The following is a 57,671-nucleotide window of genomic DNA, read 5'->3' on the forward strand; positions in this document are numbered from 1 at the left end:
CATGGCCATCAACCACAAGAACCTGAAAGACCTATATCCACAGAACTATAAGAAAATAGTGCAGCAATCAAACATGTAGTTCATAGGGCGGATACACCGGCGGTGACAGATGGAATGGCTGAGGCTACTAATGACATGGCGTTGTCTACAAGTATTCCAGTAGGCCTACCGTTCTTCGTTTCTACTAGTCCGCCGTTTATGGTTCTCGGGCCGGTGATCTTGGCGAGTTCCAGCGCTTTTCCATTGGCAAGGGCAGCATGGCCGTCGACACGTATAAGATACACCGGAATATCCGGAAACACTTCATCCAACAGGCGCCGGTCTGGAAAAGCTTTGGTTTCCCAGAGATTTTGATCCCAGCCCCGGCCAATCAGCCACGGGGCATCGGCAAATTCGTTCCTGAACACCTTGAGGCGTTCAACGACCTCCTCAAACGACACTGCGCCCGTTAAATCAGCTTGGCCAAGCGTTTGCGCATACCCGAAAAAATGTGCATGCGCGTCATAAAAGCCTGGGTATATAGGTTGTCCTTGTGCATCGATGATCGTGGGGGTATCATAAGCAGCCAAAATTTCCGCTGAACTGCCTATGGAAATGAACTTGCCGTCTCGCACCGCGAAGGCGTCGGCAGTGGAAAATGCGGAGTCCACGGTATATACCAATGCATTGTGTACAATTAGATCGGCTTGCTTGGAACTGCTGCACGAAAGGGTCAGGAATGAACAGGCTATCGCCAGTGTTGTCAGGGTATTATTTGTCATGCGATATGGGTTAGTGGTGTTGTTTCATGGCATGTACGATGCGATCGGCTCCTTGCATATCCTTATGGATTGTTACTTTTGCAAACCCTTTATTCTCGAGTAATTTGCATACTTGCATCCCGTACCGGCGGTTAATCTCAAAATATAAATAGCCATTTTCCCGTAAATGACTGTGCGCAAAAGAAGCTATGTGATCGTAATATAACAACGGGGTACTTTCTTCAACGAAGAGGGCCAGTTTGGGCTCATGCGCTAATACATTCTGGTGCATGCTGTTTTGCTCGGATGGGGTGATATAGGGTGGGTTGCTGACCACGATATCAAAAACCTGTTCCGGTTGGAAAACCGAGTCCCATTCCAAAATATCGGCTTGGATGAACCTGACGGCTGGAGCGAAGTCCATAGCGTTCCGTCTGGCTACGTGCAACGCTTCTGCTGAAATATCCAGCGCATAGGTGATCGTCGAAGAACCTAAAAATCGCTGTAACGCGATGGCGATACAACCGCTTCCGGTGCCAATGTCGATAAGTTGCTTCGATTGCCCATCAGGTGGTCTATGACCATGATGAGAAATGATAAGGTTTACCAGCTCTTCGGTTTCCGGCCGGGGAATCAATACCGATTCATTAACCGATAATCTCATGCCCATGAACCAGGCGTATCCCAGAATGTGCTGTATAGGTTTTGCCGTTTGGAGGGACTGCAAAGCGGTCCGTAACCATGCCGTATCACCGGGATTCAAGGGGGCATGCTTGCGGAGCAGGTAATCTTTTTTCGACCAACCAAAGCGGGCTTCCAGCAGCATAAAAAAGATATGGCGAGCTTCAGACGTGTCGTACAGGGACGCCAGATCCGCTATATATTCTTGTTCAATAGCCGAGACAGAATGCATATGGACAAACATACAGTATCCGTTCCGTTTACCAAAATATATGGCCTGTCTTTGACCGAGAAAAGCTGGAGCCACCGGGCTCACATGAACATTTTTAATTAAGTTTGCAGCATGCAAGAACACGAACGGTATATGCGGCGCTGCCTGGAGCTGGCCTTATTGGGCGCGGGGTCTGTGAGCCCGAACCCCATGGTGGGTGCTTTGCTTTTGCATAACGGGAAAATCGTTGCCGAAAATTATCATCAACGGTTCGGTGGCCAGCATGCCGAAGCGTTGGTAGTTAGTCAGGTATTGACTGAATATGGGCAAAAGGCAGAAGCGATCTTCCGTGAGGCAACCTTGTACGTAAGCCTTGAACCCTGCGCGCATTATGGGAAAACGCCACCCTGTGCGCAGTTACTGGCAGACTATCGTGTGAGCAGGGTGGTGGTAGGATGTCGCGACCCGTTTGATCAGGTAAACGGAAAGGGCATCACTGTTTTGAGAGCGGCAGGTATCGATGTCGTTGAGGGGGTTCTGGCCGGGGAGGCGGAGTGGCTGAACCGTCGATTTATCACCCGGGTGCAGCACCATCGGCCTTATATTATCCTCAAATGGGCGCAAACAGCAGATGGCTTCATGGCTCCGGCAGACAGTCGCCAACGCTGGATTACGGGGCCGGAAGCTAAGCAGTTGGTGCACCGCTGGCGGAGCGAAGAAGATGCCGTATTGGTAGGAGCAAAGACCGCGCAGGTGGATAATCCGAGGTTAACCGTTCGGGAATGGCAGGGGAGGAACCCTAAGCGTGTGGTGATTGATAGAAATTTGACCATACCGGCAGGGGCGTACCTGTTTGACGGCAACGCTGAAACCATAGTGTTCAACGCGGTGAAAACCGATTGGGTTGGTCAGATCAAATATATTGAGCTGGAGAACTTCGACTTGTATTTGCCACAGCAAATTGCTTACCAGCTTTACCTGATGGATGTTCAGTCGATTATTGTGGAGGGAGGACGTAAAACGCTTGACCTGTTTATTCAGGCCGGATTGTGGGATGAAGCACGGGTCTTTACCGCTCCCGATGAATGGGGAGGCGGTATCGGCGCACCTATTCTGTACACAGCGCCGCAGCGGAGCCAGCAAGTAGGGCGCGACAGGTTAGATTACTATCACCGGAACAATATAACGGCATGATGGACTTTTATGTTGCGGCTATTATTCAAGCCCTTTGCTTCGGGCCGCTTGTGCTGGGGCTTTTTTTGTCGATGAAAGTGTTCAGTATTCCTGATATTACCACGGACGGAAGTTACACGTTAGGAGCCGTAATTACCGCGGTGGGATTTTCTAATGGTTATCCATTAGCTGCGACTATAGTCTTGGCGATGTCAGGAGGAGCCCTCGCTGGTTGTTGTACTGCGTGGATTCATACGCGGCTGCGTATCCATGCCTTGCTTGCCGGTATTTTGGTGATGACGGGGCTTTATTCGGTGAACCTTGTATTGCTGGGTCGGTCAAACATGCCATTGATTGGGTATATTGATATATTTGCTTGGCTGGGGGTGTTCGATGAAGCCGATCACAACACGCTGGCCGTATTGGTGTTTGTTTTGGCGGTGTTGTTCGCCGTGATGAATTTTATGTTGCGTAGCGATTTCGGTATTGCCATGCGGGCTACGGGCGATAGCGAACCGATGATTCGCGCACAGGGGGTAAACACGGTGCGCATGAAGCTCTATGGGCTGGCAATAGCGAATGCGCTTGTGGCATTCAGCGGATTCCTTATGGCGCAATTCCAGGGGTTTACGGATATTAATATGGGCATTGGGATTGTGATTAGCGGGCTGGGAGCGGTCATTATAGGTGATACACTTATTAACCTGCTAAATGTCCGATCCATTCCGTTCATGTTAGCTTGCGTGCTGTTGGGCGTGGTGGTCTTCCAATTGTTGCTGGCGGTGGCGCTGAGCATCGGCGTGGATGCCAGTCTCCTGAAATTGACCACATCAATGTTGGTGCTGACGATTGTGGCGCTTCCCCGGGTAGGTTCGTTTCTCCAATTTAGTAAGCGTTGATAACCGTATGCTTCAGCTCCAACATATCACAAAAACGTTCAATGCAGGCAAAGCCACTGCGGTGGTTGCGGTAGATGATGTGTCGGTACAACTTGAGGCGGGAAGCTATACCGTGATTATCGGCGCTAATGGATCGGGAAAAAGTACCTTATTGAATCTTATCGCTGGTAATACATATGCAGACAAGGGGAGAATTTTGTTACGGGGACGTGAAATCCATCGCCTGCCGGACTATCAGCGCAGTGCCTGGATAGCCCGGGTGTTCCAGAATCCATTGATGGGTACCGCGGCTTCATTGAGTATTTTGGATAATTTCCGGATGGCTGCATTGCGCCAATCGCCTAAATGGATGCGGATTGGCGTGGATGCGGCTTTCAGCGATGCAGTACGTGATCGGATAGCCACGTTGGGCATGGGGCTCGAACATAAATTGCTGCAGCCTATGGGTACACTGAGTGGAGGGCAACGGCAGGCCTTAACCTTGCTGATGACAGTGATGGCTGGCCTGGATGTGCTATTACTTGATGAGCCGACAGCCGCGCTGGATCCGCGATCCGCCAGGGAGGTGATGGAAATAGCCGATCGGATCATCTGCGAAAATGGGCTGATGGCGCTGCTCGTTACCCATAATGTCCATGAGGCGCTCCGCTATGGTACACGGCTTATTCAAATGGAAGGCGGCAAGATTAAGCGCAACTACGACCGGCAAGCCAAATCGGCCTTAAACCATGCCGAGGTGGTTTCTTGGTTTGACTATTATTAAATAATCTTCTATATTTGGGCGTACGGCACCTAAAAACCAAGACGTATGGCCTTACCGGAAGACATGCTGCATTTTGTCTGGAAGTACCGCCTGTATTGTACGCAGGGGCTCCATACTGATTCAGGGAAATCGGTTGTTGTTTTGGAAACAGGCATACATAACCACGATGCTGGCCCCGATTTCGTAGCAGCCCGTATACGGATAGATGGAACCGAATGGGTCGGCAACGTGGAAATACACGTCAACTCATCCGATTGGAACAAGCATGGCCATCAGTATGACAGGGCCTATAATAATGTGGTATTGCATGTGGTGTATGAACACGACGGTGTCATAACGAGGCAAGATGGTACAGTACCCGAAACGTTGGAGTTGAAATCGTTGATTCCGGTCCACGTACTGTCAAGATACGAAGAGCTGATGCGCGGTTTGCACTGGATACCCTGTGAAAGGCTAATCCGCACTGTGCCCACGCTTAACCGGTCGCAATGGCTTTCACGGCTGCTGATCGAGCGTTTCGAACATCGGGTGACGGCTATCTTCGACTTGTTGACGCGGCAACGCGGGAACTGGGAAGAAACCTGTTACATCTGGTTGGCTCGCAGCTTTGGGTTTAAAGTAAATGCACAGGCCTTTGAACAGCTCGCTCGTTCACTGCCGCAGGTAGTTCTGGGGAAGTACAAGGGACGTGCAATGGCAATTGAAGCCCTGTTTTTCGGACAGGCGGGTATGCTGGAAAACGTGGTGTTCAATGATACGTATCCGCGCGAATTGCAACGGGAATACCGGTACCTGCGCAAACTACATGGGCTCTCACCTATGGATGTTTCCGCATGGAAGTATATGCGCACACGCCCGGGCAATTTTCCTACCCTCCGCATTGCGCAATTTGCAGCGTTGTGCTTACGTTCTACACGGTTATTTTCGGCAATAATAGACACCGAGGCCGTCAATGCATTGAAAAACTGGTTTGAAGATTTACCGATCGCTTCCTATTGGTATGAACATTACCGGTTTGATGGCGTGGCGCGGCCTCATAGTGTTCAATTGGGCAAACGTTCAATAGACATGTTGCTTATCAATACCATTGCTGGTATTTTATTTGCTTATGGTAAATATATCGGTAATGAAACGTATATTTATCGGGCCATAACGTTACTGGAAAACCTGAAAGCGGAGGATAATGCCATTATACGGCGTTTTTCGGCGTTAGGTGTCCAAGCGGGCCAGGCGGCAGAATCGCAGGCTCTGTTACAAATGAAGACCTATTATTGCGACAAAAGAAAATGCCTCGACTGCGGGATGGGATTACAGTTAATAAAAAAGCAATGAATGATGGTAAAGCGGATTCTCCTATTTTTTGAACAGCGCTCTTTTGGGGTATGCACGTACATAGGTGAGCGTTTGGGTATATCCATCTCCAAGCTGCGTCTATTCTTTATTTATACCTCTTTTCTGGCGGTAGGATTCCCCATTATTTTCTATTTTCTGGCTGGTGTGGTGCTGGATTTCCGAAATTACATTAAACGGATGCGCCATAGACTCTGGGATGTTTAGACCTTGAGTATGGAAGCAATTTCGACGTGCCCTTTTTCAGCGGCTAAATCAGATGCCGTTTTGCCCATGTCGTTTTTTACTTCTACTTGGGCGCCGTTTTCAAGCAACACGATGATAAGATCGATGTTGCCGTTTTGAGAGGCTAAGTGCAGGGGAGTTGTCCGCAATGCTTGCACCACGTTAACTTCAGCGCCAGCTTCAATCAGCATTTTAGCAATACTATCAAATCCGGAACCGATAGCGGCGTGAAGCGGATATACATTGTAGCCGTTCTGCGATTGGATATTCGGGTCGGCGCCCTGGGCCAGTAGAAACCGGACTACTTCTTCGTTGCCGAAATGCGTAGCCAGCCCCAGCGGCGTGAAGCCATGATCTGATACGCTGTTCAATAGCTGAGGCATATTTTCGACCATCGCTTGTACTTGCTCCAATAATCCCGCAGCGGCAGCTTCATGGATGGTCAGTTCATCCATGTGCCTGAGCAGTATTTTTACTATCTGTGGCTTATTATAATAACAGGCTAACAATAACGGAGATATGTCGTGGCTGGTTTTCTGTTTGGTAAGGTTTGGATTGCCGTTCAGCAGGTCGTCAATAGCTAAGCTGTTCCCCGTTTCGATATATTCTTCCAGTATACTTAAACTCATCACTCAGTTTGGCTAATTTATGAACAAAAATAATACAGGACGAATTAACTAAAAAAATATTAAAAAAAACGAAATGCAAGGTGTTTGTAGTATTATAACTACAAAATCTTTTTTTGCTATACGTTTTATTGTGGATCCTCATCGTTAACTTTACTTTTGTACTGCCCTCCCAAAGGGCATGTTTTTCATAGGTAGATGTAGGGTCGAATATTTGATTATTCGGCCCTTTTTTAAAAGACGGCCGAACCCTGAATGCAAGTGTTAAAAAATGTGAAATGGTTTTCGGAATTTTGGTGAATTTCTATTTTTGCGCGCGTACTGTTTATCATCAAAATCTTTGTTTTATGTTAACACGTGCCAATACTTTACCTAAAATTCTATTTTTATCAAGTTGTTTTCTGGGGCTTGTCCCGTTGGCGGGACAACAGATCTGTGTTGCACAAGGTGTGACACTTTATACCCCATATACCAAAATTTCCGTACCGCCGGGCGAATCCATCGACTATTCCGTTGACATCATCAACAACGGCGGGGGGGTGAGAAACGCAGAGATTGCTGTTGTTGGGTTGCCTGACGGTTGGTCGTATGAATTGAAATCGGGCGGATGGGCCATTGAGCAGTTATCGGTACTGCCCAAGGAAAAGAAGAACCTGTCATTCAAGGTGCAGGTACCTTATAAGGTGGATAAGGGAACGTACCGTTTTCAATTGGTGGCGAAGGGAATGAGTCAACTGCCCTTAACCGTGGTTGTTTCCGAGCAGGGCACGTTTAAGTCTGAGTTTAACACCGATCAAGCCAACATGGAGGGCGCGGCTAATTCGTCCTTTACCTTCAATTCTACCCTCAGAAATCCTACCGGTGAAGAGCAGGTGTATAGCTTAAGGGCACAGGTGCCGCAGGGCTGGAATGCGCTATTCCGTGCAAACGGTAAGCAGGTATCTTCCGTGAACGTAGGCCCGAATCAAACGCAGAATATTACCATTGAGTTGGATCCACCCGACCATTTAGGAGCTGGTAGTTATAAAATACCGGTGGTGGCTTCTACCAGCAGCATGTCTTCCAATTTGGAATTGGAAGTGGTAATCACCGGCTCATACAATCTGGAATTGACTACACCGACGGGCCGGCTAAGTTCATCAATTACGGCAGGTAGCAGCAAGAAAATAGAGCTGCTGGTGAAAAATACCGGTTCGGCACCGCTGAAAAACGTGGAGATGAAGTCGTCTACTCCGGTTGATTGGACGGTGGAGTTTGAGCCGAGCAAGATTGATGTTATAGCGCCTGGTCAGCATGCTCAGGTATTTGCCACGGTCCGGGCCAGCAGGAAGTCCGTTGCCGGCGATTATGTGACAAATCTGGAAGCCAAAACAGCTGAAAAATCAGCAACGGCGTCATTCAGAATGGCCGTGCGTACACCTTTGTTGTGGGGATGGCTGGGTATCATGATCATCTTGGCGGCCCTTGGAGGTGTGTATTATTTGTTCCGCAAATATGGAAGGAGGTGAGCCGTGCATATCATCGACCTCAAGGGGCTGACAAAGCGATACGGCAATTTCGTTGCTGTTGACAACCTTGATCTGACCATCCAGAAAGGAGAAGTTTTCGGGTTGCTCGGCCCTAACGGGGCCGGTAAATCGACCACCATATTGATGATGCTCGGACTCACCGAGCCTACCGCTGGGGAAGTGCGCGTATGCGGTATCGATTCCACGGTAAATCCGATTGAAGTGAAACGGCGTGTGGGGTATCTTCCAGATGATGTGGGTTTCTATGAACATTTAAGCGGACGGGAAAACTTGCTTTATACCGCACGGCTTAACCGCTTATCTTGGCTGGAGGCGGAAGCCCGCGTCGACCGCTTGCTGCAACGGGTCGGATTGCAGGACGCTGCATCCAAAAAAGCAGGTAAATACTCGCGCGGTATGCGCCAACGCCTGGGGCTGGCCGATGTGCTGGTGAAAAATCCGGAAGTTATCATCCTGGACGAGCCGACGCTTGGTATAGACCCGCTTGGCGTACGTGAATTTCTGGAACTAATCGTAACCCTCAGCAGGGAGGAACACATAACGGTATTGCTGTCTTCCCATCACTTGCACCAAGTGCAGCAGGTGTGCGACAGGGTTGGAATATTTGTTGCAGGCAAACTGCTCGCCCAAGGTAATATAGCGGCGTTGTCCAAGGCGCTGTTTTCTGACGGTGAACCCTATATTATTGAAGCGGGAATTAACGCCGGAGGTAATGCCGGAGCTGCCGAAGCCTTGCTGTCAAGTTTGCGGCAACTGGCTGGTGTGGTGTCGGTGCAGTTTGACGAAGGCAGCCTGCGTATCGGAAGCACGCATGACGTTACTGCAGATGTGGCCCGGGCGGTAGTTCTATCTGGGTTGGGGCTCAAGCGCTTGAGTATAAAGGAATATGGCCTTGATGACATCTATAACCGATATTTTGAAGGAGGTGAGGTATATGGAAAAACCGCATAACGCGTTGGAGCAGCTAAAAGTCCGGCCGTGGGTTACAAGGATGACTAACCGGATAAGTGGTTATATGGCCAGCGTACGTGACCGGCGGATGCGAGCAGTGGTACACCCATTTTGGGTGATTGTACAAAAGGAAATAGCTGATCACGTGCGCAGCTGGCGTTTCAATGTGCTGCTGTTCCTGATTTTGCTGACCTGCTTCGGTTCGTTGTATACGTCGATTACTAACCTGATGGAAGAAACGGCCAAAAGCAAGGACGATAACGATCCGTTTTTCTTTTTGAAATTATTTACCTTATCGGACGGCACACTTCCACCGTTCCATGTCTTTATCGGATTTCTGGGACCATTATTGGGAATAGGCCTCGGCTTCGATGCTATCAACTCCGAACAGCAGGCGGGCACATTGAGCCGGATTATGGCGCAGCCTATACATAGGGATTACCTAATCAATGCGAAATTTACCGCCGCACTCATGGTTATAGGCATCATGTTCTTTTCGCTGGGTTTCCTTGTTATGGGATTCGGTATGGTAATCATTGGCATTCCGCCCACCGCGGAGGAATTTTTACGGGTGGTGTTTTTCCTGTTGCTAAGCGTGCTTTATGTGGCATTTTGGTTGAACCTTTCGGTATTGCTATCCATTCGGTTCAGGCAGGCAGCCACATCTGCGCTTACAGCGATTGCTATCTGGTTGTTTTTTACGGTATTCTACCAGATTATTGTAAACCTCATTGCCCGCGCGCTGATGCCGTCCGGAGCGGTTTCCCCGCAGCAGCTTGTTGGATATGAACAATTCATCCTTAACCTGATGCGCATTGTGCCGAGCCAGTTGTACACAGACGCAACCACCACGCTGCTTGTGCCTTCGGTAAGAAGCTTGGGACCGTTGACCATGGAACAAGCTTATGGCGCTATTCCCAGTCCGCTGCCTCTGGGGCAGAGTTTGATGATTGTTTGGCCGCAGCTTACCGGGTTAATAGCGGCAACGGTGGTATGTTTCGCACTCTCGTATGTTTCGTTTATGCGTAGGGAAATCCGATCCAGGTAGTAAACGCAATCCAATATACTAAGCCCAAGGTTTCGTGTCCTTGGGCTTTTTTTTATAGCTTTGGTGTATTAATAAAAATCATGTCAAAAAAAATCATTGTTGCCATTACGGGCGCGAGCGGTTCCATCTATGCTAATGTGTTACTGGACAAGTTGCTGGCTGTGCAAGCACAATTGGATGCGGTGGGCGTAGTTATGTCGGATAATGCGAAGGAGGTGTGGAAATTCGAACTGCAGAATGAAGATTACCGGCAATATCCGTTCGATTTTTATCAAAAGAACGATTTTTATGCACCTTTTGCATCCGGTTCCGCTAAATATGAAACGATGATAGTCTGTCCCTGTTCCATGGGTACGCTGGCGCGTATAGCAAACGGCAGTTCTTCGGATCTAGTTACACGGGCTGCCGACGTCATATTGAAAGAACGCCGACGTCTTATCCTGGTACCACGGGAAACGCCGCTGAGTTTAATTCACATCCGCAACATGCAGGCGATAACCGAGGCGGGAGGAATCATCTGTCCGGCCAGTCCGTCGTTCTACAGCTTGCCTAAAGACATGGAACAACTGGCAGCCACTGTGGTAGATCGTGTGCTGGTGCTGGCCGGGTTGCCGGCCAACGGCTACGAGTGGGGAGGCGGCACACGGTGAAATTTTCAATGAATTTCAAAATAAATGGTTGTCATTACCAGTGATTTTGTACTTTTGTGCTTTAATGAATATGTGCATTGCCATACTTCCATTAAAAGTCAACTTTCCGGTCTTTTCAAAGCCTCTTTTTTTTTCTTTTACCCTTGGAGTCTGCCTGATAGCGCCTGACATGTACAAACAGGCGGGCCGGCATGAAGCCTTAGCAAAAGCGTTTTTAGCGAATGAGTAACCTATTAATCACATCTGCCAAAGTGGCCTTTCCGGGTAATCCTTTTCATGGGAAGGAGGTGGATGTATTGCTGAATGATGGGGAAATCAGCAAAATTGCACCCCGTATTGAGGTGACTGACGATAAGGTAACCACCTTTGACGCGAAGGGTCAGTACCTTGCTCCCGGATTTTTCGACTTAAATGCCAATTTCGGAGAGCCCGGTTTGGAGACGAAAGAAGATCTGCTGTCCGGTTGTGCCGCGGCGTTAGCCGGTGGATTCACCGGGGTGGCCGTACATCCCAATACGCATCCGCCGGTGCACAGCAGGTCGGAAGTGGCGCTGATCATAAACCGCATGAAATCCTTACCCATCGATATTCATCCTGTCGGGGCTATCAGCAAAAGGCGGGAAGGCGAGGAACTGGCTGAATTGTATGACATGAAACTGGCGGGAGCGGTGGCTTTCGGTGACGGAAATAGGCCCGTACAGCAAGCTGGATTAATGAGCCGGGCACTGTGCTATTGTAAAGGATTTGGCGGTGTGGTGTTTTCCTTTCCTGAAGATACATCGGTTGCTGGCGATGCCAAAATGAACGAAGGTGTGACGAGCACCTATCTGGGTATGAAAGGTAAACCCAATCTGGCTGAAGCGCTCATGGTTGCACGGGATCTTTATCTGGCCGAGTATAATGACTCATCTATACATTTTACCACCATCAGCACGGCCGAAAGTGTAGCGCTCATCCGCAAAGCCAAAAGTAAAGGGCTTAGCGTCACATGTGATGTGGCCGCTCATCACTTGGTGTTTACCGACGATCTGGTCGCTGGTTTTGAAAGTAATTACAAGGTCAATCCGCCGTTGCGTACCAAAACGGATGTGAAAGCGTTGCTCGAGGGACTTGAGGACGGCACCATTGACGCTATCGTATCGCAACACACGCCGCATGAAATCGAATTTAAACAGGTGGAGTTTCACATTGCGGCAAACGGGATTATCGGGTTGCAAACGGTATTGCCGTTGGCTCTGCAGGCCGGATTGGGAACAGACCAATTGATAGAAAAGTTGGCCATCGGCCCCCGCAGGGTACTCGCATTGCCTTTACCGGAGTTCAAAGAAAAGGCTTTGGCAAACTTTGTTTTATTTGATACGGAAAAGACTTGGCAGTTTGACAAGTCGACCAACCGTTCAAAGTCCAGCAATAGCCCATTGATGGGTAGGGCTATAAAAGGGGGCGTAACATTGGTGGTAAATAAACGTCAAATCATAAACACACTCAACTGAAATGGATCTTCGTATAAAAAAAGCGCTTAATGCTTGTCTACTTACCTACAGTGAATTAGTAACATCGGACGGAACCGCGCTGTTGGAACGGTTGCAGGAGGTGTTTGGGCAGGATGTTCCCTACCTGGTGAAAGTGGAACACGTAGACGCTGCCTTCGACGAACATCCCCGGTTTGAGGAGCTTCGGGAAATCGTTTTTGATTTGCTGCTAATGAATTTTTTTGCTGCCGATGCCGCTAAATTGGAAGCCGATTATCTGGAATCGGAAGAATGGGAAGCGATTGAAGACCAAACCATTGACCGGGGAACGGAAATATTGAATCTGTTGCTGTACCTGCGCGAATGCGCGGATGAAGGTATTGAACCGCAGCTTTCCGATTATCTCAAGGAGTTTTTGCTGGTTGATGAAGATGAATTTCAGGATGAATATCGTATATATGAACCTGTAATAGCCAATCAGTTGCTGGTGGAGAGTGATTACAGCGAAATCAGCAGGGTTGCCTCCAGTGTTTCAGAAAATCAGGAGCTGGCTGAATTATTCTATCCGATGATGGCTTTTTTCCGTGAAGCCGATCCTACGGCAGATGATTTGGCCGAGTTTACCCGTGCCAGTGGCAACCCAGCGTTTGATTCCGCCGTGTATAACTTGCTGGTGAGCTATAATCGTTAAAATCAACCTTCTTACATCATCAAAACATAAAAATTATGGAACAGCAGACACTGGAAAGTAGAATTAAGAAAGAGGGAGCTTCCCTTGGTGTTTCCTTCGGTATAATCATGGCGGTGATTGGCATATTGACCATGTATTGGTTGGTATCGTCTTCTTCCTTTATCGTCACATCGTTCGGTTCGATTGTCTTTGTTTACATCATTCCGCTGATCATCGGTATCCTGTTTTGTATTAGACTTCGGAAGAATATTGGGGGCTACTGGACTTTTAAACAGGCTCTTGTCGGTATTTTCGTTATGTTTTTGGTGTCATGGGCGCTATCAACGGCCGTTGGATTGGTTTTCGAGCGGTTTATTGAACCCGATATCAGGGAACGCATGCTTATGAATGTGCAGAACAACTTGATTACCTTTTTGGAAAATCAGCAAGTGCCTGATGAAGATATCGATAAAGCCACGGCGAGCATTGATCAAGCTATTGAAGGCGCGGCGAATATGACGTGGGGGCAGCAATTTAAATCGTATGCCATCATGATTATCGTTCAATTTGTGGTTGCTATGATTTTTGCGGCCATTTTCAAGCGGAATCCGCCGATGTTCGCGGTATATGACGAAACGACAGACAACGATTCCGGCCTACGAGAACCTACTGCATAATTTTAGCAATTGATGGATATTTCCGTTGTAGTACCCTTATATAATGAGGCCGAGTCCTTGACGGAACTTACCGCTTGGATTAAAAGGGTGATGGAGGCTCATCATTTTAGCTATGAAATCGTCATGGTTGACGATGGTAGCACCGATGGATCATGGAGAGTCATCGAAGAACTAAAGAGAGGAAATCCCTATATCACCGCGATAAAGTTCAGGCGTAATTACGGGAAATCCGCGGCGCTAAACGTAGGGTTTGCCGCAGCACAGGGCAACGTGGTCATTACGATGGATGCAGATTTGCAGGATAGCCCTGATGAAATCCCCGGGTTATATAGTAAAATAGTAGACGAAGGTTTTGATCTGGTATCGGGGTGGAAAAAACTCCGCCACGATCCGCCAAGCAAAACCATCCCCACCAAACTGTTCAATTCCGTTACCCGCGGGATGTCTGGTATACATAACCTACATGATTTCAATTGTGGGTTGAAAGCGTATAAAAAGGAAGTAGTAAAGAGCATCGAGGTCTACGGCGAAATGCATCGTTATATTCCCGTTATCGCCAAATGGGCCGGATTTAAACGAATCGGCGAGCAAGTGGTGCAGCATTACCCGCGCAAGTACGGTAAAACCAAATTCGGGCCGGGGAGGTTCGTCAAGGGGTTTTTGGATCTGCTGTCGATATTCTTTGTTGGCAAGTTTGGGAAGCGGCCCATGCATTTCTTCGGAACCATGGGCGTAACGTCCTTTCTGGCCGGTTTCATCATTGCCGTCTGGTTGATTGTTGAAAAGTTGACCAGTATTGCTCATGGAACACCGTATCGCAATATTACGGAGCAACCGCTGTTTTTTTTCGCGTTGATAGCCATTGTCATTGGCACACAGTTGTTCCTCACAGGGTTCGTAGCTGAATTGGTTTCCCGTAATAGTACAGAACGGAACGATTACCAGATTGAACGGGTGATTTAACTCACTGGGCATCTGCCGCGGTTGTGGATAAAACGCTTTTGTGTTTTCGTTGGATGTATTGTATTTTGGCTGACCGAAAATAGTAACTACCATTGCTTCCGAATACACAACATAGTTTGGATAAATTGGAATCCCTGTTAAAGGATATGGGATACAAGATACGTTATGAGAAGGGTAATTTTAAAACCGGGGCTTGTATGCTGCAGAACAGTAAGGTGGTGGTGGTAAACCGGTTTTCCAATTTGGAGATGAAAATCGGTGCATTGGTGGGGTTGTTGCGTGATATGCCGACAGACGGCAGCATGCTGAACGAAAAACAACGGCAGTTTTTACGGAGTATCAAACAAACTAAGCTAACGATTTGACCGTACGATTTTTAGGGACAGGAACTTCACAGGGTATTCCGGTAATTGCATGCAATTGCGGGGTCTGTACGTCGTCGGATCCCAAAGACAAACGCCTGCGATCTTCGGTACTGCTGCAGGTGGATGGCCAGAATATCGTTATCGATACGGGACCGGATTTCCGGTATCAGATGCTTCGTGAAAAAGTTATGCGCCTGAATGCTATATTGTTTACCCATTCCCATAAGGATCATATTGCCGGATTGGATGACGTGCGGGCGTTCAATAGACTGCAGGAACGGGCCATAGACATTTATGGTGCGGCTGAGGTGCATGAGGCACTTAAGCGCGAATTCTATTATGCATTCGGCATGAAGAAGTATCCCGGGGTTCCGGAACTGAACCTGCATGAGATTACATCAAATCCTTTTTCATTGGCCGGTACCAACGTTATCCCTATAGAAGTAATGCATTACATGATGCCGGTTATGGGTTTCCGAATCGGGGAATTCACCTATATCACAGACGCCAAAACCATACCGGATTCCGAAATTGAGAAAATTTCCGGAACCAGGGTGTTGGTTGTTAATGCGTTGCAACGAGAACCGCATATTTCTCATTTTACACTGGATGAAGCCGTCGCTTTCGCCCACCGTATCGGTGCCGAGCAAACGTATTTTACGCATATCAGCCATCGGCTGGGATTGCATGATGAAGTGCAGCGTGGCCTACCGGAAGGTATTGCGTTGGCTTATGACGGCTTAGTATTAGATGGTTTATCCGCACGATAGCCACTGTTCGAACAAACCTTTTCCCGATCTTCCTGTTGTTATAAAAAAAACAGTAATCATTTAACCTCTGTTGTTATGGGAAATTTATTGTATATCATCGCCGTTATTTTGGTTATTATTTGGGCGATCAGCTTTTTTGGTGGATATGTTGACAGCGGCATCATCCATGTATTGTTGGTTATTGCCGTTATAGCGATTTTGCTGCGCGTTATTCGAAGCGCAGCTTAGGCTGGCTGATGAGCAATTCCGCTATACGCAAATCTTCCGGAAACGTGATTTTGATGTTACGGGTATCCCCCTTTACCAAGGTAAGGGGATACCCCTTTCGTTCCACCACGGAGGCGTCGTCGGTATAAGTTTCCTCTTCGGGTTGCTCATACGCCTCATACAACACTGCACCGTTAAAGGTCTGCGGGGTTTGCATGAGGTACACTAATTCCCGCCGATAGGCATTATTTTTCAGGCCATTGTTACTTACAAGCCTTACCGAGTTAGTGCATGGTGTGGCCAATGCCGCGGCCGCCGTACGGGATGCCGCGGCATAGGTTTTGTCTATCAATGCCGGGGTAACCAATGGCCGCGCCGCATCATGGACGGCGATAAGGCTTTGCGGCAAGTCGGACGCCAGCTGTCTAACAACCGCCAGTCCGTTTTTCACGCTCTGAAAACGGGTTTTTCCGCCATCGGCAACCGTATGGGGTATGGTAAAACCATGTTCCTTGCAAAGCGCCGCCCATTGATCCCGCAATGTGGCCGGAAGCACGGCGATGATACTTGGCGAACTGTTGCTGTTGTAAAACGCGTTGATGGCATGCATCATCACGGGTGTGCCGTTAAGCGGCAGAAACTGCTTCGGTACAGCGGTACCCATGCGGCTACCCGCCCCCCCGGCTACAATGATGGCGTAATTTTCCGGCATCACATAACACCGTTCCGTTAAACAATAAGCATGGCGTCGCCGTAGCTGTAAAATCGGTATTTCTCCTTTACCGCCACCTCATAAGCGTTCATGACATGCTCATATCCGCCGAATGCAGCAATCATGACCAACAGGGTGGATTCCGGGGTATGGAAATTGGTTATCATACTATTCGCGATACTGAAGTCATATGGTGGATAGATAAACTTGCTTGTCCAGTCGTTCGCAGGTTTCAGGTGCCTGTCGGCCGAAACGGATGATTCTATGGCGCGCATTGACGTGGTACCCACGGCGCATACCCGTCTTTTGGAATCGATGGCTTTATTCACCGTTTTTGCGGCTTCTTCAGAGATGATGAATTGCTCGGAATCCATTTTGTGTTTGGTCAAGTCCTCCACTTCTACAGGCCTAAATGTGCCCAGACCTACATGGAGGGTAATCTCCGCAAACTCCACGCCTTTGAGTTCCAGCCGTTTCATCAATTCGCGGCTGAAGTGCAGGCCCGCAGTGGGAGCCGCCACGGCACCTTCATGCTTGGCAAAGATGGTCTGGTATCGGAATTTGTCCTCCGGGGTTGCTTTACGCTTTATGTACTTAGGCAGGGGTGTTTCACCGAGTAATTCGATATTCCGCCTGAACTCTTCGTCCGTCCCGTCAAACAAAAAGCGGATGGTGCGGCCGCGCGATGTGGTGTTATCAACCACCTCGGCTACCAGCAGGTCGTTTTCTCCGAAATATAGTTTGTTGCCTACACGGATCTTGCGGGCAGGATCGACCAGTACATCCCAAAGCCTGAGCTCTTTATTCAATTCCCGCAATAAAAACACTTCGATTGTAGCACCTGTCTTTTCCTTGTTGCCATACATACGGGCCGGAAAAACCTTGGTGTTATTGAGAATCATAACATCCTTGTCATCGAAATAATTCAGGATGTCCTTGAATATTTTGTGTTCTATTTTTCCAGTTTTACGATCGAGTACCATCAATCTGGATTCATCGCGGTTGTCAGTTGGCTCGTACGCAATCAGGGATTCCGGTAAATTGAACTTAAATTGTGACAGCTTCATTGTTGATTTGAATTTTAGAAAGCATTGGAGCAAAATACATGCCCATATACAGTAATTAGCGCGCAAAGTTAAGAAATTATTCAATATTCCGGCGTGCGTTTTTCGCTTTATTATCTTGGTGAAATTAGTTATTTTGGCGTGTAACATATCGGGCAAGTGTCCGTCTTAAAAGCGTATGATTTTATTCCTGAAACTAATCGGTGAAAGTTTTGGTTTCGCGTTTTCTGCACTCCGTGAAAACCGTACGCGGACATTACTCTCGCTATTGGGGGTAACCATTGGTATCCTGATTATTATCGGAGTATTTTCAGCTGTGGCTACGCTTCGGGCGAATCTTGAAAACAGCGTTGAAAAACTGGGCAGTAGAACCATCTACGTGATGAAATGGCCTTGGGACGGCGGCCCGGATTTTCCGTGGTGGAAATATGTGAATCGGCCGGAGCCGGACATCCGGGATTACGAGGCGCTGAAGGCCCGGATGACCACGGCAGAGGCCGTGTCCTTTACGATAGACATCGGTAACCGGACAGCGCAGTATCTCAATAATAATGTGTCTGGTATCACCGTTACGGCAACATCCCATGAATTATATGACATCCGCGAACTTGAGATTGTCAATGGCCGGTACTTCACGGAGTCGGAATCGAACCGCGGAACCAATGTGGCAGTTATCGGGGCCACGGTAGCCGAAGGGCTTTTTCCGAATACTGAACCCATCGGTAAGTCCATATCCGTCTTAGGCAGGAAGGTGACCGTCATCGGAGTATTTAAGAAAGAAGGAGAGGGCATGATATTCGATGTGTCTATGGACAACGTGGTAATGATTCCATTGAATTTTGCCCGCAATGTGGTAAACATTAGAAGCTACGGGCCTGCAATCTTGGTGAGTGCGGCACCCAATGTGTCTTTGGAAGAAACGGAAAGCGAGTTGAGGGGCGTGATGCGTTCGATCCACCGGTTAAGTCCCCAGCAGGAAGATGATTTCTCACTTAACAAGACCACCATTATTACGGCTCAGTTGGACACCATGTTTCAGATGATCAACACGGCGGGAGGGTTCATTGGGATATTTTCCATCTTGGTCGGCGGTTTCGGCATCGCCAATATCATGTTCGTGTCCGTCAAAGAGCGCACTCATATCATCGGTATCCAGAAGTCATTGGGTGCCAAAAATTACTTTATACTTTCCCAATTTCTAATTGAGGCCATAGCGCTGTGCCTCATCGGCGGGTTGATGGGGCTTTCCTTTGTCTATCTGCTTACGGTGTTGGTAAAGCTGACCTTTGACCTCGCTATCGTCGTCAATATCGGCATGGTTATCCTGACGGTGGTTTTGTCTACATTAATCGGCCTGGTAGCCGGCATTGTGCCGGCGGCGATGGCCGCTCGGATGGATCCGGTGGAAGCGATCCGGAGCAAATAAAAAAGGGGCGGTATCCGCCCCTTTTCTGTGAAGGGTAGTTTAACCGAGTTTCGCCAAAGCTTCTTTAATCCGCCTCAACGCTTCTTTGAGGCTTTCATCAGAAGCAGCATAAGACAACCGGATATAGTTGTTGTTGCCGAATGAATCGCCCCCAACAGTGGCCACATGTGCTTCGTTCAACAGGTACAACGCAAGATCAGCCGAATCTTTGATGGCATTGCCCTGCGGATCCTTTTTGCCGAAAAACGAACTGATATCCGGGAAGAAATAGAACGCTCCTTGCGGCAGGTTCGTCTTCACGCCCGGAATTTCTTTCAGTAGGTTATACACAAGTTCGCGGCGCCGTGCGAAAGCCTCTTTCATTTCCAATACGGTATCCAATCCTTGTTCCAGCGCAACGATGCCTGCGCGCTGTGCTATGGAACAAGTGCCGGATGTGGTCTGGCCCTGCAGTTTGTCATTTGCGGCTGCTATCGCTTTATCCGCGGCAAGGTAGCCAAGCCGCCATCCCGTCATGGCAAATGCCTTGGAAAATCCGTTGATAAGGATAACGCGATCCCGGATGCTTTCAAACTGAGCAATGGACTCGTGTTTGCCAATGAAGTTGATATGCTCGTAAATCTCGTCCGAAATGATGTAGACCTGCGGATATTTTTCAAACACACGAACCAGGCTTTCAAGCTCGGCACGGCTGTACACACTGCCCGTGGGATTGCACGGGGACGAAAACATGAATAGTTTGGTCCTGGGAGTGATGGCGGCTTCAAGTTCTTCCGGCGTGATTTTGAAATCACTGTCAATCGTGGTGTGGATAAACACGGATTGGCCTTCCGCGAGGGTCACCATCTCCGAATAAGAAACCCAATAAGGGGTGGGGATAATGACCTCATCACCCGGGTTAATCAGGGTAAGGATGGCGTTGGAAAGGGACTGCTTGGCGCCGGTGGAAACCACAATTTGCGACACGTCGTAATCCAATCCGTTTTCGTCTTTGAGCTTTTTGACAATGGCTTTCCGCAGTTCAGGGTATCCTGGTACGGGTGAATAACGGGTATAATTGTCATCGAGCGCCTGTTTGGCAGCCTGCTTCACGTGTTCTGGCGTGTTAAAATCAGGTTCGCCTACGCTGAGACTGATGACGTTAATTCCCTTTGCGGCCAGTTCACGGCCCAGTTTGGTCATTTTTAGGGTGGCAGATTCCGATAGGTTATTTATCCTGTCGGAAAGAATAGATGGTGTACTCATGGCGGGCAAACTTATGGAAAATTGCGGACATATTAAACAAGAATTTGGTGGTAACTATTTGTTACCTTTGCCTAAAAGTTGCATGTTGAAGAGGCAGAAAAACATTATCCGGCTGGCTTTGGGGGTGGGCATCGTGCTGATGCTGATGAAATTCGCGGCCTATCTGCTGACCAATTCCAACGCTATCCTCACCGACGCCATGGAGAGCATCGTAAATGTAGTGGCATCGGGATTTGCGTTTTACAGTATTCATCTTGCTGCGAGGCCCCGTGACCAGAACCATCCCTATGGACACGGCAAGGTAGAGTTTTTCTCCGTTTTCCTGGAGGGGGGATTGATTTTCATCGCCGGTGTGCTGATTTTAGGCAAGGCTGGCTATAATATTTTCTTCCCGCAGGAGGTGGGCAACCTTTTGGAGGGCATGGGGCTGATAGCATTTACGGGTTTGGTCAACTTTGTGCTGGGCACGTATATGATAAAGGAGAGCAGATTGCTCAACTCGTTGACACTCCAGGCAGACGGTAAACATCTTCAGACAGATGCTTACAGTACGGCTGGTCTCCTGGCGGGGCTTTTGGTTATGTATTTTACGAAGCTGGCCTGGATTGATGTTGTGCTATCTATTGGACTTGGTGTATATATTTTATGGAGCGGATATAAGCTGCTCCGTAAATCCATAGGGGGGTTAATGGATGAGTCTGATACGAAATTGGTGGGCCAGATAGCGGCCATCCTTCAACGGCACCGGAAAGACGATTGGATCGATGTGCATAACCTCAGGGTACAACGGTATGGACACGAACTGCATATCGATTGTCATATCACCTTGCCTAATTATTATGATCTGAACCGGGTGCACGACGAGGTGTCTGCCATAGACACCATTGTCAATCAACACCTGCATGCCGACACGGAACTGTTTGTTCATGCTGACCCATGCTTGCCGGCATGTTGCCATTATTGCAGGATGAAAAATTGCCCTATACGTAGCGAAATCCAATTCAAAGATATTGTTTGGGATAAAAAACTCATCAGTAAGAACGAAAAGCATTTTTTAGACGGCTAAGGTCCTCCTTCGTTGGCAGCTGCCAGCATAGATATCTTCCATGCAATAACATCGATTTGTCAAGAATGCGTTGCATGGGGTGATTAAGCGATTGCAAAATAGGATTTTATTCGTTCATGTGCCACACAAAATGTAGCGTAAAGCGTTAATCACTCGTAACAATATCAAAAAATTCATCATCTTTACCGGATGTTTAAGGAAATAAAGAATCGCTACATACGCTACGCGGTCATCACCATCTATGTCATAATCATAACAGTATGCATGGTAGAAGTTAATTTCCTTTGGCTATTCGGTTATTCACCCACATCCAAGGATATCAGTAAACCCATTCAGCATGTCGCATCTGAAGTTTATACCGCAGACAGCGTGCTTATTGGGCGTTATTTCAAAGAGGATCGGTCGCCCGTGCCCTACGATAGCATTTCGCCCAACGTGGTGAATGCGCTTATTGCTACGGAAGATATCCGTTTCTTTAAGCACAATGGCGTGGATTTTCTGGCTATATTTTCCAGTTTGGTATCCACTGCTCAAGGCGATAAGCGGGGAGGCAGCACCATCACCCAGCAACTGGCTAAAAACTTATACCGTACTCGTTATAATCATTCCACCGGATTGTTGGGGAAGGTACCGGGCATCCGGATGCTTGTCATCAAGTTCAAGGAATGGATGACCGCCTATAAATTGGAGGGAAAGTACCGCAAAGAAGATATTCTTACAATGTATCTTAACACCGTGTCTTTCAGCAACAATGCTTATGGCATAAAAACGGCCGCTAAACGTTACTTCGATAAGGAAACAGGCGAGCTTACGGCTGCGGAGGCGGCGGTGATTATCGGGATGCTGAAAGGCACAACACTTTACAATCCGATACGCAATCCGGAGCGGTCACTGGAACGGCGCAATGTGGTGCTGGGCCAGATGCATAAAGCTGGATTTATTTCGGCCGTGGAGTATGAACAGGCGAGGCGATCGGCGTTGGGACTTCATCCGGGCGACGTGGAGGAACTGGGAAATGGCGATTCATACTTGCGTGCGGCCGTGGAACGTTGGCTGGACACGTGGTGTGAAGAATATGGATACGATATTTATGTGGATGGACTGAAAATCTATACAACCATCGATTCCCGCATGCAGCGGCATGCGGAAGAAGCTGTAACCGAACAGATGAAACCGCTCCAGCAACGGCTGGAAAATGCATGGCGGGGCGATATACCATGGCGGGATTCGGAAGGCAATGTTATTGAAGGTTTTTTGGAAAATCTGGCCGCACGCACAACCTACTATAGCCAATTAGATAAACGATATAACGGCAATAAAGACAGTATTTTTTACTATTTGAATGTACCCAAGACAATGGAAGTGTTTACTTGGGATGGCATGAAAGAAGTTCAATATTCGAGCATGGATTCGTTAGCGCATTATGCTATGATGCTCAATGCAGGACTGATGACCATGGATCCCTACAGCGGGAAGATAAAAGCTTGGGTGGGTGGTATCAATCACCGTTATTATAAATATGACCATGTCTTCCAGGCCAGGCGGCAGGCTGGCTCAACGTTTAAGCCTTTTGCTTATCTTGCGGCATTGGAGGCGGGTAAATCGCCCTGCGATAAATATGTCGACAGGGCCGTCCGTATCGTTTATTCGGAAGACGGCGAAGAAAAGGTGTGGGAGCCAAAAAATGCGGATTGGGTGTTCAGCGGCAGAGAAATGTCATTGAGGTGGGCGTTGGGACGGTCGGTCAATTCCATTACCGCTCAGATCACGGAAGAAATAGGGTGGGATAAGGTCGTCGATGCCGCCCACCGCTGCGGTATCACCAGTCCGTTGGCATCCGTGCCTTCGGTAAGCCTCGGTTCCAATGACGTGAGTGTATTTGAAATGGTCAATGCTTATTCAACCTTCATCAACCGGGGCAAACGGGTGCAGCCGATATTGGTTTCAAAGATTGTTGACTACGAGGGAAAGACCGTGGCTGAATTCAGCACAACGGCCACCCAAGCGATTAGTGAAGAGGTGGCTTGGCTAATGTCATACATGCTTAGGGGCAGCATGGAGGAACCGGAAGGTACTTCCCAGGGGCTCTGGGAATGGGATTTGTGGAAAAACAAGAACCAGATAGGCGGGAAAACCGGAACGTCGTCCGATTATGTGGATGGCTGGTATATGGGGGTCACGAAAGATCTGGTAACTGGCGTTTGGATAGGTTGCGATGAGCGAAGCATCCATTTCAAGAACTCCCAAACTGGTGAGGGATCCCGGACGGCCTTGCCGGTGTTCGGCCGCTTTATGGAAAAGGTATACCGCGATGATTCGCTCGATTACGAATACGGACCCTTCCCCGATCCAAAAGTGGAAATCAGACGGAAATACCATTGTCCAAGCCCGCGTATTGTGCGGCCGGACAGTACATTCCGTGATAGCATTGTGCCTTTGCAGATGCCCGGCTCCCCATCACTGGAACATCCGGTGGATATGGAGGAATTAAAGCGGCAATTGGAGAGCGCTACCCCGACTGCCGAACAGCCGGAAGAAAGGGGGGGCGACCCGGGGCGGCAGACGGAATAGCTGAATAAATAATATGTTGCAGATAATTAAACTTTTTAACCGATATTCGTTCTAATTGTACCATACACCATTTCCCATGACGTGCTTTGATCGATTCATTAGACCTATATTGCTAAATGTCGCTGGTATTTTGATGTTTAGTGCGGTGAACCTTGATGCGCAGGCTCAATACTTCGGACAGAATAAGATGCGATATAAATCGCTGAAATTCAATGTATATGAAACTCCACACTTTAATCTTCATTATTATCTCGAAAATGACTCGATGGTGAGGTGGTTCGCCAAGGAAAGCGAGGTGTGGTACGAACTGCACCAGCAAGTGTTCCGGGATACGTTCTTGCGCAAAAACCCGATCATTTTATACAGCAATCACCCTGAGTTTCAGCAGACCACCACAATACAGGGTGAAATCGGTGTGGGAACGGGCGGTGTCACCGAGGCGTTCAAGACCAGAGTGGTAATGCCTGTGATGCAGATTAATCATCAGACGCGCCACGTACTTGGGCATGAATTGGTGCATGCATTCCAATACCGGGTGTTAATGGAAGGTGGCGACTCCACCCGTCTCGAAAATATCGGTAACATCCCGTTATGGATGGTAGAAGGTATGGCGGAATATTTTTCCATCGGGAAAAAGGATGCATTCACCGCCATGTGGATGCGTGATGCATACCTGAATAACGACATCCCTTCATTACGGGCTATGACGGAGAATATGAATCGGTATTTTCCTTACCGTTTCGGACAGGCTTTTTGGGCATATATCGGTTCCACATACGGTGATACGGTCATCATGCCTTTGTTTAAGGCAACGGCTATGTACGGGTACGAGATGGCTATACGCCGGGTGTTCGGCTATGATGCGCAGACCTTATCGAACCTCTGGAGAAATACGATGGAAAACGCTTACCGTAATCTGCCCATCGATACCTCAAAGGCACCGGTGGGACGTTCCATTCTAAACAGTAAAAATGCGGGTCGGCTGAACGTGTCACCTGCAATTTCGCCCGACGGAAATTATGTCGCGTTCCTTTCCGAAAAGGATTTATTTAGCATCGATCTGTTTTTAGCAGAAGCCCAAACGGGAAAAATAATCAGAAAGCTTTCCAGCAGGCTTACCAATACGGATATTGACGAGTTCAGCTATCTGGAATCTGCGGGAGCGTTTTCTCCCGATAGCCGGAAATTTGCTTTCAGTGTGTTCAGCAGGGGCAAAAGCAAACTAATGGTCGTTGATGTATCAAATGGTAAAACGCTCCTGTTGGAAGAAATGGGCGATATTTCTGAATTCGCCAATATTGCTTGGGCACCCGACGGGGAAACTGTGGCGTTTTCCGGGCTGCAAAACGGGCACAGCGATATTTACCTGTATAACCTGACTACCAAAAAACTGACCCAGCTTACTGATGATTGGTATTCGGATTACCAGCCGAGCTTTTCACATGACGGGACAAGAATCGTGTTCAGCACAGACCGGGTGTCCTTGCAATCGGAGTCGCGCAGCGTGGACATCCCGATGAACATTGCAGTAATCGACATCGCTACCCGGAAAATTGACAATATCAATGTGTTCCAAGGAGCTAACAACCTGAATCCCCAGTTTTCTTCGGACGATAGCCAGATCTATTTCCTTTCAAACAGCGACGGTTTCCGGAACATGTACCGCTATACACTGGGCAGCAACAAAGTGGAGCGGATGACTGAGTATTTTACTGGAATCAGCGGGATTACCGAGTATTCTCCTGCGCTAAGCCTATCGGCTAACGACGATGTGGTATACTCCTATTACCGGCGAAATGAGTACAGCGTGTATCATGCCAAAGTATCCGATTTTGAACCCGTAGAGGTGGATCCGTATGTGGTTAATTTTGACGCCGCGATGTTGCCGCCGCCGCAAAGCCTCGGCGTGGATGTCGTCAATGCGAACTTAAACAATTTCAATTTGTTCCAACGTATTAATGACAGGCAGATAGCTTCTGCTCCCTATCGGCCGAATTTCAAACTGGATTATTTGGCAAACAGTGGCATGGGGCTGGCGGTCGGTAGCCGTTACGGAGCGGGTATTGCCAGTGGTATCCAGGGGATGTTTTCGGATATCTTGGGCCATAATCAGATTTTTGCGGCCCTGAATATTAATGGGGAGATTTACGACTTCGGCGGGCAGGTAGCATATATAAATCAAAAAAGCCGTATAAACTGGGGCGGGGCCGTTTCACATATCCCATTTATGTCTGGGTACTCCATTTACGATGAGCGGGATGTAGGTGGCGGTGGTGTGGAACCTGTTCTGGACACTTACATTATCCGCACTTTCCAGCAGCAAGCCGAAGCTTTCGGTGCTTATCCATTTTCGAGGCACCACCGGTTCGAAATGGGAGGGGCTATTGCTCGGTATAGTTACCGGATTGATCGCTGGTGGCAGAGTTATTATTTTGGTTATGGTGGCCGCGATAGGATTCCCAATGAAGAGGCCAGTCAGCTATTTGGAGGTAACTTCAATGCATTCACCATTCAGCAGATTAATACATCCTTTGTAGGCGACAATGCTGTGTTTGGTATCGCTGCTCCGCTGCAAGGGTTTCGCTACAGGGTGGGGGCTGAGCAATATTTTGGAGATTTCAACTTCAGGGCATTTACGTTTGACCTGCGCAAATATAACCGTTATCAACCACTCACCATTGCTGCCAGAGCATATGCCTACGTGCGTGCCGGACAGGATGAAAGCGCACTATTCCCGCTGTTTTTGGGCTATCCCCATTTGATCCGGGGCTATGAGAGTGCTTCTTTCAGGGGTAATATGGATGAGCGTTTTAATTTCAATAGTTTGATGGGGACGCGCATTGCAGTGGTCAATTTGGAAGTAAGGCTTCCGTTTACTGGTCCGGAGAAATTGGCGGTGTTGCGATCGGGCTTGCTGTTTTCAGACCTGAACCTGTTCTTTGATGCGGGGCTGGCTTGGGACAGCGAATCGACGGTGGCGTTTCGGAGTACGCCGAGACGAGTAGGGACCCGTCCTAGTTCCAGACCGGATCAACCGGATATAGAAGTCTACGAACGGATACCTGCGTTGAGTGCCGGCGTGTCATTGCGCGTTAACTTGTTTGGTGCCATGGTGCTTGAACCTTATTACGCCTTCCCGTTCCAGCGGAGCGATGTCCGATTCGGTACATTCGGATTGAATTTTGCACCGGGATGGTAAGGTAACGCTGATATTCTATCCCGAAAGCTTGATTAAACCGGATGTTAGCAAGTTGGAGTTAAGGCCAGGCCGGCTACTAGCAGCACGATGATTGCTTACACCTTTTTACATCATCCGTTGTTCATAGGGGGCAGGAAATCCCTTGCGCTGTGTGTGGCCCACCCCATGGTAGTGACCGGCAGGTATTTCAACCCAGTTTGGATTGTACTTTCTAATCAGCTTTTCTTTTTGCATGCGGGTAAAGGCGCTCAACTCCTTGAACCGGCGCAGTGCAGCTTCTTCGGTGGGCCATGCTTCGTGGTATACCAACCGGTATACTTTTGCACATGCGTCAAAGAATAATCGTGATTTACGGCTGTACACGTCGATTGCCTTATTGAGGTCATTCGCCATTCCAACGTGCAGGTAGCTCCGGTTACTGTCGGTTAAGATATAGATATAAATTGCCATTGTTGAAAAGTATTTTGATGCTAAATTTTGCGGTTACTGTTTTTGTTACTAATTTTATTGGCACAATAATACTAATTTATTTAGTTTTGTCAAATTTATTTTCATAATATGCCAAACATTGCTAATAATCTTAAATACCTGCGGAAGAAAAAAGGACTTACCCAGCAGCAGTTTGCGGATGAAATGGGCATCAAACGGGCCTCTGTGGGGGCTTATGAAGAAGAACGGGCCGAGCCAAAGTATGAGTTGCTGAAAAAAATCGCTTCGTTTTACGGACTTACCATGGATGAGCTGGTCAATGAAGCCATCAATGACAAATGGAAGCCTGCGCCAAAGAGCGATGCATCCAACGTACGCGTGTTGAGCATCACGGTGGACGAGGGCGATAGGGAAAACATTGAGATGGTGCCTGTAAAGGCCAGTGCTGGTTACCTTAATGGGTATGCTGACCCTGAATATATCGCCGAATTGCCGAAGTTCAGTTTACCGATATTCAGGCAAGGCACATATAGGGCATTTGAAATACAGGGCGATTCTATGCTGCCGCTGCAACCGGGAAGCATCGTTATTGCAGAATACGTGGATAATTGGAATGAGGTGAAACCGGGGCAGACGTACGTCGTCATTTCGCGGACAGATGGTGTGGTCTATAAGCGCATAGCGTTTAAATACAAAGAGGATAAGGGACTGAAACTGGTGTCGGACAATAAGAGTTATGAACCGTATTGGGTTGCCGCCGCTGATATTCTCGAAATATGGAAGGCAAAAGCTTATATAAGTACCCAACTGCCCGAGCCAAGTCCTGAGCCAACTATGGAAACGCTCACGGCCATGATGGCGCAAATGCAGAAGACTATCAGTTCGGTTGCTGGAAAACAATCCTGAACCCGTAATTTGTCCGCAATTACCGCAAACGCTAATTTGCACTACTTTAAAACCATAATTCAATCAATATTTAACTAACGTCATGGAAAACGTTATCTTTTCTTGCGGTATGGACGTTTGGTCTGAGCTATCCGTTTTAGTGGAACACGCGGTGTTGTAATTGTCAACCATTATATTTATCTTTGCAACATCTTTGAAAAAGAGGGGACAGTAATCGTCCCCTTTTTTCATAACTATAGTTAGTTAAACAGTGGGCGTATCAATTGAAAATAGGGTTAAGGCATTGGTCGACGAAAAGATTGCCGGCAGGGACGACCTGTTTCTGGTAGGGGTTAAAATGCATGCTAATGGCCGGTTGGAAGTGCTGGTTGACGGCGACAACGGCATAAGCATTCAGGATTGTGCGGAAATCAGCCGTCATGTGGGCTTCCATTTGGAAGAGGAAGATGCAGTTCCCCATGCTTACCGGCTGGAAGTCTCGTCGCCGGGCATCGACACGCCGTTGATGTCCCTGAGGCAATACCATAAAAACGAAGGAAGGAACATCCGGATAAAATTACAGGACGGTTCAACCAAAGAAGGGAAATTGCTGGCGGTAACTGACGAATACATTACAATAGTTGAAAAAATTAAGGAAAAAGGGAAGAAAGCGGTAGAACACCAAAGCGATATCCCGTTTGGAAACATCATAACAACAAAGGTGTTAATTTCATTTAAGTAAAATGAGCAACAATATCAATTTGATTGACTCTTTTCAGGAATTTAAAGAGTTCAAGAACATCGACCGTCCTACGGTCATCAGTGTGTTGGAAGAAGTGTTCCGCAGCATGATTCGCAGGAAATACGGAACGGATGAAAATTGCGATGTCATCGTCAATCCAGATAACGGCGATTTGGAGATTTGGCGTACCAGGGTGGTTGTGGAAGACGGTTTTTCTGAGGATGATGATCTGGAAATAGAATTGGCCGAGGCCCGGAAATATGACCCGGATCTGGAAGTGGGCGATGACTATATCGAGGAAATTACCCTGGAAAGCTTCGGCCGGCGGGCTATTCTCGCAGCACGGCAAACCTTGGTGTCGAAGATCCTTGAACTGGAAAAGGATGAGGTGTTCAAAAAATACAAGGACCGAGAAGGCGAACTAATCACGGGCGAGGTCTATCAGATATGGAAAAAAGAAACACTCGTGCTTGACGATGACGGTAATGAGCTGATTCTGCCGAAAACAGAACAGATTCCGGCCGATTATTTTAAAAAGGGCGATACCATCCGCGCAGTCGTGCATAAAGTGGAAATGGTAAACGCTAATCCAAAGATCATCATTTCTCGTACTGCACCCGAATTTTTGCAGCGCTTGTTCGAACTGGAAGTGCCGGAGATATTCGATGGACTGATTACCATCAGGAAGATCGTCCGCGAACCGGGTGAACGCGCCAAGGTGGCTGTAGAGTCTTACGATGACCGCATCGATCCGGTGGGTGCGTGCGTCGGTATGAAAGGTTCGCGCATACATGGTATCGTCCGTGAGTTGCGGAATGAGAATATTGACGTTATCAATTATACCAATAATACACAGTTGTATATCCAGCGGGCATTAAGCCCGGCCCGCATCAGCTCGATAAAGCTGGATGATGAGCATAAGACAGCTGCGGTCTACCTGAAGTCCGACCAGGTATCACTGGCCATCGGACGGGGTGGGCACAATATCAAATTGGCTGGAAAACTCACGGGGTATGAAATTGACGTATACCGCGAAGCGGAAGAAGTAGAGGAGGACGTGGATATTGAGGAATTTGCGGACGAAATTGATGGGTGGATTATTGACGAACTGAAGCGCGTAGGGTTGGATACCGCCAAGTCAGTATTAGCGCTATCCGTGGACGAGTTGGTACGGCGAACTGATCTCGAAGAGAATACCATCCACGAAATTATCAATGTGTTGCAGGCGGAATTTGAATAGAATGGGTTGATGCCGACCATCGGCGTAAGCGCCACGCTTTTTTAATTATTTGCCAATAAACACTTAAAAAAATATATTTTTGTATCAGCACAAAAAAGAGGTAATTAAATTAGATGTCAGAAGGTAAAAGCATAACACTGCTGAAAGCAGCAAAAGAACTGAACATTGGTATTGGTACTGCCGTTGATTTTCTGGTGAAAAGTGGCTATGACATTGAGCCGAAGCCGGGAACCAAGTTGGACAGTGAAACCTACAATGTTCTGCTAAGGGAGTTTCAGGGGGACAAAATCGTGAAGGAGGAAGCCAACCAGATAATCATTGGCAAAATCCGCCGTGAAGAATCCGCCTCGGAACCTGTTGTGCAAAAACCTCAAAAAGATGCAGAGGCCGAAGAGATCCTGATTAAGAACACCGGCGCGTTTGCGCCGGAGCCGCGGCAAGTCCCGTTTGTCGACAAGCCGGAAAAAGCAGAGCAGGAAAACACTGGGGAGGCCGATAGACCTTCGGGCAAGTCCCAGGTCTCAGGTATGAAGATCGTGGGTAAAATCGATTTGGATAACCTGAAGGGCAGCAAGCCCCAGAAGGAAGCCCCGGCTCCTAAAGAGGAGCCGGAAGCGCCGGCGCAAGAAGTGAAGGTGGAAAGAGAACAGCCCACAGAGCAGGAACCTGAAAGGAAAACCGAAGAGCCGCTGGTTCCCGAAGAAACGCCTGCTGCACCCCCGGCACCGGAAGTGGAGCAGCCGGTAACTGAAGCGCCAAAGCCTGAAGAACCGAAACCGTCTGAGCAGCCTAAGGCGCCCACGACGGCATCACAGGATATTATCCGTGCACGTGCGCAGCGGTTAACGGGACCTAACGTGGTGGGGCGCATTGATCTGGCGGCACATCAGCCTAAAGAGAAGCCTGTGGCCTCTTCCTCCAATGCCTCCGGTGTGTCATCGCACGACCATAAAAGGAAAAGAAAACGTAAAGATAAACCGACAGGCCAACGGCCCGGATCAGCTGCGCCGGGACAACAACCGGGCGGTGGTAAAGGTCGCCCTGACTTCAAGGGTAAACCCAGGCACGGTGCAGAGCCTCGGGAAGAGCCGTCTGAAAAGGAAATCCAAGATCAAATTAAGGCTACCCTGGCCCGCCTTAGCGGTGCAGGCAAGTCCGGTAAGTTTGCACAGCGGGCAAAGCTACGCCGACAGAAGCGCGATGATATTGCTCATTCCGCAGAAGAGGCAGCCCTGGAACAGGAAATGATGTCTAAGGTGTTGAAAGTTACTGAATTTGTAACGGCGAACGACTTAGCCAATATGATGGGGGTGCCGGTGACACAAATCATCGCGACTTGTATGAGCTTGGGGCTTTTTGTTTCAATTAATCAGCGGCTGGATGCGGAAACCATCGCCATCGTGGCAGATGAGTTCGGATACGAAATTGAGTTCGTTAAACCGGAAGACGAGGAAAATACAGAGCTGGAGGAACCGGACAATCCGGAAAACCTGATACCTCGGGCACCCATCGTAACGGTGATGGGGCACGTAGACCATGGCAAGACATCGCTGTTGGACTACGTCCGCAAAACCAACGTAATTGCGGGTGAGGCCGGGGGGATCACCCAGCATATCGGGGCTTATGAGGTAAAACTGGACGATGGCCGGAAAATTACATTTCTGGATACGCCTGGCCACGAAGCGTTCACGGCTATGCGTGCTCGCGGTGCTCAGGTCACCGATATCGCCATTATCGTGATTGCGGCAGACGACAGCGTGATGCCACAGACCCGCGAGGCCATCAACCACGCCCAAGCGGCGGGCGTGCCTATCGTTTTTGCGTTCACTAAAATCGATAAGCCGGGAGCCAATACCGATCGCATCCGTGAACAGCTTTCCGGTATGAATATTTTGGTCGAAGATTGGGGAGGTAAATACCAGTGCCAGGAAATATCAGGAAAGACCGGGCAGAATGTTGATCTGCTACTTGAGAAGGTCCTGTTGGAAGCAGAATTGCTCGAATTGAAGGCCGATCCGAAGAAGCGCGCCGTCGGTTCGGTAATCGAAGCAAGTCTGGATAAGGGCCGTGGAATCGTAACCACCGTATTGATCTTGTCAGGAACGCTCCGGGTGGGTGCTCCCATACTGGCGGGTTCCCATAGCGGTAAAGTGAAGGCCCTGTATAATGAACGTGGGCAGAAAGTGGTCGAAGCAGGGCCATCCACACCGGTTCAGATACTGGGAATGTCGGGTGCGCCTACGGCCGGCGATAAGTTTTACGAAATGGAAAGTGAAGCGGAGGCACGGCAGGTGGCCAATAAGCGGCTTCAGTTACAGCGCGAGCAAGGTCTCCGTACGCAAAAGCATATTACGCTTGACGAAATTGGGCGCCGATTGGCCATCGGCAACTTCAAGGAGCTTAATGTCATCGTTAAAGGAGATGTGGACGGCTCCATCGAAGCATTGTCTGATTCCTTGTTGAAATTATCGACTGAAGAAATTCAGGTCAACATCATTCACAAATCCGTTGGGCAGATTTCGGAATCCGATGTCTTGCTGGCCTCTGCATCAGATGCCATCATTATCGGTTTCCAGGTAAGACCTTCTACCAGTGCGCGCAAACTGGCTGAGCAGGAGCAAATAGATATTCGGTTGTATTCGATTATCTACGATGCCATTGAAGAGGTGAAGGCGGCCATGGAAGGGATGTTGGCGCCGAAATACGAGGAAAAAATTGTCGCTAACGTTGAAATCCGGGAAACTTTCAAAATCAGTAAAGTGGGTACCATCGCTGGATGTATGGTGTTGGACGGAAAAATCAACAGAAACCACAGTATCCGTGTTATCCGCGACGGCGTGGTAGTATATACCGGACAATTGGCCTCCCTCAAGCGGTTCAAGGACGACGTGAAGGAAGTTTCCGCAGGCTACGAGTGTGGACTGAATATTCAGAACTTCAATGATATCAAAGTAGGAGATATCATTGAGGCTTATGAGCAGGTGGAAGTCAAACGTAAGCTGTAAAGTTATTTTTACATGTTCGGCGGATTGTTCGCCCATATAGTGTATAAAACACACTGTATGGGCGATTTTTTTTGTCGTTTACCGGCTTTTCATCCACTCTGCGCAGTATTTGCCAAGTGAAATAGCATTTAGTATTTTGTAGTTAAGCAAAAAGGCATTAACTTGAGCCACCAAAATTTATGATAGATTGTAGTTAGCATGTCCGTAAAGTATTTGTCTATTGCCAGCTTGTTGTTGGTTGATATTGCCATAGCCCAGGATAAATTTGAGCCCTATACCCAGCATCTCGAAGGCACTGCCTTGAGTTTCAGCATGCAGCCCATCCCGGGCGGCGAATATGACCGGGGAAGCCGGAACGGCAACCCCGATGAACAACCGGTGCACCGGGTGAAGGTGGACCCATTCTGGATGGGTACCTATGAGGTTACCTGGGATTTATATGAGCCTTTCGTGTACAAGGATTTTGAGGTGGCAAGGAGTGGCGGAAATATACCGCCGGAAGTGGACGCGGTGACCCGGCCTACCAAGCCTTACCTTGATATGACTTTCGGTATGGGAAAAGAAGGACATCCGGCTTTGGCAATGACGCAGTACAACGCTATTCAATTTTGCAAGTGGCTGTATATGCGCACGGGGGTTTTCTACCGATTGCCCACGGAAGCCGAGTGGGAGTATGCCTGCCGCGCCGGCAGTGCTACAGACTACCACTTCGGCGATGAGGTATCAACGTTGGATGATTATGCATGGTATAACTCGAATAGCGAGAACAAAACACACAAGGTCGGTCTGAAGAAACCCAATGCCTGGGGGTTATATGACATGCATGGCAACGTGGCGGAATGGACATATGATCAGTACATTCCGGACTTCTACGGTCAGTTTACCGGAGGGGTTGCAGATAACCCTGTTGCCGTGCCTGATAAACTTTACCCGCATAGCATCCGCGGAGGTTCCTTTGAAGATGATGCGACCGCCTTGCGATCGGCGGCGCGTTTGCCTTCTGATCCCTCTTGGAAACAACTGGATCCGCAGATACCAAAAAGTAACTGGTGGTTTCCCGAAGCACCTTTTATCGGTATCCGGCTGGTAAGACCCGTGAATCCGCCGTCTGAAGACGAGATCATGGCATACTACGACAAAGCCCCTATACAGGATTACTAAATCAGCTTACTTGGCAACACCGTAGAAACCGTATTAATAAGATAACTAAAACAAAACAGATGGATACAAAGCGAATAGGTGAACAACGCCGGGAGTTCTTAAAAACATCGGCCCTGCTGGCAGGTGGTGCCGTACTGAGCGGAGTACCTTTGGTTGGTGCTTACGCCGCTGGAAATGATACCATAAAAGTAGCTGTCATCGGCTGCGGTGGCAGGGGCACGGGTGCTGCTTTCGATGCAATTGCAACAGGTGTTAACATTAAGATTGTGGCATTGGCAGATGCGTTCCGCGATAGGCTGGATGAAGCATACACCAAGCTGTCCGAACGCCATGCGGACAAGGTGGATGTAACGGAAGACAGGAAGTTTGTCGGATTTGACGCTTATCAAAAGGCTATTCCCTTAGCCGATGTAGTGATTTTGACAACCCCTCCCGGTTTCAGACCCATACACTTTGAAGAGGCGGTACGCCAAGGAAAGCATGTGTTTATGGAAAAACCCGTAGCCGTAGATGTACCCGGTGTACGCAGAGTGCTGGCAGCAGCTGCGGAAGCCAAACGCAAAAAGCTCAATGTGGTGGTGGGTTTGCAGCGCCGTTATCAAGCGAACTATCGCGAGGCAATAAAGCGCATTCAGGATGGTGCACTGGGTGATATCGTTTCGGGGCAGGTTTATTGGAATAGCGGGGGGGTATGGGTGCGCCCGCGAAAACCGGGGCAAACGGAAATGGAATACCAGATGCGGAACTGGTATTATTTCAACTGGCTCTGTGGCGATCATATCGTAGAACAGCATGTACACAACATCGATGTGGCTAACTGGGTGAAAGGAAGTTATCCCGTTTCGATACAGGGCACAGGCAGTAGGGCCTGGCGTACGGGAAAGGATTATGGCGAGATCTACGATAATCATGCCGTTGAACTTACCTATGCCGATGGTTCGGTGATTTACAGCCAATGCCGCCATTTTGAGGGTACTGCCAACCGGGTGGATGAAACGTTCCAGGGCAGCAAAGGAAGGGTATACCTCTCGGCAGCCAATGACGCTATTCTCTGGGATGCCAACGGAAGAGAACTGTACAATCACCCTAAGCGCGGCAACGCCAATCCTTATCAGTATGAACATGTAGAACTATTCGACGCCATCAGCAAGGGGGAATATAAATGTGACGATGTTGAGTATGGTGCATACAGTACGCTTACCGGAATTATCGGAAGGCTGGCCACGTATTCAGGACAGGTAATAAAATGGGAAGATGCATTGAAGTCTGATATCGACCTGATGCCGGAACGATTTACCTGGGATGCGCTGCCGAAAGTGCTGCCTGACGAGAACGGACTTTATCCTTATGCTATTCCAGGGCAAACGGTGGTTTTGTAACGCCGCGTGGTGTGCATTCGGATTATTGAGCGGGCTGTTGCTTTCGGGAGCAGACACTACGCAGCCGGCTATCAACCGGTACACGATTTCCGGATTCGCTCAGGGGACGGATTATACGGTTACCTATTATGCGGAAGACAGCTTGGTAAATAAACATTCGGTAGATAGTCTGCTGGCTGTTATCGATAGTTCAATGTCGTTATATAAACCCTATTCCCTAATTAGTAGAATCAATGACGGCGGACGAGGAACGTATGTCATTGATGAACACTTTTATAGGGTAGTGAACAGATCAATTGCAATATACAAAGACAGTAAGGGAATATTCGACATTACAGTCGCTCCCATAGTCCAATTGTGGGGATTCGGCCCTCAGGCTGTCCAACGGTTCCCCGATAGTTCGGAGGTCAAACAGGCCATGCAATGTGTGGGAATGGACAAGATGAGGCTCAGACGGCGCAAACTGGTGAAACGAGAGGCCTGTTTGCGGCTCGATTTGAATGGTATCGCACAGGGATATACCGTAGATGCTTTGGCAGAATTGATGGAGAGAAGAGGGATAGCGCGTTACGTCGTGGAGCTGGGGGGAGAGCTGCGGGTAAAGGGAACCAAGCCCGATGGTACGCCGATGCGTATTGGGATTGAGCGGCCAGCTGCGGCTGAAGAGGGGGGTAAAGTTACGGTAAATAACGTGGTGGAACTCCGGGAAGGGGCGATCACTACGGCGGGTAATTACCGCCGGTTCTTTCAAGAGGGAAACAAGAAAGTGTCACACCACATTAATCCCCGAACAGGATACCCTTTTGATACCGAAGTTATCAGCGCGACCATTTACGCTGCTGACGCTATGACGGCCGATGGTTACGACAACGTAATCATGGCGATGAAAGCCGATGAAGCGGTGAAATTTGCTGATATGCGTAGTGATATCGAAGTGTTCGTGATTTACCGCGATATGGATGGCATCGTAAGGGATACGATGAGCCGTGGATTTGAGCGATTGATTAGTACTTATTGATTGAGCCGGTGCAATTGTCCACTAATGACGTTTAACAAAAAATCAACTCGATGAAAAGAAGTCAATTTATCCGTAATTCACTGTTGGCAACCGGGGCAGTTGTCACGGGTGGCACGCTGGCCGCCAACGCAGAAGGTTCGCAGAAACCGGAAAACAAACCATTTAATCTGAACTATGGTCCGCATCAGGGACAGTTCGAGAACCATGCAGGAAAAAATATTCTTGACCAAATTCAATTTGCATATGACCAAGGATTCCGGAGCATTGAAGACAATGGCTTTTCCAGACGTCCCATAGATGAACAGGAAAAAATCGGGAGCTTGTTAGCTAAATTGGGAATGACCATGGGCGTGTTTGTGCTCGACAAAGGGGGCAATGGTGCCAATACCTTGGCTGCCGGCAAACCCGAACACGTAGACATCTTCCTGAAAGGATGCCGGCAGGCGGTGGAATTGGCGAAGCGGAGCGGTGGAAAATTCACCACCGTGGTGCCGGGTGATTTTGCCCGTAATCTTCCGTTGGATATCCAAACGGCTCATGTCATCGAAGCGTTGAGGCGCGGTGCGGAAATATTGGAACCGCACGGCATCACGATGGTGTTGGAACCCCTGAGCGACACCCCTGATCTCTTCCTGCGCACATCCACACAGACTTATCTCATCTGTAAGGGAGTCGATAGCCCGTCTTGCAAAATTCTGTATGATGTTTATCACATGCAGCGGAACGAAGGTGATATCATTGCTAATATTGATCGCTGCTGGGACGAAATCGCTTATTTCCAGGTGGGCGACAATCCCGGACGGCGCGAACCGACCACGGGCGAGATAAACTATAAAAATGTGTTCAGACATATCTATAACAAGGGGTACCGTGGTGTCATGGGGATGGAACACGGCAAGTCCACGCCGGGTAAGGAAGGCGAGCTGAGATTACTTGCCGCTTACCGCGAAGTGGATAACTTTTTAGGCTAAAACTATTGAACGTGTTGTAGTATTCACAAATATATCTCATATTCGTTGTGCCGTAATCAAAGGCCTCCAGCACTCATTTATAACAATTATGAACACCAGCGTAAGAATCAAATTATCATTCATGATGTTCCTCGAATTTTTCATTTGGGGAGCTTGGTTTGTGACTTTGGGAAATTTCCTGCCTAACAATTTGCAGGCTACCGATCTGGAGATTTCTAATGTCTTTTCTACCCAGTCCTGGGGAGCTATCATCGCGCCGTTTATCATCGGTCTCATTGCGGATAAATATTTTAATGCGGAGCGCATCCTGGGCATTTTGCATCTTATAGGTGCTTTTTTGATGTATCAAATGCACCGGGCTCCGGATGTGGGCGTTTTCTATCCCTATGTACTGGCGTATATGATACTTTATATGCCTACGCTTGCATTGGTCAACTCTGTTTCGTTCAGGCAGATGGCGAATCCCGAAAAATCGTTTTCTGGCATACGCGTGTTCGGTACCATCGGCTGGATTGTAGCCGGGTTGACGATCAGCTTCCTTGCTTGGGATTCTAAAGAAGGCATCGCGCAGGGTTTGTTGAGCAATACCTTTTTGATGGCAGCGGGCGCTTCTTTGGTGCTCGGATTATTCAGCTTCACACTTCCTAAAACCCCACCGATAAAAAGGATATCGACAGAAAAGAGCAGTATTTCGGAGATTTTGGGGCTGGACGCGGTTAAGCTGCTGAACAACCGGAATTTCCTCGTATTCTTTATCTCGTCAATACTGATTTGTATTCCGCTGGCATTTTATTACCAGCTTACCAACCGCTTCCTGTCGGAAGTGGGAATGGAAAACGCTACTGGAAAGATGGCAATCGGACAGATTTCAGAGGCATTTTTCCTATTATTATTACCGGTGTTTTTTACCCGTTTCGGATTCAAAAAGACCATCATGGTGGGCATGCTGGCCTGGGTAATCCGCTACGTACTCTTTGCGTACGGCAATGCCGGAGAACTCACATTCATGCTGCTGGTCGGTATTGCGCTACATGGCATCTGTTACGATTTCTTTTTCGTTTCCGGACAGATTTATACCGATGCCAAAGCCGGAGAGAAATACAAGAGTTCTGCGCAGGGGTTGATTACGCTGGCAACTTACGGGGTGGGGCAGTTGATCGGATTTTGGGTTGCCGGATATGTCAGCGAGTATTACCTTGGCTTACGGGAAGAGAGCATCAGTGGATTCTGGCAGCACGTATGGCTGATCCCCGCGGGCATTGCGGTGATCGTGCTTTTGATTTTCCTATCGCTTTTCAAGGATGAAAAAGTTGGAAAAGAAGCGGTGCAAGCGCAGACGCCCTAAGTGCGCGCAATAAAGCGGTCCGCTGTAACGTCTTAATTGAGGGACGGAATCATTAGAATATAAAAAAGAACGTAATCCCTGCATACGGGAAAGTGAACTAATAAACTAAAAACTAATACAAACTATGGCAGATAACGTATATGACGCGATCGTGATCGGGTCAGGAGTCAGTGGGGGATGGGCTGCAAAAGAATTGACCGAAAAGGGGCTGAAAACCATTATGTTGGAGCGGGGCCGTAACGTAGAGCATGTGAAGGATTACCATGCGGCGACCAAGCATCCATGGGAATTCCCGCACCGGGGCGGTCGTACCCAGCAGATGATTGAAGATTATCCGGTATTGAGCAGGGATTATCCATTGAATGAAAAAAATCTTGATTTTTGGGTAAATGAAAAGGAAAGTCCCTATGTGGAAGTAAAGCGTTTCGATTGGTACCGCGGATATCACGTAGGAGGACGCTCATTAATGTGGGGACGCCAAAGTTACCGTTTTAGTGATCTGGATTTTGAAGCCAATGTCAGGGACGGGCATGGCGTAGACTGGCCCATACGGTATAAGGACATCGCTCCTTGGTATAGTTATGCCGAACGATGGGCTGGCATCAGCGGAAACAAGGATGGATTGGACGTGTTACCCGACGGGGACTTTTTGCCTCCCATGGAAATGAATGTAGTGGAGAAAGACCTCGCCGCCCGGATTAAGAAACAGTATAACGGTAAGCGTCATTTCATTATCGGTCGGGTAGCTAACCTCACGGTACCTCACCAAAACCGGGTAAACTGTCAGTACCAGAATCAGTGTTGGCTGGGGTGTAATTTCGGGGCTTATTTCAGTACGCAGTCTTCTACGCTGCCGCCGGCTCTGGCTACCGGGAATCTTACGCTACGCCCGTTTTCTATCGTGACCCGTATCCTTTATGATAAGGATACGAAGAGAGCGAAAGGAGTAGAGGTACTGGACGCTGAAACCAATCAGACGTATGAGTATTTTGCAAAAGTGATTTTTGTATGTGCGTCTGCGTTCAATTCAACCTGGATATTGATGAACTCTGCAACAGACATCTGGCCAGGTGGCTTGGGCAGCAGCAGCGGGGAGCTTGGCCACAATGCCATGGATCATCACTTCCGGTGCGGGGCCCGAGGACAGGTAGAAGGCTATGAAGACAAATATTACTACGGACGCAGGCCAACCGGTTTATATATCCCGCGCTTTCGCAATGTGGGGGATGATAAACGAGATTACATCCGCGGTTTTGGTTATCAGGGCGCGGCGAGCCGCGGACGCTGGAGCGGTGAAGTTGCCGAAATGAGCATTGGTGGTGCATGGAAAGACGCCATGTGCGAACCGGGTGCATGGTCTGTTGGCTTTACGGCCTTCGGTGAAATATTGCCTTACCATGAAAACCGCATTTTCTTGGACAAGGAAGTGAAAGATAAATGGGGACTTCCTGTATTGGCAATGGACATGGAAATCAAGGAGAACGAACTGAAGATGCGTAAAGACATGATGGATGATTGCGCAGAAATGTTAGAGGCTGCTGGTGTAAAAAACGTCAGCACCTATGATAATGGATATGGCTTCGGCCAGGGTATCCACGAGATGGGGACGGCCCGCATGGGTAGGGACCCCAAAACGTCGGTATTGAATGGCAATAATCAGGTATGGGACGCACCCAACGTTTTTGTTACTGATGGGGCCTGTATGACCTCTGCATCCTGTGTAAATCCGTCGCTTACCTATATGGCATTAACCGCCCGGGCAGCTGATTTTGCCGTAAGTGAACTGAAAAAAGGGAACCTGTAGCCCGTTACATTAATGAGTATTTAACTTAGTGTACAATTGAGACATTATGAATAGAAGAGAAGCTTTGGCAAGGGTGGCTTGGATAATGGGGGGGGCTGTTGTTGGCGCCAACCTGTTTCTGGAAGGTTGCACCCGTCGCACAACCAAAAATGTGGAAGGGTTATTTGAGCCTGCTACGGTGGATTTCATTGGGGATGTGGCAGACACGATTTTACCGCCGACAGATAGTCCGGGGGCTAAGGAAGCCGGCGTAGGAGCGTTCATCCCCGTGATGGTCAAAGATTGTTATACGGACGAACAACAGAAGGTCTTTGTAGACGGACTGGGTAAACTCGAAGATGCGTCGAAGGCCAAGTTCGGGCGACAATTTCAAGAGTTGGCCGCAGAGGAGCGCACCGAACTGCTGAACGGAATTGACAAAGAAGCAAAGGAACACCAGAAAAATCGGGAGAACGGAGAGCCTGATCACTATTTCCATCTTTTTAAGCAGTTAACATTGCTGGGATTCTTTACTTCTGAACTCGGCGCTACCAAAGCCCTGCGTTATGTGCAGGTGCCCGGAAAATACGTTGGTGACTATCCGTATAAGAAAGGTGACAAAGCTTGGGCCACCTGATGTAACGCGTGTACATTAGCGGGTGGTTAGGCCGGATAGTGCGACGTGGTTTATCCCCAACAGGGGGCAAGTCTGCGCTATCCGGATCAGGCTTTCATAGAAGGCTTTCATAGTGCACCGGCGATGGCTGAACACAGCGCCTGCAGGTGCTATTTTAGAATCCGCCGTATTTTGTTTGATTTCTTGATGAGCCTGTAAAATGCGTCGTAATCCTCGGTGTTTAACACGTGGTGCACATGCTGCAACTGCTTGATATGTTCTTGCAGTACTTCAAGTACATTTTCCCGGTTTTGCTTGAAGATTGGCGTCCACATGTCTGGCGAACTTTTGGCCAGCCGCACGGTGGATTCAAACCCTGAACCGGCAAGTTCAAAGATACGGCCTTGTGATTTTTCTTTTTCCAGCACGGTGAGCGCCAGGGCAAAAGAAGTGATGTGTGAGATGTGCGATACGTAGGCAGTATGGATGTCATGTTCGCGAGCATTCATAAACGTGGTATGCATCTCTAAGTGTTCGGTTATGGCGTCGGCCGCCTCAAACGCGTCTTCATCGCTGTTCGTTGCATCGACATATACCATCATTTTCCCTTTGAATAGATTGTGAATCGCCGCTTCCGGGCCAGAGTACTCTGTTCCCGCCATGGGATGTGCCGCGACCAACCGCCCGCGCTTGGGATGGTCTGCCACGGATTGCAAAATCCGCTCTTTGGTCGAGCCCATGTCAATTACCACCTGGTTGTCGACTTGGTCTAAAATAGATGGCAGCAGTTTGAGTATGGCGTCAACGGGGAGGGTAAGGAAAATAATATCACATCGACTGATGGCGGCCTCCAAAGGCACCCCCTCATCCACGAGGCCCAACTGAACTGCTTTCTGGAGATTACCCTCGTGCTTATCCACGCCCAGAATTTTTTCGGCTATTTTCTTCTCTCGTAACGTGATGGCAACGGATCCGCCGATAAGTCCGACACCAACAATGGCTATTTTCATTCGCTATTCCCTTTTATGACCGGTTTAAATTATGCTATAGTAATTGCAGCTTTAACCATGCGGTGGTAGGCTTCATCCAATACGGCTTCTTTCGCGCATAGACTGGCTCTGACATAGGCCTGCCCCCCGGAACCGAAAATTCCGCCGGGAGTGATGAATACCCGGGATTTTTGTAACACCTCATCACTCAACGCAAAACCATCAGGGTATGTATCGGGGATCTTTGCCCAGACAAACAGACCTACTTGGCGGTCGTCATAGGCGCAACCCAGCGCATCCAGCATCCGGTATACCTTTTCTCGTCGCCTGTGGTAAACCGCGTTTAATTCATCATACCACCCCCGGTCTAACGAAAGCGCTTGAGCCGCAGCTTGCTGTACCGGAAGGAACATGCCTGAATCCATGTTGCTTTTGAATCGCATGATTTCATTGACACGTGCTTCGGCACCTGCCAGCATCCCAACACGCCACCCGGCCATATTGGAGGATTTACTCAGGGAATTCAGTTCGATAGCAACATCCAATGCTCCTTCAACGGACAACAAGCTCTGCGGGTGCTCGGAGAGGATGAAACTATAGGGGTTGTCGTGACAAAGCAGGATGTTATACTGCCGTGCAAAGGCTACCGCTTCTTCGAAAAACGTCGTGGTCGCAGATGCTCCGGTGGGCATGTGGGGATAGTTAAGCCACATGATTTTGGTCTTGCTGAGATCGGTTTTGGCAAGTCCATCGAGATCGGGCAGCCAGCTACGCTTTGCGCTCAACGCATAAGGAATGCCGGCTGCCCCGCTGAGGCGTACGGCAGAAGCATAGGCGGGATATCCCGGATTGGGCAACAGTGCTTCATCACCTTCCTGGAGGTATGTCATGCAAACATGCACAATGCCTTCTTTGGAGCCGATTAACGGAAGTATGTTTGTGTCCGGATCTAATGAGACACCGTAATAGCGATGATACCAATTGGCCATGGCTTGCCGGAGTTGCGCTATGCCTCTGTAATTTTGGTAAGCGTGGGTATCGGGCATGGACGCATACCGGTGCAGGATCTCAATCACTGACGGGTGCGGCGGCAAATCGGGGCTGCCGATGCCTAAATTGATAACTTTCTCCCCGGTCCGGTTAAGTGCGTCTATTTCTCGGAGTTTCCGCGAGAAGTAGTATTCTTCGGTATGTTGCAGCCGTTTGGCAATCGCTATTTGCATTTTTTTTAGTTTGGGCGACTAAATTAAGGAAAACCATCCAATTATTATCGCCGTATTTTTCGGACAACCTTACTTTTTTGGTAACTTTGCAGCTTGTTTAGCCCGGATGAAGACGTACTTTAGATTACTTGCATACGCCAAACCTATAGGGAAGTTTGCTGTTCCATATGTCGTGACCACCTTGTTAAGTGTCTTTTTCAGTACGCTTAATTTTGCATTGATAATTCCGTTACTGCATACATTGTTTGAAACCAGTGAGCGAGGGGAGCTTGTGGATAAGCCGGAGAATTGGTTTGATCCCAAAAGCCTCAATTACTATGCGCAGCAGGCGAGCGAACAGTTCGGGGCGTATGAAGCATTGAAGCTTGTCTGTATCGTTATCGTCTCTTCGGTGTTTTTCAGTAATGCCTTCCGTTACATATCGCAGCGCGTCATGGAGAACCTGCGCATCCATACATTGCTCAATCTGCGGAAAGCGGTGTTTGACAATGTGATGAACCTCCACGTTGGCTATTTTACCAATCAGCGGAAAGGCGACGTGATTTCCAAGATTGCATCAGATGTGCAGGTCGTGCAATTTTCTGTGACGGCTACCCTGCAGGTGGTATTTAAAGAGCCTATCACATTACTGTTTTATATTGTCGCCCTGTTTCTGATCTCCGCTAAACTAACGTTGTTTGCTGTGATGGTCATTCCGGTTTCCGCCTTTATTATATCACGTATTGTGAAGCGTCTGAAAGCACAGGCTACCCAAGCGCAGCAGGTATACGGCAATATGATAAGTTATCTGGATGAAGCGTTGTCAGGCGTCAAGATTATCAAGGCCTTCAATGCGACCGGACTTATCAAGGCAAAATTCCATAATGAGAACATCCGGTTCTCCAAAATCAGCCGGAGGATGGTGCGGAGGCAACAATTGGGATCGCCGGTATCGGAATTGCTGGGGGTGGGCATGGTGGCTGTGGTATTGCTGTATGGTGGCAATCTGGTGTTGAACGGTAACGGCGATTTTTCGGCGGCTGAATTTATTACCTACATCGCTCTTTTTTCTCAGGTGATGCGCCCGGCCAAGGCGCTTACGGATTCGTTCAGTAATATTCATTCGGGCATAGCGGCGGGTGAGCGTGTGCTGGATTTGATAGATCAGGAAAACCAAATACCGGATGCACCGGACGCTAAACCGCTTAAGTCATTCAACAAAGGTATCCAGTTGATAAACGTAGGCTTTTCGTATGGGAAGCGGCAGGTCTTAAAGGGAGTGAGTCTGGATATTCCAAAAGGGAAAACTGTGGCCCTGGTTGGTCCTTCGGGCGGGGGCAAATCTACCCTGATGGATTTGATACCCAGATTTATGGATGTCGATGAAGGTGAAGTGTTGATTGATGGTATAAACGTAAAGAATTTGGTGTCTAACGATTTACGGAATATAATAGGGTTGGTGAATCAGGATTCTTTCCTGTTTAACGACACCATTTATAATAACATTGCTTTTGCAACGGAAAATATAACGCCCGCGGACGTGGAAGCTGCTGCGAGAATCGCCAATGCCCACGATTTTATTCTGGAGACAGAGCATGGGTATGACACATATATCGGTGACAGGGGGATTAAGTTGTCCGGTGGGCAGCGCCAGCGGATTTGCATTGCCAGGGCCGTGCTTAAGAATCCACCGATCCTGCTGTTGGACGAAGCAACCTCGGCGTTGGATACGGAGTCTGAAAAGCTGGTGCAGGAAGCGTTGTCCAACCTGATGAAGAACCGGACAACATTGGTTATTGCCCATCGGTTGAGTACGATACAGAATGCAGACAAGATCGTGGTGCTTGACGCCGGCCGTATAGTGGAGGAAGGGACGCACCAGCAACTGCTTCTGAACAACGGGCTGTATAGGAAATTGATAGATATGCAGCAATTCGGGGATTGAGAAGTACCCCACGATTTGCATATGACCGGCGTTTTGGCTAAATTTGCGTCACAGATTCTGGATATGGACGCTGGAGAACAACTCGCTTTCCTTCTTAAAAGCAAACATCTTGACGATGACCTGAAGCACATCGCTGATAAGGTTTTCAACGGAGTACGGATTACCGTAGCGGAAGGGGTTTTATTGTATGAACGCGGCGAGGTGGGCTATTTGGGTGTGTTGGCAAATTTTATCCGGGAGAAAAAACACGGCGATATCACGTATTTTAATCGCAATTTCCATATTGAGCCGACCAACCTCTGCGTATATGATTGCAAGTTCTGCTCGTATTCCCGCCTCATTAAGCAACGCGATGATGGCTGGGAAGCCACGATGGAAGAAATGCTAAGCCAGATTAAATCCTATGACAATGAGCCGGTCACCGAAGTTCATATCGTGGGCGGGGTGCTTCCCCAATATAATATGGCGTTTTATATGGACTTATTCACCGCCATTAAGCGGCATCGGCCCAATCTTCACATCAAGGCGCTGACCCCGGTAGAATACCATTATATTTTCAAGAAGGCCAAGGTCGATTATGCCACCGGCATGGCGATGATGAAAGATGCGGGATTGGATTCCATGCCGGGTGGAGGTGCCGAGATTTTCCATCCCGAAATACGGGAACAGATAGCAAAGGACAAATGCAATGCCGAACAATGGTTGCAGATCCACGAAGCTTGGCATAATCTGGGAATGCACTCCAACGCGACAATGCTTTATGGTCATATTGAGGCATACTGGCACAGGATCGACCATATGGAGCGGTTGCGGCAATTGCAAGATAGGACGGGGGGATTCCAGACATTTATTCCGCTAAAGTTCAGGAATAAGGATAACCAGATGTCACATGTACCTGAAGTATCCGTGGTAGAAGACCTCCGGAACTATGCCATCAGCCGGATTTACCTGGATAACTTTCCGCATATCAAGGCTTATTGGGCGATGATTAGCCGAGAAACGGCACAATTGGCGCTGAGCTTCGGTGTCAATGATATTGACGGCACCTTGGATGACACCACGAAGATCTACTCCATGGCCGGAGCGGAAGAACAGCACCCGGCCATGAGCACACGGGAGCTGGTCGAGTTGATTCGGAGCGTCGGAAGGCATCCCGTAGAACGCGACACGCTGTATAATGTAATTGCCGATTACCGTGATACGGAGTTCGAAGTTGAAGCACAATCCAAATTTTATCGATTACCAGTATTGGACAATAAATAGGAATAAGCAGTTAAGTTTCTTGGAAAAATCACTTTATATCATACGTCACGGCCAAACCGATTTCAACCTAAAAGGAATAGTCCAGGGCAGGGGAGTTGATTCGCCGCTTAATGAAATGGGCAGAAAACAGGCGGAGGCATTTTACACGCATTACAAAGCCGTCCGTTTTGACAAAATCTACACTTCCACATTGTTGCGTACACATCAAACCGTTGCACCTTTTGTAAAGGATGGAATACCAATGGAACAGCTGGCTGGACTCGACGAAATCGGCTGGGGCGTTTATGAGGGTAAAGAGCAAACGCCGGACATCATGGAAGGTTTTCAGGATCTGATAGCTCGTTGGCGCAACCGTGAACTGGACGTGTGCGTGGAAGGAGGGGAAACACCCAATCAATTGGTTGAACGGCAACGTGAGGCACTGGATTATATCCTTTCCAGAACCGATGAACACAAGGTGCTGATATGCATGCATGGCCGCGCAATGCGTGTGTTCCTTTGCATGTTGATTAACCAAGACATTGCGTTGATGGATGATTTCCCGCATACCAATACCTCCTTATATAAGGTGCGGTATGATGGTCGGGTGTTCGATATCGAGGATGCCTATAATATTCAACATTTAGCGGGCTTGTTTGCCGAGTGATGGAAAAAGTGCGTGTTTCTGCGGTATCCTATACCAATACCTTGCCTTTTTTATACGGCTTGCGGCAGTCGTCTATTATCCATAAAATTGATCTGAGTTTAGACGTGCCGAGTGCCTGCGCGCATAAACTGGTTAATAATGAAGCCGATTTGGGCATTGTGCCCGTTGCGGCCCTGCTTGACATCCCAACTCCGCAGGTAGTTTCAGATTATTGCCTCGGAGCATCGGGTGCGGTAAATTCTGTTTTTATTTTCAGTGATAAACCTATCAGTGATATCAATACATTGCGGTTGGATGACCAATCGCGTACCTCCAATGGATTAGCCCGCGTCTTGCTTCGGGATTATTGGAAACGGGACGTTACGATTGTGTCGGAAGGTAAAGCTGACGCCTATGTGGAAATCGGCGATCGGACATTCGGCAAACAACACGTGCATCCGTATGTTTATGATTTATCGTTATATTGGCGGCAATTTACCGGGCTGCCTTTTACTTTTGCAGTATGGGCGGCTAACAAAACGTTGCCGAATACATTTATAGAAGAGTTCAATGGTGCATTGGCTTACGGAGTAGCACATAGGGAGGTTGTCCTCAAAGCGTTGCCGCGGAGGCGGGATTTCGATTACCGCAAGTATTTCATGGAACACCTCGACTACCGTTATGATGACGAAAAGAAAAAAGCGGTAACGGAATTTTTGAAAAGGATGGAAACATTGGCGCGCGTACCCGGTTAATTATCGTAAGCACAACGTGTTATGAGCGAGTGTCCATGATGAGCAGTTACCGATCAATTCAGACCTTATTGCCTTAAAACATGTTCGAATGAAGATTGAAGATGAAATCCAAACCCGGAAATTCCGCAATGAGCGCCACAAGGCCACAATAAACATTGTGTTTACCAGTAACTGGATCACTCACATTTTGGAAAAACGGGCGAATGCGCAACGGATTACGCTGCAACAGTTTAATGTGCTGAGAATATTAAGGGGGCAGCACCCCAATCCGGTCACCAACGGTATGCTTAAGGAACGTATGCTGGATAAAATGCCTGACGTTTCCAGAATTATCGACCGTTTGGTTGCCAAGGAGCTGGTTTCCAGAGGAAAATGCAGCACGGATAGGCGCGCGGTAGATGTCAAAATCACCCAAAAAGGACTGGATGTCCTGGCCGAATTAGAGGAGAGCATGCTGATGATGGATATCCTACAGGAGAATATCAGCGAACAGGAATGCCAGCAACTCAACGAACTGCTCGATAAGCTTCGCGGAAATTAGCGATGTCCATTAATGCACGTGATGGGAAGAGTCGAACAGGAAATTCAGTAACGATACGGCGATTCCCAGGGCCACGGCAATCATTTTCCTCTTATTGAATTTATGGTGGTCGGCCGTGCCGGATTCAAACAGGATGGTTGTCGAAATGTGCAGGAATATGCCAATGACCACAGCCATCATCCGGTCAAAATATTGTGCTATATCACCTATATCGCCTGAACTTATCCCTTTGCTGAAAAGGTAACCTAATGGGGTCATCGCAGCAAATACTGCCAGCAGCAGCATAACATACCGCTTAGAAAGTGACGCATTGACGAGCAGGCTGCCCAATGCAAATGCAGCGGGCACATGGTGCAACGCGATGCCAAACACCAGTTCATGCTGGCGATGGGAAGCCAGCGGCATGCCTTCCAATAGTGCATGAATGCAAAGACTGAGCATGATACCTAAAGGAAACCTTCCGGCGGAACTATGCGCATGATGGATATGTCCATGCTCAATGCCATGGGAAAATTGCTCCAGCACCAGTTGAAACAAAAATCCACCGAGCACAAACAAGCCGATGGTTTCACTGGAGGAGCTATGCGTGTGGTAAACATGAGGAATGAGGTGGAGTACCGTAATGGAAAATAGGTACGCGCCGCTGAATGACAGGATAAGTTTAAGAGCGTTTGTGTTGTCGCGTTTTACGAAGAAAACCGATAAGCCACTAGCTAATGCAGACGTAAATAAAATAACAATAATCAGGGTGGAACTCATGATGCTTTAATCGCTGGCGTAAGATCTGGTATAATAAAACGGAAAAGCAGGCCGGTCAAACAACCGATAAGGGTGCCTAGTATGGCCCCGCAGATGATATCCAGTGGATAATGGACACCGACGTAGACCTGGGCAAAGCTGATAGCGCCGGCCCACAACAGTCCAATCCAGAGGATGTGTTTCCAACGCCTGTAAAAGACCAGGATAAGGAAAACCGCCATGGCGAAATGGTTGGTAGCGTGGGAAGACGTAAAACTATAACCACCGCTGCAATTTACACGTACAATGATATCATCTTTTAGTTCCACGTCCCTGCACGGCCTTACCCGCTGTACGGAGTTCTTAATGACCGACGAAGAAATATGGTCTGATATGCCGAACGTTATCAATATAAACAGAATAACAGCTATACCTTTCCTTTTATAGTTCCGGATGCAAAAGACGATAATAAAGAGATACAGCGGAGCCCAGGCATACTTGTTACGTAAGATGGGCATTAGCCAATCGAACACCGCATTGCTCAATCCCTGGTTAATGGCAAAAAAAACCTCTCGGTCCCACGACAATAGTTGGTCTATCATGCAAAATAAACAAAGTTGCAACAAAAATAGTAATAAATTCGAATTTACAGCAAACCCCGGATATTTAAAATCCCGCGTAATATTTCCTATTTTTACCGCCACAGAAATACACGTATAACCACATGACGTTAATCAAATCCATTTCAGGCATCAGGGGTACCATCGGTGGGAAACCCGGAGAAGCACTTACCCCCATTGACATTGTTAAATTTACGGCGGCGTTTGGCCGTTTTATTTTGGACAGCACCGGAACACGTAAGATGGTTGTTGGCAGGGATGCTCGGGTTTCAGGCGAAATGGTCCGCAATTTGGTTATCGGAACGCTCCAAAGTATCGGAATGGATGTTGTGGATGTAGGGTTATCCACAACCCCTACGGTAGAGGTGGCTGTGCCGGGAGAGCAAGCGGGAGGCGGTATCATTTTAACCGCAAGTCATAATCCGGCGCAATGGAATGCGCTCAAATTACTTAATGCCAACGGTGAATTTATTAGCGACGAAGAAGGCAGACAAGTGCTGGAGATTGCTGAACAACTTGATTTTGACTTTGCTCCGGTAGATCTCCTCGGTAATGTAACGCAAGATGACAGCTATCTCCAAAAGCACATCGATCAAATATTAGCACTTCCGTTGGTGGATACTGAAGCGATACGGAAGGCAGCATTTAAAGTGGCGGTGGATGCGGTCAATTCCACGGGAGGTATTTTTGTGCCGGCCTTACTGGATGCCTTGGGCGTGGAGACGGTATATGAATTGTATTGCGATCCCAACGGGTATTTTCCGCATAACCCCGAGCCGTTAGCTGAACATCTGGTCGATTTGTCGGCCTTGGTGCTTGAAAAAGGTGCCGACTTGGGCATAGCCGTCGATCCGGATGTCGACAGGCTTTGCTTCGTTATGGAAAACGGTGAAATGTTCGGCGAAGAATATACGTTGGTGGCCGTTAGCGATTACGTGCTGCAGCACACGCCCGGCAACACGGTTTCGAACCTGTCATCAACGCGGGCGCTGCGCGACGTGACCCTTCGCAGGGGTGGGGAGTATCATGCCGCTGCGGTGGGAGAGGTTAATGTCGTAGCTAAAATGAAAGCGGTGGATGCCGTTATCGGCGGCGAGGGCAATGGGGGGGTAATCTATCCGGCCCTCCATTATGGTAGGGATGCATTAGTGGGTATTGCCCTTTTCCTTACCCACCTGGCCAGGAGCGGGAAAAGTATTTCAGCTCTGCGTGCAGACTATCCGCCGTACTTCATGTCTAAAAATAAAATTACACTTACGCCCGGCATGGATATAGACGGGTTACTGGCTTCCATGGAAAACCGGTATAAAGATATCCCCCATAGTACCATTGATGGGTTGAAAATCGATTTTGAACAAGGGTGGGTGCACCTGAGGAAGTCCAATACAGAACCTATCATCCGTATTTATTCTGAAGGGCCCACCCCAGAACAGGCCGAGACGTTTGCCCAACAGATTATGGCTGACATTGAAACAATTATTGGTTAGAATCGCTCTTTGAACGGTTTCCATGAGTGTTTCGGTTCAAAATGGTTCCACAACAACGATGATATGGTACGGATGAGTTCCGATGCTTCGTTGTCATGAGTCCACCGTTGATCGGTGTTGTTCTTGGTCATAATGCTGAATACGTAATCTCCGCTTGGTGCATTCACCAGTACCACTTCCGAACGGGATGCATTGACCATGCCCTGTTTAGAGGCCGAGGCGACGGTACCGGGGATTTGAGATAAGGCACCTTCGTCATAGTAGATATTGGTCATCAATCGGTACATGCGATCGCTCGCTGTTTGACTGACTATTTCCCCTAGGCGTATTTTAGTCAGTAGCATTGCAATCTCCCTGGGGGTAGTCTGTCCCCAGCCGTATGCCCTACGGGCGTCCTCGCGGCCAGGGGTGCGCGAGTTTACCCGCGTATGGACAAATCCATACCGATCCATCAATGCATTGATGGTTTGGCCTCCGCCCGCCAGATGTTGGCACCATAGCGCGGTCACGTTGTCGCTGTAGGTAATCATCAACGATGCGAGCACGCTGACGTCGGTCTTGGCACTATCTTTATAAAACTGCATTAGTCCGGAGCCGCCGTAATAGAGGGTATCGCTGTATAGCAGTTCCTGCCGGTAATCGAGTTCCTTTTTCCAGATTTTATCAAACAGTCCAACCAAAATGGGTACTTTGATGATGCTGGCCGTCGGAAACACCGTGTCAGCATGGATGGCAGCCTCTTTCCCCGTCTTTAGGTGGCGGACGAAAATTCCCACGTCTCCGCGGAAATTTTTTGCCGCATCTTCAAGTGCTCGTTGAAGTTTGACGTCCGTCCGTAATTTCTGGGCGTAACATTTACTGTAACTGCCTACGTTTAATAGTGCAATAACGATAAGAAAGCCAATCAAGTTTTTTAGAGTCATTCGAAATTTTCTAAACGATTATGTTCGGATAAAGGTAATTCTTTTCTGGGAAACAGGGTATTTTGTATCTTGCCGTTTTTGTAAAAGCAAGTGTTATGAATGGCAGTATTTATGTGTCTTCGGAAACGGCCAGGCTGAGGAGCGTGCTGATACACAGCCCGGACAGCGGATTGGGTAAAGTGGTGCCTTCAAAAGCCCAGGACTGGCTCTTTGAAGATATTGTACATCTGGATACTATCAGAAAGGAAGAATACGACTACTACATTAAGTTACTGCTGTATTTCCTTGATGAAGGCAAGATAAGGGGCCGTCTGGCTACCATTGACGCCCCCGAAAACGACCGCGGGTTCTATAAGCCGGATCATCCGGATTTTCACCGATCGGACAAGGTGATAGAGTTACAGGTTCTGCTTACCGATATACTGCAAAACGAAGCCATCAAAAGTCAGTTGGTCGCATCGGTTTGCGCCATCGAAGCCTGCAGTTATGAAATCCAGCGCGAACTAATGGGATACCCGGCTGATGCGCTGGCCCGCGTGTTCTTTAGCGGTACATATAACGAAACGGAGCTGATTTTTCCTCCCATTCCTAATTTTATTTTCACAAGGGATATCGGTATCGTCATCAATGATCACATCCTGCTCAACAAGCCACAGAAGGAAGCCCGTAAACGAGAGGCACTTATTGCGAAATATATTTTCTTCCACCACCCCGTATTTTCGGCTTATCGGGATAATATCATTGAGCTTACGGACACACAACACCATTTCCTGCTGCCCAATGACGCCGAAGCGGAGCGCGTGACGCTCGAAGGCGGCGATGTGATGGTCGTATGCCACAACCACGTTTTAATCGGGATAAGCGAGCGCACAAGCCGGGAGGCGGCGGCGCAGACAGTCAAACGGCTTTTCGAAAAAAATGTCGTAAATAAAGCCACCTTGGTGAAGATTCCCCATAAACGCGATTATATGCACATCGACACACTTTTCACGCAGATCAAAAGGGACACTTGGGTGTTGCTGGGTGAGTTTTCCAATGCGCGCATGAAAGGATTGCAGTCGGATGAACTGCATCGTGCACTGCGATTACAGAACCGTCAGGCAGACGGACTGGAAATCCTGCAATTCGAAAAAGGAAACTTGGCAAGGCCGCGCACATTTTATTCGCTGGAGGAATTGCTCGTCGATGTCAGTGTGCAGGACTTGGGATGTCCGAGGCATAGTGTCAGGATTATTTATTCAGGTAACGGCGAGTTTCCATACGATGTCCGCGAGCAGTGGACGGACAGCTGCAACTTGTTAGCTGTTAAAGAAGGGGTAGTGTTGGGCTATGACAGGAACGATCGTACGGCAGCCGCATTTCGGGACGCGGGATTTAGTGTGATAGGGGTACAGCAATTGTTGGCCGATCTCGAAAGCGGCCGCACGGATACCGACCGGTTAACCGATACCCTGGTGCTGATGCCTTCGGCAGAGTTATCACGGGCAAGGGGCGGCTTCCATTGCATGAGTATGCCGCTGTTGAGAGATCGCTGAACTTCTAATGATACCAAAATGGAGATGACCTTACTGATGATTCGTCCGGCACGGTTCGGGTTCAACGCACAGACAGCCGTGAACAATGCGTTTCAGCTGGATAAAGGAGAGGATGCCGCCCGGATACAGCGGCGGGCAGTGGAAGAATTCGACACCTTCGTAGCATTACTCCGCGGACATGGCATTGACACACTCGTTGTGCAGGACACTGAAGAGCCCCATACACCGGATAGCGTTTTCCCGAACAACTGGATTTCATTCCACGGAGACGGTACGGCGGTGCTGTATCCGATGTTTGCTGAAAACAGGCGGCTGGAACGTAAGCAAGCGGTATTTGACAAGATACATAAGCGCTTTTATGTCCGTAAAATAGTCGACTATACTGCTGAAGAAGTACGGGGGAAATACCTTGAGGGCACGGGCAGCATGGTGTTAGATCGAAAGAACCGCTTGGCCTATGCTTGCCGGTCACCGCGCACGGACCAGGCGCTGCTGGCCCGGTTTTGCAAAGATTTGGGATTCCATGCAATAGCGTTTGATGCATATGATCAGAACGGTACCGCCATTTACCATACCAATGTTATGATGTCCATTGCTGATCGTTATGCCATTGTGTGTCTTGATGCTATTTCGAAAGCGGATCGCGGGGATGTCGTCAACGCTATTGAAAATTCAGGAAAAATCATTATAGCCATCACCCAGGACCAATTGAAGCAATTTGCCGGTAATGTGCTGCAGGTAACCAATACGCGCGGAGAACGCTACTTGGTTATGTCATCCAGCGCTTATCAGGCATTTGATACGCAGCAGAAAGCGATTCTGGAATCCTACAATCCCCTCATCCATGCGCGGTTAAACACCATCGAACAATGCGGAGGTGGCAGTGCGCGTTGTATGTTGGCTGAGATTTTTCTGCCGCTTAGGCATGAATCCATTTGAAGCTGTAGCTTTTTTCGGGTATGCTCATGCGATCAGCCAGGCGAAGTAAGCGGTCCGGCAGCCGCATGAGGTAATCCCGCGCCCGCTCACCGGCTTCGTTGAGTTCCCGGATGGATTCCACTTTCCATTCCCGTAACAGCTCTTTCAGGATATCTACATAATCAACGGCGGTATACACACCCATGCGCTGAGCCGCATCGGAAAAGTGGGCAAAAGCTTCGCCCTGCGGCTGCCCTGACTCACGAAGCATGTGTGCAGGCATAACAATTTTCTTGCGCATCATGTCTTCGAAAGCGAGCATGACCTCACTGGCATCCACCTCCATGGCCTTGCTGATGAATGACATGTATGCTTTGGCATGCCGCGCCTCATCGGACGCGATGACGCCGCACATTTTTGCTAACAGCTTATCGCCGTCCTTTTTGGCAAGTGCCGCCACACGCCTGTGGGATATGTTGGTTGCCAACTCCTGGAACGAAGTGTAAATAAAATTTCGATAAGGATCATTCCCGGTACCGATTTCTATGCCGTCTTGCAATAAATACTGGGTTGAAATCTCCATTTCACGCATGTTCACCCGACCGGAAAGATACAGGTATTTGTTGAGCAGGTCGCCATGGCGGTTTTCTTCAGCGGTCCATGCACGCACCCATTTCATCCACCCCCCTTGCTGGTTTTTGTCAACATCCTCCACCATGGAGAGCCATGATTCGTACGTCGGCAGGGCTTCTTCGGTGATGGTGTCACCAATCAGCACGGCGACCAAATCATAGGATAATTCCCGTGCGCTTTCCTGTAATTCCTTGACTTCGTTAAAAAACGTGTCGCGTGAGGCGTCCGGAAGCAGGTCGGCAGGCTGCCACATTTCTTCCACCGGCTTCAGGTATTCGCTCATTTCATTCAGCATGAAGGGCTCCAGGTAAGCCATTACTTCTTTACGTGATCCTTCGGGTATCTGTTGGTTTATCGCTTGCATATTTCCTACAAAGGTAATCAAATGCCCCGACAATATTTTTTTAACAATCGATATATATTCAAAATATGACAAGAATCATATTTTTTTTCCGTGTAATTTTGGGCGTATGCGGCCGATATACTAACACGTCGCAGGTGATTTGGTTTAAAAAAAAGCTGGTTTACTAATGGGAAAATTCAATGTCCGCGTCTACGGAATATTAATCAATGGTGATAACAATGTATTAATCAGCGATGAACGCGAATACGGGATGGAGTTCAGCAAATTTCCCGGTGGCGGACTAGAGTACGGAGAAGGATTGGGGGATGGGTTGAAGCGCGAATTTAAGGAAGAGTGCGGGATTGATATCGATATCCTCCGCCATATCCATACAACTGACGTATTCGTAAAATCAGCGTTCAACGATAGTCAGGTTATCGGTGTATATTATCTGGTAAAAAGCACGCAGCACCTTGATTGCCGCATGGGCAGCCGGCGTTTTGATTTTGAAGACGGAAAGGAACCAGACCAAGTGTTCCGTTGGGTTCCGGTAAGCAACCTGGATATACAGGATTTGACTTTTGAAATAGATCGTATGGCTTGGCGGGTTTTTGTAGCATCTTCAGAAGGCCGCCCACGGATGTGAATTGAAGATCACCTTTACGGTTTTGAAAAGTCAAAGACTTCATTCATGGAAACCTTTAATGCCTGCGCTATCTGATAGACAATGAATGAAGAAGGATTCACCCTTCCGTTTTCGATTCTGCCTAGGGCTTGGTAGTCTTTGTCAATAAGAGCACCTAATTCTGGTTGTGTTAACTTACGTTCCTCACGGAGCGACTTTATGCGTTTTCCAAGATTTCTCTTAAACTTCTCCAAGTCTTCGTCCATTCAGACCAAAAAAAGAATAATTTTAAAAAACAAACCAAACAAATTTGTTTGGTTTGTTTTTTGTCTTATATTTGTTATAAGTAACGTAGTTGTTTGATTTCACAACCAGTTGTTAATCCTAATTGAAAAAATGTCTACGACTTACGTTTTCATCGATCAGAACAGGCCGGTAAAGGCGCTTGAAAAGGTTGCTCCTCCGCCAGAATGATTTCAGCTAGTACACTGAGCTCAATAGCGGGTTGGTAAATCTGCTGTTAACAGCGAGAGTGGCTAAAACAATTAACCTTCTAAATTAAAATTAACCATTTTTTGCCCTATTAAAATTACCTAATTATGACAACAAACAGACCATCTTTTCGCCGGGGCATGCACCCCCGGCCACTGGCCAGCTTCCAGAGACAGCCATCAATGACCAGTACCTAACCATCTCTATTGA

General features: G+C 48.3%; 54 protein-coding genes. 40 read left to right on the forward strand and 14 right to left on the reverse strand.

The window, feature by feature from the left end; translation table 11 throughout:
- Window positions 1-80: 80 nt before the first annotated feature.
- Window positions 81-761 (reverse strand): amidohydrolase, encoded by a 681-nt coding sequence (locus BM030_RS15040; protein ID WP_090974436.1) that lies wholly within the window; start codon window positions 759-761, stop codon window positions 81-83.
- 10 nt (window positions 762-771) lie between these two features.
- Window positions 772-1,665 carry a peptide chain release factor N(5)-glutamine methyltransferase gene (gene prmC / locus BM030_RS15045; protein WP_244518980.1) on the reverse strand — a complete coding sequence of 298 codons (894 nt, stop codon included), beginning with the start codon at window positions 1,663-1,665 and terminating at the stop codon, window positions 772-774.
- A gap of 99 nt (window positions 1,666-1,764) precedes the next feature.
- On the opposite strand from prmC, the gene ribD reads away from it, so the two are divergent.
- Genes ribD through BM030_RS15070 form a run of 5 tightly spaced genes read left to right on the forward strand, consistent with a single transcriptional unit; the run spans window position 1,765 to window position 6,024 of the window.
- The gene (gene ribD, locus BM030_RS15050) at window positions 1,765-2,826 is read left to right on the forward strand and encodes a bifunctional diaminohydroxyphosphoribosylaminopyrimidine deaminase/5-amino-6-(5-phosphoribosylamino)uracil reductase RibD (RefSeq protein ID WP_090974438.1); all 1,062 of its coding nucleotides are present in this window, start codon (window positions 1,765-1,767) and stop codon (window positions 2,824-2,826) included.
- A complete protein-coding gene (locus BM030_RS15055) occupies window positions 2,823-3,704 on the forward strand; it encodes an ABC transporter permease (RefSeq protein WP_244518982.1) in 882 nt (293 codons plus the stop codon). Before ribD ends, BM030_RS15055 begins: the two co-directional genes overlap by 4 nt.
- Before the next feature lie 7 nt (window positions 3,705-3,711).
- Window positions 3,712-4,467 (forward strand): ABC transporter ATP-binding protein, encoded by a 756-nt coding sequence (locus BM030_RS15060; RefSeq protein WP_090974439.1) that lies wholly within the window; start codon window positions 3,712-3,714, stop codon window positions 4,465-4,467.
- Window positions 4,468-4,512: 45 nt separating this feature from the next.
- On the forward strand, window positions 4,513-5,799 hold the full coding sequence (locus BM030_RS15065) for a DUF2851 family protein (RefSeq protein ID WP_090974440.1): 1,287 nt from the start codon (window positions 4,513-4,515) through the stop codon (window positions 5,797-5,799).
- Window positions 5,800-5,802: 3 nt separating this feature from the next.
- Window positions 5,803-6,024, forward strand: a complete 222-nt coding sequence (locus tag BM030_RS15070; protein WP_090974542.1) for a PspC domain-containing protein — start codon at window positions 5,803-5,805, stop codon at window positions 6,022-6,024.
- Here the strand turns inward: BM030_RS15070 and BM030_RS15075 are convergent.
- Window positions 6,021-6,671 carry an ankyrin repeat domain-containing protein gene (locus tag BM030_RS15075; protein WP_090974441.1) on the reverse strand — a complete coding sequence of 217 codons (651 nt, stop codon included), beginning with the start codon at window positions 6,669-6,671 and terminating at the stop codon, window positions 6,021-6,023. The genes BM030_RS15070 and BM030_RS15075 overlap by 4 nt on opposite strands.
- Window positions 6,672-7,015: 344 nt before the next feature.
- On the opposite strand from BM030_RS15075, the gene BM030_RS15080 reads away from it, so the two are divergent.
- From BM030_RS15080 to BM030_RS19680, 11 genes are all read left to right on the forward strand, one after another.
- Complete coding sequence (locus BM030_RS15080; RefSeq protein ID WP_090974442.1) at window positions 7,016-8,176, forward strand: COG1470 family protein; 1,161 nt, start codon at window positions 7,016-7,018, stop codon at window positions 8,174-8,176.
- A gap of 3 nt (window positions 8,177-8,179) precedes the next feature.
- Window positions 8,180-9,148, forward strand: a complete 969-nt coding sequence (locus BM030_RS15085; protein ID WP_090974443.1) for an ABC transporter ATP-binding protein — start codon at window positions 8,180-8,182, stop codon at window positions 9,146-9,148.
- Window positions 9,093-10,196: an ABC transporter permease gene (locus BM030_RS15090; RefSeq protein WP_244518984.1), complete on the forward strand. Its 1,104-nt coding sequence runs from the start codon at window positions 9,093-9,095 to the stop codon at window positions 10,194-10,196. The genes BM030_RS15085 and BM030_RS15090 overlap by 56 nt, the downstream gene beginning before the upstream one ends.
- A gap of 80 nt (window positions 10,197-10,276) precedes the next feature.
- Complete coding sequence (locus BM030_RS15095; RefSeq protein ID WP_090974444.1) at window positions 10,277-10,846, forward strand: UbiX family flavin prenyltransferase; 570 nt, start codon at window positions 10,277-10,279, stop codon at window positions 10,844-10,846.
- 221 nt (window positions 10,847-11,067) lie between these two features.
- Window positions 11,068-12,339, forward strand: coding sequence for a dihydroorotase (locus tag BM030_RS15100; protein ID WP_090974445.1), 1,272 nt, complete (start codon window positions 11,068-11,070; stop codon window positions 12,337-12,339).
- Window position 12,340: 1 nt separating this feature from the next.
- On the forward strand, window positions 12,341-13,009 hold the full coding sequence (locus tag BM030_RS15105) for a hypothetical protein (protein WP_090974446.1): 669 nt from the start codon (window positions 12,341-12,343) through the stop codon (window positions 13,007-13,009).
- A 35-nt stretch (window positions 13,010-13,044) separates the two neighbouring features.
- On the forward strand, window positions 13,045-13,665 hold the full coding sequence (locus BM030_RS15110; protein ID WP_090974447.1) for a DUF4199 domain-containing protein: 621 nt from the start codon (window positions 13,045-13,047) through the stop codon (window positions 13,663-13,665).
- 12 nt (window positions 13,666-13,677) lie between these two features.
- Window positions 13,678-14,628 (forward strand): glycosyltransferase family 2 protein, encoded by a 951-nt coding sequence (locus tag BM030_RS15115; protein WP_090974448.1) that lies wholly within the window; start codon window positions 13,678-13,680, stop codon window positions 14,626-14,628.
- 146 nt (window positions 14,629-14,774) lie between these two features.
- A complete protein-coding gene (locus BM030_RS15120) occupies window positions 14,775-14,993 on the forward strand; it encodes a hypothetical protein (RefSeq protein WP_317615117.1) in 219 nt (72 codons plus the stop codon).
- Entirely contained in the window at window positions 14,990-15,763 is a 774-nt protein-coding gene (locus BM030_RS15125; RefSeq protein WP_090974450.1) for an MBL fold metallo-hydrolase, read from the forward strand. Before BM030_RS15120 ends, BM030_RS15125 begins: the two co-directional genes overlap by 4 nt.
- A 75-nt stretch (window positions 15,764-15,838) precedes the next feature.
- Window positions 15,839-15,991, forward strand: coding sequence for a lmo0937 family membrane protein (locus BM030_RS19680; protein WP_139215909.1), 153 nt, complete (start codon window positions 15,839-15,841; stop codon window positions 15,989-15,991).
- On the opposite strand, the gene BM030_RS15130 is transcribed toward BM030_RS19680, so the two are convergent.
- Together BM030_RS15130 and queA are read right to left on the reverse strand one after the other, a co-directional pair.
- Window positions 15,972-16,682, reverse strand: coding sequence for a 2-C-methyl-D-erythritol 4-phosphate cytidylyltransferase (locus tag BM030_RS15130; protein WP_090974451.1), 711 nt, complete (start codon window positions 16,680-16,682; stop codon window positions 15,972-15,974). The two genes, BM030_RS19680 and BM030_RS15130, sit on opposite strands and share 20 nt — an antisense overlap.
- Before the next feature lie 17 nt (window positions 16,683-16,699).
- A complete protein-coding gene (gene queA / locus BM030_RS15135; RefSeq protein ID WP_090974452.1) occupies window positions 16,700-17,749 on the reverse strand; it encodes a tRNA preQ1(34) S-adenosylmethionine ribosyltransferase-isomerase QueA in 1,050 nt (349 codons plus the stop codon).
- Window positions 17,750-17,924: 175 nt separating this feature from the next.
- Here queA and BM030_RS15140 point away from each other — a divergent pair, with 175 nt between their 5' ends.
- Window positions 17,925-19,172 (forward strand): ABC transporter permease, encoded by a 1,248-nt coding sequence (locus tag BM030_RS15140; protein ID WP_090974453.1) that lies wholly within the window; start codon window positions 17,925-17,927, stop codon window positions 19,170-19,172.
- A gap of 39 nt (window positions 19,173-19,211) precedes the next feature.
- On the opposite strand, the gene BM030_RS15145 is transcribed toward BM030_RS15140, so the two are convergent.
- Window positions 19,212-20,417 carry a pyridoxal phosphate-dependent aminotransferase gene (locus tag BM030_RS15145; RefSeq protein WP_170845765.1) on the reverse strand — a complete coding sequence of 402 codons (1,206 nt, stop codon included), beginning with the start codon at window positions 20,415-20,417 and terminating at the stop codon, window positions 19,212-19,214.
- An 82-nt stretch (window positions 20,418-20,499) separates the two neighbouring features.
- On the opposite strand from BM030_RS15145, the gene BM030_RS15150 reads away from it, so the two are divergent.
- The 3 genes from BM030_RS15150 (at window position 20,500) to BM030_RS15160 (ending at window position 27,253) form a co-directional block, all read left to right on the forward strand.
- The gene (locus tag BM030_RS15150; RefSeq protein WP_090974545.1) at window positions 20,500-21,483 is read left to right on the forward strand and encodes a cation diffusion facilitator family transporter; all 984 of its coding nucleotides are present in this window, start codon (window positions 20,500-20,502) and stop codon (window positions 21,481-21,483) included.
- Window positions 21,484-21,747: 264 nt separating this feature from the next.
- The gene (locus BM030_RS15155; protein ID WP_397236010.1) at window positions 21,748-24,054 is read left to right on the forward strand and encodes a penicillin-binding protein 1A; all 2,307 of its coding nucleotides are present in this window, start codon (window positions 21,748-21,750) and stop codon (window positions 24,052-24,054) included.
- Window positions 24,055-24,187: 133 nt separating this feature from the next.
- Window positions 24,188-27,253, forward strand: coding sequence for a PD40 domain-containing protein (locus tag BM030_RS15160; RefSeq protein ID WP_090974455.1), 3,066 nt, complete (start codon window positions 24,188-24,190; stop codon window positions 27,251-27,253).
- 105 nt (window positions 27,254-27,358) lie between these two features.
- Here BM030_RS15160 and BM030_RS15165 read toward each other — a convergent pair whose 3' ends face one another.
- Window positions 27,359-27,703 carry a GIY-YIG nuclease family protein gene (locus BM030_RS15165; RefSeq protein ID WP_090974456.1) on the reverse strand — a complete coding sequence of 115 codons (345 nt, stop codon included), beginning with the start codon at window positions 27,701-27,703 and terminating at the stop codon, window positions 27,359-27,361.
- Between the two features lie 108 nt (window positions 27,704-27,811).
- On the opposite strand from BM030_RS15165, the gene BM030_RS15170 reads away from it, so the two are divergent.
- From BM030_RS15170 to BM030_RS15220, 11 genes are all read left to right on the forward strand, one after another.
- A complete protein-coding gene (locus BM030_RS15170; protein ID WP_090974457.1) occupies window positions 27,812-28,588 on the forward strand; it encodes an XRE family transcriptional regulator in 777 nt (258 codons plus the stop codon).
- 250 nt (window positions 28,589-28,838) lie between these two features.
- Window positions 28,839-29,309: a ribosome assembly cofactor RimP gene (gene rimP / locus BM030_RS15175; protein ID WP_090974458.1), complete on the forward strand. Its 471-nt coding sequence runs from the start codon at window positions 28,839-28,841 to the stop codon at window positions 29,307-29,309.
- Window position 29,310: 1 nt separating this feature from the next.
- Window positions 29,311-30,549, forward strand: a complete 1,239-nt coding sequence (gene nusA, locus BM030_RS15180; protein ID WP_090974459.1) for a transcription termination factor NusA — start codon at window positions 29,311-29,313, stop codon at window positions 30,547-30,549.
- A 113-nt stretch (window positions 30,550-30,662) separates the two neighbouring features.
- On the forward strand, window positions 30,663-33,554 hold the full coding sequence (gene infB / locus BM030_RS15185) for a translation initiation factor IF-2 (protein ID WP_090974460.1): 2,892 nt from the start codon (window positions 30,663-30,665) through the stop codon (window positions 33,552-33,554).
- 198 nt (window positions 33,555-33,752) lie between these two features.
- On the forward strand, window positions 33,753-34,715 hold the full coding sequence (locus tag BM030_RS15190; protein ID WP_090974461.1) for a formylglycine-generating enzyme family protein: 963 nt from the start codon (window positions 33,753-33,755) through the stop codon (window positions 34,713-34,715).
- Window positions 34,716-34,774: 59 nt separating this feature from the next.
- Window positions 34,775-36,094, forward strand: a complete 1,320-nt coding sequence (locus BM030_RS15195) for a Gfo/Idh/MocA family protein (protein WP_090974462.1) — start codon at window positions 34,775-34,777, stop codon at window positions 36,092-36,094.
- Complete coding sequence (locus BM030_RS15200; protein WP_090974463.1) at window positions 36,063-37,112, forward strand: FAD:protein FMN transferase; 1,050 nt, start codon at window positions 36,063-36,065, stop codon at window positions 37,110-37,112. The genes BM030_RS15195 and BM030_RS15200 overlap by 32 nt, the downstream gene beginning before the upstream one ends.
- 50 nt (window positions 37,113-37,162) lie before the next feature.
- Complete coding sequence (locus tag BM030_RS15205; RefSeq protein WP_090974464.1) at window positions 37,163-38,083, forward strand: hydroxypyruvate isomerase family protein; 921 nt, start codon at window positions 37,163-37,165, stop codon at window positions 38,081-38,083.
- An 88-nt stretch (window positions 38,084-38,171) separates the two neighbouring features.
- A complete protein-coding gene (locus BM030_RS15210) occupies window positions 38,172-39,428 on the forward strand; it encodes a nucleoside permease (RefSeq protein WP_090974465.1) in 1,257 nt (418 codons plus the stop codon).
- Between the two features lie 124 nt (window positions 39,429-39,552).
- A complete protein-coding gene (locus BM030_RS15215; protein WP_090974466.1) occupies window positions 39,553-41,232 on the forward strand; it encodes a GMC oxidoreductase in 1,680 nt (559 codons plus the stop codon).
- 46 nt (window positions 41,233-41,278) lie between these two features.
- Entirely contained in the window at window positions 41,279-41,848 is a 570-nt protein-coding gene (locus BM030_RS15220) for a gluconate 2-dehydrogenase subunit 3 family protein (RefSeq protein WP_090974467.1), read from the forward strand.
- Between the two features lie 149 nt (window positions 41,849-41,997).
- Here BM030_RS15220 and BM030_RS15225 read toward each other — a convergent pair whose 3' ends face one another.
- The gene (locus BM030_RS15225) at window positions 41,998-42,837 is read right to left on the reverse strand and encodes a prephenate dehydrogenase (RefSeq protein WP_090974468.1); all 840 of its coding nucleotides are present in this window, start codon (window positions 42,835-42,837) and stop codon (window positions 41,998-42,000) included.
- Between the two features lie 29 nt (window positions 42,838-42,866).
- A complete protein-coding gene (locus BM030_RS15230) occupies window positions 42,867-44,039 on the reverse strand; it encodes a pyridoxal phosphate-dependent aminotransferase (RefSeq protein ID WP_090974469.1) in 1,173 nt (390 codons plus the stop codon).
- Window positions 44,040-44,145: 106 nt separating this feature from the next.
- On the opposite strand from BM030_RS15230, the gene BM030_RS15235 reads away from it, so the two are divergent.
- The 5 genes from BM030_RS15235 to BM030_RS15255 all read left to right on the forward strand — a co-directional run bounded on the left by BM030_RS15235 (window position 44,146) and on the right by BM030_RS15255 (window position 49,147).
- On the forward strand, window positions 44,146-45,963 hold the full coding sequence (locus BM030_RS15235; RefSeq protein ID WP_090974470.1) for an ABC transporter ATP-binding protein: 1,818 nt from the start codon (window positions 44,146-44,148) through the stop codon (window positions 45,961-45,963).
- Between the two features lie 63 nt (window positions 45,964-46,026).
- Window positions 46,027-47,226 (forward strand): aminofutalosine synthase MqnE, encoded by a 1,200-nt coding sequence (gene mqnE / locus BM030_RS15240; protein ID WP_090974546.1) that lies wholly within the window; start codon window positions 46,027-46,029, stop codon window positions 47,224-47,226.
- A 19-nt stretch (window positions 47,227-47,245) separates the two neighbouring features.
- Window positions 47,246-47,872, forward strand: a complete 627-nt coding sequence (locus BM030_RS15245) for a histidine phosphatase family protein (protein WP_090974471.1) — start codon at window positions 47,246-47,248, stop codon at window positions 47,870-47,872.
- Window positions 47,872-48,606: a menaquinone biosynthetic enzyme MqnA/MqnD family protein gene (locus BM030_RS15250; protein WP_090974472.1), complete on the forward strand. Its 735-nt coding sequence runs from the start codon at window positions 47,872-47,874 to the stop codon at window positions 48,604-48,606. The genes BM030_RS15245 and BM030_RS15250 overlap by 1 nt, the downstream gene beginning before the upstream one ends.
- Window positions 48,607-48,694: 88 nt before the next feature.
- A complete protein-coding gene (locus BM030_RS15255; protein WP_090974473.1) occupies window positions 48,695-49,147 on the forward strand; it encodes a MarR family winged helix-turn-helix transcriptional regulator in 453 nt (150 codons plus the stop codon).
- A 9-nt stretch (window positions 49,148-49,156) separates the two neighbouring features.
- Here BM030_RS15255 and BM030_RS15260 read toward each other — a convergent pair whose 3' ends face one another.
- A complete protein-coding gene (locus tag BM030_RS15260; protein ID WP_090974474.1) occupies window positions 49,157-49,906 on the reverse strand; it encodes a ZIP family metal transporter in 750 nt (249 codons plus the stop codon).
- Window positions 49,903-50,487 (reverse strand): phosphatase PAP2 family protein, encoded by a 585-nt coding sequence (locus BM030_RS15265; RefSeq protein ID WP_090974475.1) that lies wholly within the window; start codon window positions 50,485-50,487, stop codon window positions 49,903-49,905. The genes BM030_RS15260 and BM030_RS15265 overlap by 4 nt, the downstream gene beginning before the upstream one ends.
- 122 nt (window positions 50,488-50,609) lie before the next feature.
- Here BM030_RS15265 and glmM point away from each other — a divergent pair, with 122 nt between their 5' ends.
- A complete protein-coding gene (gene glmM / locus BM030_RS15270) occupies window positions 50,610-51,992 on the forward strand; it encodes a phosphoglucosamine mutase (RefSeq protein ID WP_090974476.1) in 1,383 nt (460 codons plus the stop codon).
- On the opposite strand, the gene BM030_RS15275 is transcribed toward glmM, so the two are convergent.
- Window positions 51,989-52,915, reverse strand: coding sequence for a serine hydrolase (locus tag BM030_RS15275; RefSeq protein ID WP_090974477.1), 927 nt, complete (start codon window positions 52,913-52,915; stop codon window positions 51,989-51,991). The two genes, glmM and BM030_RS15275, sit on opposite strands and share 4 nt — an antisense overlap.
- A gap of 95 nt (window positions 52,916-53,010) precedes the next feature.
- Here BM030_RS15275 and BM030_RS15280 point away from each other — a divergent pair, with 95 nt between their 5' ends.
- Together BM030_RS15280 and ctlX are read left to right on the forward strand one after the other, a co-directional pair.
- Window positions 53,011-54,450 carry an arginine deiminase family protein gene (locus BM030_RS15280; RefSeq protein ID WP_090974478.1) on the forward strand — a complete coding sequence of 480 codons (1,440 nt, stop codon included), beginning with the start codon at window positions 53,011-53,013 and terminating at the stop codon, window positions 54,448-54,450.
- An 18-nt stretch (window positions 54,451-54,468) separates the two neighbouring features.
- Window positions 54,469-55,389, forward strand: coding sequence for a citrulline utilization hydrolase CtlX (gene ctlX / locus BM030_RS15285; protein ID WP_090974479.1), 921 nt, complete (start codon window positions 54,469-54,471; stop codon window positions 55,387-55,389).
- Here the strand turns inward: ctlX and BM030_RS15290 are convergent.
- Entirely contained in the window at window positions 55,370-56,365 is a 996-nt protein-coding gene (locus BM030_RS15290) for an acyl-ACP desaturase (RefSeq protein ID WP_090974547.1), read from the reverse strand. The genes ctlX and BM030_RS15290 overlap by 20 nt on opposite strands.
- Window positions 56,366-56,531: 166 nt before the next feature.
- On the opposite strand from BM030_RS15290, the gene BM030_RS15295 reads away from it, so the two are divergent.
- On the forward strand, window positions 56,532-56,990 hold the full coding sequence (locus tag BM030_RS15295) for an NUDIX domain-containing protein (RefSeq protein ID WP_090974480.1): 459 nt from the start codon (window positions 56,532-56,534) through the stop codon (window positions 56,988-56,990).
- 14 nt (window positions 56,991-57,004) lie between these two features.
- Here the strand turns inward: BM030_RS15295 and BM030_RS15300 are convergent, their stop codons facing one another.
- A complete protein-coding gene (locus BM030_RS15300; RefSeq protein ID WP_090974481.1) occupies window positions 57,005-57,235 on the reverse strand; it encodes a helix-turn-helix transcriptional regulator in 231 nt (76 codons plus the stop codon).
- Between the last annotated feature and the right edge of the window lie 436 nt (window positions 57,236-57,671).

The sequence above is a fragment of the Parapedobacter composti genome (genome assembly GCF_900112315.1).
Classification (GTDB): domain Bacteria; phylum Bacteroidota; class Bacteroidia; order Sphingobacteriales; family Sphingobacteriaceae; genus Parapedobacter; species Parapedobacter composti.

Excerpts from the sequence above, each read along its gene's own strand:
- BM030_RS15040 (WP_090974436.1), bottom strand. The coding sequence starts at position 761 with ATGACAAATAATACCCTGACAACACTGGCGATAGCCTGTTCATTCCTG.
- prmC (WP_244518980.1), bottom strand. The coding sequence starts at position 1,665 with ATGTTTGTCCATATGCATTCTGTCTCGGCTATTGAACAAGAATATATA.
- ribD (WP_090974438.1), top strand. The coding sequence starts at position 1,765 with ATGCAAGAACACGAACGGTATATGCGGCGCTGCCTGGAGCTGGCCTTA.
- BM030_RS15055 (WP_244518982.1), top strand. The coding sequence starts at position 2,823 with ATGATGGACTTTTATGTTGCGGCTATTATTCAAGCCCTTTGCTTCGGG.
- BM030_RS15060 (WP_090974439.1), top strand. The coding sequence starts at position 3,712 with ATGCTTCAGCTCCAACATATCACAAAAACGTTCAATGCAGGCAAAGCC.
- BM030_RS15065 (WP_090974440.1), top strand. The coding sequence starts at position 4,513 with ATGGCCTTACCGGAAGACATGCTGCATTTTGTCTGGAAGTACCGCCTG.
- BM030_RS15070 (WP_090974542.1), top strand. The coding sequence starts at position 5,803 with ATGGTAAAGCGGATTCTCCTATTTTTTGAACAGCGCTCTTTTGGGGTA.
- BM030_RS15075 (WP_090974441.1), bottom strand. The coding sequence starts at position 6,671 with ATGAGTTTAAGTATACTGGAAGAATATATCGAAACGGGGAACAGCTTA.
- BM030_RS15080 (WP_090974442.1), top strand. The coding sequence starts at position 7,016 with ATGTTAACACGTGCCAATACTTTACCTAAAATTCTATTTTTATCAAGT.
- BM030_RS15090 (WP_244518984.1), top strand. The coding sequence starts at position 9,093 with ATGACATCTATAACCGATATTTTGAAGGAGGTGAGGTATATGGAAAAA.
- BM030_RS15095 (WP_090974444.1), top strand. The coding sequence starts at position 10,277 with ATGTCAAAAAAAATCATTGTTGCCATTACGGGCGCGAGCGGTTCCATC.
- BM030_RS15100 (WP_090974445.1), top strand. The coding sequence starts at position 11,068 with ATGAGTAACCTATTAATCACATCTGCCAAAGTGGCCTTTCCGGGTAAT.
- BM030_RS15105 (WP_090974446.1), top strand. The coding sequence starts at position 12,341 with ATGGATCTTCGTATAAAAAAAGCGCTTAATGCTTGTCTACTTACCTAC.
- BM030_RS15110 (WP_090974447.1), top strand. The coding sequence starts at position 13,045 with ATGGAACAGCAGACACTGGAAAGTAGAATTAAGAAAGAGGGAGCTTCC.
- BM030_RS15115 (WP_090974448.1), top strand. The coding sequence starts at position 13,678 with ATGGATATTTCCGTTGTAGTACCCTTATATAATGAGGCCGAGTCCTTG.
- BM030_RS15120 (WP_317615117.1), top strand. The coding sequence starts at position 14,775 with ATGGGATACAAGATACGTTATGAGAAGGGTAATTTTAAAACCGGGGCT.
- BM030_RS19680 (WP_139215909.1), top strand. The coding sequence starts at position 15,839 with ATGGGAAATTTATTGTATATCATCGCCGTTATTTTGGTTATTATTTGG.
- BM030_RS15130 (WP_090974451.1), bottom strand. The coding sequence starts at position 16,682 with ATGCCGGAAAATTACGCCATCATTGTAGCCGGGGGGGCGGGTAGCCGC.
- queA (WP_090974452.1), bottom strand. The coding sequence starts at position 17,749 with ATGAAGCTGTCACAATTTAAGTTCAATTTACCGGAATCCCTGATTGCG.
- BM030_RS15140 (WP_090974453.1), top strand. The coding sequence starts at position 17,925 with ATGATTTTATTCCTGAAACTAATCGGTGAAAGTTTTGGTTTCGCGTTT.
- BM030_RS15145 (WP_170845765.1), bottom strand. The coding sequence starts at position 20,417 with ATGAGTACACCATCTATTCTTTCCGACAGGATAAATAACCTATCGGAA.
- BM030_RS15150 (WP_090974545.1), top strand. The coding sequence starts at position 20,500 with ATGTTGAAGAGGCAGAAAAACATTATCCGGCTGGCTTTGGGGGTGGGC.
- BM030_RS15155 (WP_397236010.1), top strand. The coding sequence starts at position 21,748 with ATGGTAGAAGTTAATTTCCTTTGGCTATTCGGTTATTCACCCACATCC.
- BM030_RS15160 (WP_090974455.1), top strand. The coding sequence starts at position 24,188 with ATGTTTAGTGCGGTGAACCTTGATGCGCAGGCTCAATACTTCGGACAG.
- BM030_RS15165 (WP_090974456.1), bottom strand. The coding sequence starts at position 27,703 with ATGGCAATTTATATCTATATCTTAACCGACAGTAACCGGAGCTACCTG.
- BM030_RS15170 (WP_090974457.1), top strand. The coding sequence starts at position 27,812 with ATGCCAAACATTGCTAATAATCTTAAATACCTGCGGAAGAAAAAAGGA.
- nusA (WP_090974459.1), top strand. The coding sequence starts at position 29,311 with ATGAGCAACAATATCAATTTGATTGACTCTTTTCAGGAATTTAAAGAG.
- infB (WP_090974460.1), top strand. The coding sequence starts at position 30,663 with ATGTCAGAAGGTAAAAGCATAACACTGCTGAAAGCAGCAAAAGAACTG.
- BM030_RS15190 (WP_090974461.1), top strand. The coding sequence starts at position 33,753 with ATGTCCGTAAAGTATTTGTCTATTGCCAGCTTGTTGTTGGTTGATATT.
- BM030_RS15195 (WP_090974462.1), top strand. The coding sequence starts at position 34,775 with ATGGATACAAAGCGAATAGGTGAACAACGCCGGGAGTTCTTAAAAACA.
- BM030_RS15200 (WP_090974463.1), top strand. The coding sequence starts at position 36,063 with ATGCTATTCCAGGGCAAACGGTGGTTTTGTAACGCCGCGTGGTGTGCA.
- BM030_RS15205 (WP_090974464.1), top strand. The coding sequence starts at position 37,163 with ATGAAAAGAAGTCAATTTATCCGTAATTCACTGTTGGCAACCGGGGCA.
- BM030_RS15210 (WP_090974465.1), top strand. The coding sequence starts at position 38,172 with ATGAACACCAGCGTAAGAATCAAATTATCATTCATGATGTTCCTCGAA.
- BM030_RS15215 (WP_090974466.1), top strand. The coding sequence starts at position 39,553 with ATGGCAGATAACGTATATGACGCGATCGTGATCGGGTCAGGAGTCAGT.
- BM030_RS15220 (WP_090974467.1), top strand. The coding sequence starts at position 41,279 with ATGAATAGAAGAGAAGCTTTGGCAAGGGTGGCTTGGATAATGGGGGGG.
- BM030_RS15225 (WP_090974468.1), bottom strand. The coding sequence starts at position 42,837 with ATGAAAATAGCCATTGTTGGTGTCGGACTTATCGGCGGATCCGTTGCC.
- BM030_RS15230 (WP_090974469.1), bottom strand. The coding sequence starts at position 44,039 with ATGCAAATAGCGATTGCCAAACGGCTGCAACATACCGAAGAATACTAC.
- BM030_RS15235 (WP_090974470.1), top strand. The coding sequence starts at position 44,146 with ATGAAGACGTACTTTAGATTACTTGCATACGCCAAACCTATAGGGAAG.
- mqnE (WP_090974546.1), top strand. The coding sequence starts at position 46,027 with ATGGACGCTGGAGAACAACTCGCTTTCCTTCTTAAAAGCAAACATCTT.
- BM030_RS15250 (WP_090974472.1), top strand. The coding sequence starts at position 47,872 with ATGGAAAAAGTGCGTGTTTCTGCGGTATCCTATACCAATACCTTGCCT.
- BM030_RS15255 (WP_090974473.1), top strand. The coding sequence starts at position 48,695 with ATGAAGATTGAAGATGAAATCCAAACCCGGAAATTCCGCAATGAGCGC.
- BM030_RS15260 (WP_090974474.1), bottom strand. The coding sequence starts at position 49,906 with ATGAGTTCCACCCTGATTATTGTTATTTTATTTACGTCTGCATTAGCT.
- BM030_RS15265 (WP_090974475.1), bottom strand. The coding sequence starts at position 50,487 with ATGATAGACCAACTATTGTCGTGGGACCGAGAGGTTTTTTTTGCCATT.
- glmM (WP_090974476.1), top strand. The coding sequence starts at position 50,610 with ATGACGTTAATCAAATCCATTTCAGGCATCAGGGGTACCATCGGTGGG.
- BM030_RS15275 (WP_090974477.1), bottom strand. The coding sequence starts at position 52,915 with ATGACTCTAAAAAACTTGATTGGCTTTCTTATCGTTATTGCACTATTA.
- BM030_RS15280 (WP_090974478.1), top strand. The coding sequence starts at position 53,011 with ATGAATGGCAGTATTTATGTGTCTTCGGAAACGGCCAGGCTGAGGAGC.
- ctlX (WP_090974479.1), top strand. The coding sequence starts at position 54,469 with ATGGAGATGACCTTACTGATGATTCGTCCGGCACGGTTCGGGTTCAAC.
- BM030_RS15290 (WP_090974547.1), bottom strand. The coding sequence starts at position 56,365 with ATGCAAGCGATAAACCAACAGATACCCGAAGGATCACGTAAAGAAGTA.
- BM030_RS15295 (WP_090974480.1), top strand. The coding sequence starts at position 56,532 with ATGGGAAAATTCAATGTCCGCGTCTACGGAATATTAATCAATGGTGAT.
- BM030_RS15300 (WP_090974481.1), bottom strand. The coding sequence starts at position 57,235 with ATGGACGAAGACTTGGAGAAGTTTAAGAGAAATCTTGGAAAACGCATA.